The sequence below is a fragment of the Streptomyces sp. NPDC003943 genome (assembly GCF_053605265.1).
The window spans coordinates 1-56000 of record NZ_JBSGIW010000022.1; the positions used below are offsets into that span (position 1 = coordinate 1).

The window sequence follows — 56000 nt, forward strand, 5'->3', positions numbered from 1 at the left end:
GACGCGTCGGCCGAAGCCTGCTCCTCGACCGAAGCCTGCTCGTCGGCCGGAGCGGCCGCGGGCGCGACACCCTGACGCTCGGCCTTGCGCGCGGCCTGGGCCTCACGGGCCTCGGCCATGGCCTCGGTCTTCTTCTTGTGCGGACCCAGAACCATGATCATGTTCCGGCCGTCCTGCTTCGGGTTGGACTCGATGAAGCCGAGCTCCTGAACGTCCTCCGCGAGACGCTGCAGCAGCCGGTAGCCGAGCTCAGGGCGGGACTGCTCACGACCACGGAACATGATCGTGATCTTGACCTTGTCACCCTGCTTCAGGAACCGGACGACGTGACCCTTCTTGGTGTCGTAGTCGTGCGGGTCGATCTTCGGCCGGAGCTTCATCTCCTTGATGACCGTGTGCGCCTGGTTCTTGCGCGCCTCACGGGCCTTCATGGCCGACTCGTACTTGAACTTCCCGTAGTCCATGAGCTTGCACACGGGCGGACGGGCGTTAGCCGCGACCTCGACAAGATCGAGGTCGTACTCCTGCGCGAGCTCCAGGGCCTTGGCAAGCGGCACAATGCCAACCTGCTCGCCGCTGGGGCCGACAAGACGCACCTCGGGAACGCGAATCCGCTCGTTGATGCGGGGCTCGGCGCTGATGGATCCTCCTCGGTAGCACCACGCGACCGCCGGGCGGACGGGCACGTCACGGTAGAACTGTCGGGACCAACCGAGCCGGTGCACGAAAAATGCCCCGGGACGGGACACAGGCGGGGCTCCATGAAACCGGAGCACCGCCGCGGCCAGCCGCGGGGCGCACATTCGGACGGCTCCATCGTCCGTACGGAACGATGGGGACCGCCTGACCGGTGACCCGCCGCCCGTGAGAGCGGCCAGGTGGGAAGTCGGAGCCTCCACTTGTGGGCCGTGCACGGACGTGCTCGGCCGGTCGTCACACAAGGTTAGCAGGACCCGGGCGCGTACGCGAACGGGGACGGGGCGAGCGGGTCCGGGCGCCGGTCCGCTTATCGTGTGGGCATGAGCGAGACGCCCCAGCACGAGTCCACTGACTCCCCCGACAGCCCTGACTTCGCGGCCATGACCCGCGACATCGCCGAGGTCCCGGCGGTCGAGGTGATCGTCACGGTCGCCGTCAACCTGATGAGCGCCGCCGCGGTGAAGCTCGGGCTCACCGAGGAGGGCGACGACCACAAGGACCTCGACGAGGCCCGCAAGCTGATCCACGCCCTCGCCGGTCTGCTCGACGCCGGCGCGACGGAGATCTCGTCCTTCCACGCGGCCCCGCTGCGGGACGGCCTGAAGTCCCTCCAGCTCGCCTTCCGCGAGGCGTCCTTCGTCCCGGACGAGCCGGGCCAGGGCCCGGGCGAGAAGTACACCGGGCCGGTTTACGGCTAGGGGTTCGGCAGGTCAGTTCTTTACGTAGAAGGGCTCGCCCGGAGGCGTGGCCGAGGCCGGCAGCAGTGCCAGGTCGAGGCCGCGCACCAGGCGGGCCCTCAGTGTTTCGTCGGCGGCGAGCGCGCGGGCCACGTGCTGGGCCGCCTCGGCGGCGGGCGCGTCCTCGGCGAGGACCAGGGCGAGGGTGCCGTCGGCGCTGCCCGGGCCCAGGTGGGCGCGGAGGACGGCGGGCTCGGCGGCGAGCGCGGCGCGGACCGCGTCCCGTACCGCCGGGTCGTCCAGCGGGTCCGTGCTCGTGCGGCCCTCGGCGAGGGCGAGCAGGGCGGAACCGGTCACCTGGTACGGCACCGGGCCCGCCAGGTCCAGGAGCAGCGTGTCGGCCTTCTCGTGGACGAGGGCGGCGAGCGCCTGGTGCAGCGGGACGGCGACGGGCCGGGCGGCCGGGTCCCAGAGGGCGAGCGAGGCGATCGAGGTGAAGGCCGGCAGCGCCCGCCGGTCACCCGCGGTGAGCGTGGGCACCGCCATGTCGCTGGTCTTCTCCTGCTTGAGCCCCGTCACGGGGTCGACCTCGACCTCGCCGAGCATGGCGACGACGGGCACGAGCAGCCGCGCGTCCTTGAGGGCGGCGAGGACGGGCCCGTGGGCGGTCCGGTCCTCCGCCCAGGCCGCCAGGGCCGCGGCGAGCCGCGGGTCGGCGGTGCCGTCGTCGTCGGAGAAACCGGGGTCGGGGATGTTCTTGAGCGCCACGCCCCGAGCCTAACGGTCCGCGGTCCGGCCACTGGCCCCGGGCCGATCGGCCCTGTTCAGCGAGGGGCCCGGCCGCCCCGCCACAGCGTGACGGCGGCGGCCAGGAAGAGCACGCCGACGCCGCCGGCGAGGGGTGCGAGGAGGCCGATGGGGCGGGAGTCCTCGGCGTCGGGCTGCGGGCCGGGCCCGAAGTACCGGCCCTGGTAGCCCGCGACGGCCGCCTTGGCGTCGGCGCCCTTCAGCGAGCCGGCCGCCTCGATCGCGGCGGCCGGGTCGACCGTGCCGTATCCCTTCTCGTCGCTGCGGCCGTCCTTGGGGCGGCTCCGCGCGGTGTCGACGAGGAGGTTCTTGACCTGCGCCGGGGTCAGGTCGGGGTGCGCGGAGCGGACCAGGGCGACGGCGCCGGAGACGAACGCGGCGGCGGCGCTGGTGCCCCAGCCCTCGTAGTAGCGGCGGTCGGGGTCGGCGATGACGATGTCGACGCCGGGCGCGGACACCGTGGCGTACCAGCGGCTGGTGGAGAAGGCGGCGTGGGTGCCGTAGCGGTCGACGGCGGCGACGGCGATGACGCCGGGGTAGGCGGCCGGGAAGGAGATGTGGTCGCCCTTCTCGCCGCCGTTGCCGGCGGAGGCGACGACGGAGACGCCCTTGGCCAGGGCGTACTGGACGGCGGCGTCCTCGCCCGCGTCCGGGTGGGCGGACTCGGAGTCGTCGCCGAGGGACATGTTGATGACGTCGGCGCCGTGGTCGGCGGCCCAGCGGATGCCCTCGGCGAGGGCGGTGCCGCGGGTCTTGCGGGCCTTGTCGCGCTGCTTGTCGGTGCCTTCGAGGATCACCCGCACCGGCAGGATCCGTACCTTCGGCGCGACCCCGAGCACACCGTCCTGACCGCCGGGCCCATGGCCGTGACCTGCGATGATGCCGGCCATCGCGGTGCCGTGCCGGGCCCAGGCGCGGTCGCCGCGGGAGGCGCCGAAGCCGACGAGGTCGGTGCCGGGCAGGACGGAGCCGGCGAGGTCGGGGTGGGTGCCGTCCACGCCGGTGTCGAGGACGGCGACGGTGATGCCCGCGCCGCGGGTCGTCTGCCAGGCCCGGCTCGTGTGCAGGGCGTCCAGGCCCCACTGGCGGGCGCGGATGGTGTCGGCGCAGGCGGGCGTGGCCGCCGCCGGGAGGACCGCGAAGGCGGCGGCGAGCAGGGCGGCGGCGGCAGTGGTGGCGGTACGGCGCGAGGTCACCGCTCGTCCTCCTCGACGGTCTTCACGACGGTACGGCGCAGGGCCCGCTCCACCGCGTCGGCGACGCCCTTCGCCTCGTGGCCGAGGCCCGCCTGGGCGACTGCCGTGGTGCGCTTGGGCGTCATCGCCCTGTCGGCCGGCTCGGGCTCGTCGACCGCGCGGCCGTCGGCGAAGCCGGACACCGCGGTCACGACGACCGGCAGGTCCGGCAGGATGTGCCGCCACCAGCTGGCCCGCTGGGCGGCGCCGAACCCGTCGGCGACCGTGCCGGGTCCGGCGAGCGCGGGCGGCAGCTCGTCGTCCGCGCGGGAGCCCAGGGTGCGCATGGTGGCCTGGTCTGCCTGGGTGAAGACCAGGGCGACGGTGGTGACGTGGGAGGCCGTCGCGTCGGTGTAGGTGGCGCGCAGCACGCGCTCGCAGCCGATGGGCGTCAGCGCGGTGTTCAGGGCCTTGGGCAGCGTGGCCGGCGTGCACGGCGCGTCGGGCGCGACGACGATCCGCGTCCAGGTGCGGGTCGCGCCGCCGGGCCCGGCCGAGGGGCCGGGGAGCGTGCGCGGGAAGAGCGTGTCCACCGGCGCGTCGTGCCACAGCGCCCGCGTGGCTTCGTAACCGGCCGGCTCGTCGCTCTCGCCGACCCCGCTCCCGGCGAGCAGCGCACCGGCGACCGCCCCGCCGACCAGCCCGAGCGCGAGCACGGCACAGGCGGCCGCGGCCACGACCCGGCCGGTGCCGCGTATGGGGCGGGGCGGGACGGTGGCCGCGACCCCGGGGGCGCCGAGAGCCCAGGCGTCGTAGACGGGGGCGGGGGTGGAGGCGGGGGCCGAGCCGGGAAGAGGGGCGGGCGCCGGGCCGGACGCGAGAGCGGACGCGGACGCAGAGCCCGACGCCGACCCGAAAACGGACGCGGGCCCGGGGCCGGAGGTCTCGGACGCGGAAGCAGGGCCGGACCCGGTGGTCGACGCCGAGCCGGGCACGTGGGGCTGCCGGGGATGTCGTACGGCCCGGAGCTGCGTCGTCGTCTCGGTGGGCTTGGCGTCCTGCACGGGTCGGAGCCGTGTCGTGGTCTCCGTCGGGCGCTCGGCGGCCGGGGGCGGCTGCTCGGGCGGCAGCGGCTGCGCGGGCCGGCGCTCGTGGCGGGCGGGCAGCAGGCGCGCGTCGGCGGGTGCCGGCTCCGGCGGAAGCAGGGCCTCCGTGATGCGGGAGGTGGGCGCGGGGCGCTGTGGCTCGGTGCTCATCCCCGTCCCCCTGGTCGTTCCGCGAAAGCAATCGGCGTCACTCTACGGGCTGTTCCCGGCAGCGCGGGAACCGGGCGGAAACCGGGCGGGAACCAGGCCGTAAGCCGGGGGCTACCCCCGTGCACACCGGTCTGGCAGGCTCGGGCCATGACTCCTCGTGCCACCGACCGGGCCCGGTACGACCGGGCCACCGCGCATCTCGACGCGCCCGTCGCGATCGTCGATCTGGCGGCGTTCGACGCGAACGCCGAGGATCTGGTGCGCCGGGCGGGCGGGAAGCCGGTCCGGGTCGCGAGCAAGTCGGTGCGGAGCCGGGCGCTCCTGGAGCGGGTGCTGGCGAAGGACGGCTTCGCGGGGGTGATGTCGTTCACGCTGGCGGAGTCGCTGTGGCTGGCGCGGTCCGGCTTCGAGGACGTGCTGCTCGCGTATCCGTCGGCGGACCGGTCCGGGTTCGCGGAGCTCGCGGGCGACCCGAAACTGGCCGCGGCCGTGACGCTGATGGTCGACGACGTGGCGCAGCTGGATCTGGTCGAGGCGTCGCGGGCCGGGGGCACGGAGGAGATCCGGGTCTGTCTGGAGATGGACACCTCGCTGCACCTGCTCGGCGGCCGGGTGCGGTTCGGGCCGCGGCGTTCGCCGCTGCGGGAGCCGGCGGAGCTCGCGGAGCTGGCGCGGTCGGTGGTGCGGCGGCCGGGGTTCCGGCTGGTCGGGCTGATGGCGTACGAGGGGCACGTGGCGGGCGTCGGGGACGCGGTCGCGGGGCGGCCGGTGCGGTCGCGGGCGGTCCGGCTGATGCAGGCGGCGGCCCGCCGGGAGCTGGCGGCGCGCCGGGCGGCGGTGGTGCGCGCGGTCCGGGCGGTGGCGCCGGACCTGGAGTTCGTGAACGGCGGCGGCACGGGCAGCGTGCAGCACACGGCGGCCGAGGACGCGGTGACGGAGATCGCGGCGGGCTCGGGCCTCTTCCAGCCGCGCCTCTTCGACGACTACACGTCCTTCGCCGGCCGTCCTGCGGCCCTCTTCGCGCAGCCGGTGGTGCGCCGCCCGGGCGTCGGCGTGGTCACGGTCCTCGGCGGCGGCTACCCCGCCTCGGGCGTCGCGGGCCGGGACCGGCTCCCGGTCCCGTACCTCCCGGAGGGGCTGCGCTACGACCCTCGGGAGGGTCCGGGCGAGGTGCAGACGCCACTGCTCGGCTCCCCCGCCGACGACCTCCGCATCGGCGACAAGGTGTGGTTCCGCCACGCGAAGGCCGGGGAGCTGTGCGAGCGTTTCGACACGCTGCACCTGGTGGACGGCGACCGGGTCGCGGCCGCCGTCCCGACGTACCGGGGCGAGGGCCGGACGTTTCTGTAGGCGCTGCTAGAAGACGGTGTCCTGCTGGTCCGGTACGACGCTGCCGTCGCCGCGGCGGACCGGCTCGGGCGTGCCGTCGCCCGAGGTGTAGCCGGTGGTGGCGCAGGGGTACGGGGTCGTCTTCTGCTTCTTGGGCTCGATGAACATGGGGTTGACGAGCCAGCGTCCGTCGGCGTCGTCGTAGGCCCGGCACATCAGCTCGTTCTTGTTGCGGTTGAGCACCAGGCGGAGGCCGGTGGCGTCGCGGAGGAAGGAGACGTCGGTGTCGGAGTCGCCGGCGGCGAAGACCTGGCGGCGGGCGGCCGGCTGGACGCGTTCGGCGGCGGGGCCGTGGACGCCGAGGATCTCCTGGTTGATCCAGCAGCGCTTGCCGTCGATGTAGGTGATCATCGCGTCCTCGCCGTCGCGGACCGTGCCGCAGCCCTTGAGGTGGGAGGTGAGGCGGCCGTCCTCGGTGGTGTTGCGGATGCCGACGGCGTGCGAGGGGCTGATGCCGACGCCCTCGGCCCAGACGTCGACGACGGGTTCGGGCGAGGCGGAGACGATCCAGACGTCGAAGCCGCCGTCCCGCAGGGCGCGGATGAGGTCGCGCTGCTGGTCGTAGTAGCGCACCCAGCCGGTGACCTGGGCCGAGCCGACCTGCTGGGTGGCGCCCTGCGGGGCGGCGAGGTTCTCGGCGCGGGCGGCGGCCGCGAAGGAGCGCACCTGCCGGGTGGTCCAGCCGTGCAGGAGCTGGGCGAGCCAGGCGTACGCGGGCTCGGTGCGGCGGTGGTCGTAGCCGGCGAACGCGGCCTTGCCGCCGGTGGTCGCGCCCTTGCCGTACACGGCGAGGATCTCGTCGGCGCAACCGGCGTCGGTGGCGGTGGGGAGGGTGCGGGCGCCGGTGGGGCAGGCCGCGGCGAGGGCGGTGGCGGCCTCGGGGGTGAGCCAGCGGCTGGTGGTGGTCCAGTCCCCGTGGCGCGGGGGCTTGATGCGGTCGTTGCGGAGCAGCCAGTAGAGGGTGGCGTCGCCGACGTCGTTCTTGATGACGGTGTTGTCCCAGTCGAAGACGGCGACGGGCTTGCGTCCCTTGTCGCCCTTCGCCCCCTTGTCCTGGCAGTGGTCGGCGATCAGGCGCTCGATGCGGGCCTTGTTGTCGCCGTACCAGCCTGCGGAGACCTTGAGCGTGGGGCAGGCGGTCGTGGGGGCGGTGGTGTGGGCGCTCGCCGTGGTGGTCAGGCCGGTCAGGCCGGTCGTGGCGAGGGCCAGGGCCGCCGTCGCGGCGGACATGCGCAGCTTGCTGTTCATGATCACGCTCCTGCTTGTACGCAGAACAGCCGGGCGCCTTGCGACGCCCGGCTGTCGGGGGGATGGAGGCGGGGTGAACGCCCGGGACTAGAGCGGGGTCACGTACGCGCCGGAGATGCCGCCGTCGACGAGGAAGTCGGTGGCGTTGATGAAGGAGGAGTCGTCGCTGGCGAGGAAGGCGACCGCGGCGGCGATCTCCTCGGCCTCGGCGAACCGGCCGACCGGGATGTGCACCAGGCGGCGCGCGGCGCGCTCCGGGTCCTTGGCGAACAGCTCCTGGAGCAGCGGGGTGTTGACCGGCCCCGGGCACAGGGCGTTGACGCGGATGCCCTCGCGGGCGAACTGGACGCCGAGCTCGCGGGACATGGCGAGCACGCCGCCCTTGGAGGCGGTGTAGGAGATCTGGCTGGTGGCCGCGCCCATGATGGCGACGAAGGAGGCGGTGTTGATGATGGAGCCCTTGCCCTGGCGCCGCATGTACGGCAGGGCGGCCTTGCAGCACAGGTAGACCGAGGTGAGGTTGACGTCCTGGACGCGCTTCCAGGCTTCGAGGCCGGTCTCCAGGATGGAGTCGTCGTCGGGCGGCGAGATGCCGGCGTTGTTGAAGGCGATGTCGACGGAGCCGTAGGTGTCGAAGGCGACCTTGAAGAGGTTCTCGACCTCCTCGGGGTCGGTGACGTCGACCTTCACGAAGGTGCCGCCGACCTCCTCGGCGGCGGCCTTGCCGGCCCGCTCGTCGATGTCGCCGCAGACCACGTTCGCGCCCTCGGAGGCGAGTCGGCGGGCGGTGGCGAGGCCGATGCCGCTGCCGGCGCCGGTGATGACGGCGGTGCGGCCGACGAGCCGGCGGCAGACGATGTCGGTTTCGGTCATGGTGCTCAGGCCTCCGTGCTGATGAAGACGTTCTTGGTTTCGGTGAAGGCGGTCAGGGCGTCCGGGCCGAGTTCGCGGCCGAGTCCGGACTGGCCGAAGCCGCCGAACGGGGTCCAGTAGCGGACGCTGGAGTGGGAGTTGACGGAGAGGTTGCCGGCCCGGACGGCACGGGAGGTGCGCAGGGCGCGGCCGATGTCGCGGGTCCAGATGGAGCCCGACAGGCCGTACGGGGTGGCGTTGGCGAGCCGTACGGCGTCGGCCTCGTCGTCGAAGGGCAGCACGACCGCCACCGGCCCGAAGACCTCCTCGACGGCGCAGGGCGCGTCCTCCGCGACTCCGGTGAGCAGGGTCGGCGGGAACCAGAAGCCGGGGCCTTCGGGGGCCTTGCCGCGGATGGCGGGCAGGTCGTCGGTGACGTAGGAGCGGACCCGGTCGAGCTGGGCGCGGGAGATGAGCGGGCCCATCTGGGTGCGCTCGTCGAGGGGGTCGCCGACGACGATCTCCTCGATGGCGGGGGCGAGCAGCGTCAGGAAGCGGTCGTAGACGGAGCGCTGCACCAGGATGCGGGTGCGGGCGCAGCAGTCCTGGCCGCTGTTGTCGAGGAAGGACATCGGGGCGGCGGCGGCCGCCGCGTCCAGGTCCGCGTCGGCGTAGACGATGTTGGGGCTCTTGCCACCGAGTTCGAGGGTGACGCGCTTCACCTGCCCGGCGGCCCTGGCCATGATCTCCTTGCCGACCCGGGTGGAGCCGGTGAAGACGACCTTGGCGACGCCGGGGTGTTCGACGAGGGCGGTGCCGGCGACCGGGCCCTCGCCGGGGAGCACCTGGAAGAGGTGCTCGGGCAGTCCGGCCTCGAGGGCGAGCTCGGCGAGCCGGAGGGCGGTGAGCGGGGTGGTCTCGGCGGGCTTGAGGATGACGGCGTTGCCGGCGGCGAGCGCGGGGGCGGTGGCCCAGGCGGCGATCGGCATGGGGAAGTTCCAGGGCGCGATGACGCCGACGACGCCGAGCGGTTCGAGGATGGTGAGGTCGAGGCCGCCGGGGACGGGGATCTGCCGCCCGTTGAGGCGTTCGACTCCGCCGGCCGCGTAGTCGAGCAGGTCGCGGACGTTGCCGGCCTCCCAGCGGGCGTTGCCGATAGTGTGGCCGGCCTCGCGGACCTCCAGGAGGGCGAGTTCCTCGGTGTGGGCGTCGACGACGGCGGCGAAGCGGCGCAGTGCGCGGGCCCGGTCGGCGGGCGCGACGGCGGCCCAGGACCGCTGGGCGGCCGTGGCCCGTACGACGGCGGCGTCGACGTCCGCCGGGGTGGCGGCGGGGACGGTGGCGACGACCTCCTCGGTCGCCGGGTTCAGGACGTGCAGTTCGTGCGGCAAGTCGTTCCTCACATGCGTTCGAAGGAGCGGCGCAGTTCCCAGTCGGTGACGGCGGCGTCGTACGCGTCGAGTTCGACGCGCGCCATGTTGCGGTAGTGGGCGACGACCTCGGGGCCGAAGGCGGCCTTGGCGATCTCGCTGTTCTCCCAGAGTTCGGCGGCCTCGCGGAGCGTGGTGGGGACGTGCTCGTAGTCGGCGGTGTAGGCGTTGCCGGTGCAGGCGGGCGGGAGTTCGAGGCGCTGCTCGATGCCGTACAGGCCGGCGGCGATCAGTCCGGCGACGGCGAGGTACGGGTTGACGTCGCCGCCCGGGACGCGGTTCTCGAAGCGGGTGGAGCGCCCGTGGCCGACGATCCGCAGCGCGCAGGTCCGGTTGTCGGGGCCCCAGGCGACGGCCGTGGGGGCGAAGGAGCCGGGCTGGAACCGCTTGTACGAGTTGATGTTGGGCGCGTAGAGCAGCGAGAAGTCCCTGAGGGCGGCGAGCTGTCCGGCGAGGAAGTGCCGCATGGTCTCGGACATGCCCCCCGGTCCCTCGCCCGCCATCACGTTCACGCCGTCGGCGTTCTGCAGCGAGAGGTGGATGTGACAGGAGTTGCCCTCGCGCTCGTTGTACTTCGCCATGAAGGTGAGCGAGCAGCCCTCCTGGGCGGCGATCTCCTTGGCGCCGGTCTTGTACACGGCGTGCTGGTCGCAGGTGACGAGGGCCTCGGCGTACTTGAAGGCGATCTCGTGCTGGCCGGGGTTGCACTCGCCCTTGGCGGACTCGACGGTGAGGCCGGCGCCGGCCATCTCGTTGCGGATGCGGCGCAGCAGCGGCTCGATGCGCCCGGTGCCGAGCACCGAGTAGTCGATGTTGTACTGGTTGGCCGGGGTCAGGTCCCGGTAGTGGGCGTCCCAGGCCTGCTCGTAGGTGTCCTTGAAGACGATGAACTCCAGCTCGGTGCCGACGTGGGCGGTGAGGCCGAGGGCGGCGAGCCGGTCGAGCTGGCGGCGCAGGATCTGGCGGGGGGCGGCGACGACGGGGCTGCCGTCGGCCCAGGCGAGGTCGGCCATCAGCATGGCGGTGCCCTCGTTCCAGGGGACGCGGCGCAGGGTGCTGAGGTCGGGGTGCATGGCGAAGTCGCCGTAGCCGCGGTCCCACGAGGACATCTCGTAGCCGTCGACGGTGTTCATCTCGGTGTCGACGGCCAGAAGATAGTTGCAGCCCTCGGTGCCGTGGTCGAGGACGTCGTCCAGGAAGAAGGGGGCGGCGAACCGCTTGCCCTGGAGTCGTCCCTGCATGTCGGGGAAGGCCAGGACGACGGTGTCGATCTCGCCGCTCGCGACGAGCGAGCGGAGCTCGTCAACGGTGAGCGGGGGTGTGCGGTCTGCCACGGGATTACTCCTCCTTCGGCGTGCCGGGAGCCATAAGGTATTGCGAAAGACCATTGCTTGGGAAGGGGAAACGACAACGTGGCCAGTACGAGTGAACCGGCGGACCGGCTGACGCCCGTGCTGCGGCCGGTCCGGGCGGGCAACGGCTTCGAGGAGGCGCTGGAGCAGATCCTCCAGGTCGTACGGCTCGGACTGGTGCCGGGCGGCGAGCGGCTGCCGGCCGAGCGCGAGCTCGCGGACCGGATGGGGATCAGCCGGGTCACCCTGCGCGAGGTCCTGAAGGTCCTCCAGGAGCAGGGCCTGGTGGAGAGCCGGCGCGGGCGGTACGGCGGCACGTTCGTGCTGCGGCGCCCGCAGACCGCGGACGAGGCGGAGCTGCGGCGCCGGATAGCGGCGGTCGACGTGGAGGACACGCTGCGCTTCCGCGAGGTCCTGGAGGTGGGCGCGGCCGGACTCTGCGCCGCGCACGGCCTGGACGAGGAGGGCGCCGAGCGGCTGCGGGCGGCGCTCGCGGCGACGCACGACGCGCAGCTCGCGGACTACCGGCGGCAGGACACGCTGCTGCACCTGACGCTCGCCGAGCTGTCCGGGTCGCCGACGCTGACCGCGCAGTACGCGGCCGTCCGGGCAACGGTGAACGACCTGCTCGACTGCATCCCGCTGCTCGTGCGCAATCTGGAGCACTCCCAGCACCAGCACGAGGCCCTGGTCGAAGCGGTCCTGGAGGGCGACGCGGACGCGGCGCGCGAGGTGATGCGGGAGCACTGCGCGGGCACGGCGGCACTCCTTCGCGGCTTCCTCACGTAACCGGAACGTAACGCGCGGGTCTTGCGCCGCCCACCCCGACGACGCAAAGGTATGGCACCAATCCATTGGGCCCGTTGCGGGGAGCTGACGCTGCCATGACGCTGGAAGACACCTCAAGCACCACAGGCACCACCAGCACCACAGGAAACACCAGTGACGACTATCTGGAGCGCCGGACCCTGCGCCGCGGCAGCGCGGGCTGGCTGCTCCTGACCGGACTCGGCGTCGCGTACGTCGTCTCCGGCGACTACTCCGGCTGGAACATCGGCCTCTCCAAGGGCGGCTTCGGCGGCCTCGCCATCGCCACCGTCCTGATGGGCGCCATGTACGCCTGTCTGGTCTTCTCGCTCGCCGAGCTGTCCGCCATCCTGCCCACGGCGGGCGGCGGCTACGGCTTCGCCCGGCGCGCGCTCGGCACCTGGGGCGGCTTCCTCACCGGCACCGCCATCCTCATCGAGTACGTGCTCGCGCCCGCCGCCATCTCCATCTTCATCGGCGACTACGTCGAGTCCCTCGGCCTGTTCGGCCTGGAGTCGGGCTGGCCGGTCTATCTGGTCTGCTTCGCGCTCTTCATCGGCATCCACCTGTGGGGCGTGGGCGAGGCGCTGCGCTTCAGCCTGATCGTGACCGCCGTCGCCGTCGCCGCGCTCCTGGTCTTCGCGCTGGGCGCACTGAGCGACTTCCACGTCTCGGGCCTCGACGACATCCCGGTCGACAGGTCGGCCACCGGATCCAACTCCTGGCTGCCGTTCGGGCTCCTCGGCATCTGGGCCGCCTTCCCCTTCGGCATGTGGTTCTTCCTCGGCGTCGAGGGCGTGCCGCTGGCCGCCGAGGAGGCCAAGGACCCGGTGCGCTCGATGCCGCGGGCACTCTCCCTCTCCATGGGCATCCTGGTGCTGCTCGCCGTGGTGACCTTCTTCGCGGCGACCGGGGCGCGCGGCGCCGCGGCCGTGCAGGAGGCGGGCAATCCGCTGGTGGTGGCGCTCCAGGGCGACGGCGCGCCGACGGGGCTCAGCCGCTTCGTCAACTACGCGGGTCTCGCGGGCCTGGTCGCCTCGTTCTTCTCGCTCATCTACGCGGGCTCGCGCCAGCTCTTCGCGCTCTCCCGGGCGGGCTACCTGCCGCGCTTCCTGTCCCTGACCAGCCGCCGCAAGTCGCCGTACCTCGGCCTGCTGATCCCGGGCGCGATCGGCTTCGCGCTCGCCGCGGGCACCGGGAACGGGGCGCGGATGCTGAACATCGCGGTGTTCGGCGCGACCATCTCGTACGCCCTGATGGCGCTCTCCCACATCGTGCTGCGCCGCCGCGAGCCGGGCCTGGCCCGCCCGTACCGCACGCCCGGCGGCGTGGTGACGTCGTCGGTCGCCTTCGTGCTCGCCATCTCCGCCCTGGTGGCGACCTTCCTGGTGGACAAGGACGCGGCGTTCATCGCCCTCGCCGTCTATGTGATCGCCCTCGCCTACTTCGCGTTCTACAGTCGCCACCACCTGGTGGCGAAGGCGCCCGAGGAGGAGTTCGCGGCGCTCGCCGCGGCCGAGGCAGAACTCGAGCGCTGACCCTTCCCCGTCACTCCCGCACCGCACTCCGGAGGACTCCGTGCCCAAGCCGCTCATCGGCGTGACGACCTATCTGAACCAGGCCCAGTGGGGGGTGTGGGACCTGCCTGCGGCGCTGCTGCCGGCCGCGTACCCGCGCCTGGTCCAGGCGAGCGGCGGGCTCGCCGTGCTGCTGCCGCCGGACGACCCGGCCGCGGCGGCGGAGGCGGTGGCCCGGCTCGACGGCCTGGTGATCGCGGGCGGCGCGGACGTGGAGCCGGTGCGGTACGGGGCCGAGCCCGACCCCCGTACCGGCCCGCCGGCCCGGGACCGGGACGGCTGGGAGCTCGCCCTGATCGACGCGGCCCTCGACGCCGGCACGCCGCTGCTCGGCATCTGCCGCGGCCTGCAGCTCCTGAACGTGGCCCTCGGCGGCACCCTCGTACAGCATGTCGACGGCCACACGGAGGCGGTCGGCGTGATGGGCCGCCACCCGGTCACCCCGGTCCCCGGCACCCGCTACGCCGCCGTCGCCCCCGAGCGGACCGAGGTCCCGACCTACCACCACCAGAGCGTCGAGATCCTCGGCAAGAACCTCCTCGCCTCGGCCCACGCGGACGACGGCACGATCGAGGCGATCGAACTCCCCTCCCCCGCCTGGGTCCTCGGCGTCCAGTGGCACCCCGAGATGGGCGAGGACACGCGGGTGATGCGGAGCCTGGTGGAGGCGGCGGTCACCTTCCGGTCGTGACCCGGCTTCCGGTCGTGACCCGGCCGCGCATCAGCAGCGCGTACAGCACCCCGGCGAGCACCATGCCGACCGGCAGGGACAGATCGATCCCGCCGACGAGCCGGGCCACCGGGCCGGTGTAGGCGGTGTCGACGCACAGTGCCGCCGCACCGGCCCCCACCAGGACGGCGACGGCACCCGCAGGATTGACCCCGGCCGCGTACCAGAGGGGCCCGGCCGGGGTCTCGTCCATCAGCGCCCGGCCGTCGTAGCGGTTGCGGCGCAGCCGGATGTCGACCGCGTACACGGTCATCGCCGGGCCGAGCAGGACGACGGTGAGTTCGACGACGTTGCTGACGGTGTCCAGGAAGTCGGAGACGAACAGCGCGTAGAGGGTGAGCGCGACGGAGACCGTGCCGTCGACGAGGACGCTGCGCGAGCGGCGGATCCGCAGACCGACGGCCTGCAGGGCGAGGCCCGCGCTGTAGGCGGTCATGGCGTTGATCGCGACGGTGCCGAGAACCAGCGCGAGCAGGAAGACGGGCCTGAACCAGCCGGGCAGCATGGTCCGCAGACCGGCCTGCGGATCCGACATGTCGACGACGGTCGCGGCGAGCGCCCCGAGCGAGCAGACGAGCACGCTCGACAGGAAGCCGCCGAACGCGGTCCAGCCGAGGACCGCCTTCCGAGAGCTCGTCGCGGGCAGGTAGCGGGAGAAGTCGGCGCTGGTGGTGTACGACAGCGGGTTCGCCGCGATCAGGGTGACGCCCGCGAGGAGCACGGCCCACAGGCCGGTGCCGGTCAGCGGCACGTCCGGCGCGTAGGAGAAGTCCGCGTGCCGCAGCACGTCGTAGGCGACGATGCCGAAGGCCGCGGTGAGGGCGATCGTGATCGGCAGGTAGAGGCGGACGATCAGGGCGTGCCCGTACACGCCGATGGCGAGCGTGACCACGGCGACGACGAGCACGACGACGATCTTCACCCCGGTCGAGGCGGGGATGCCCACCTCCTCGACCAGGGAGAACGCGGCGCCGGCGCCGGCCGCCAGATTGAGCGCGAAGTAGCAGACGGAGATCACCCAGCCGGTCACCGCGTTGTTCACGCGGTTGCCGCGCACCCCGAACATGGCCCGGGTGATCACCTCGCTGGGCGCGCCGGCCGCCGGGCCGGAGATCGCGAGAACGCCCGTGAGCAGCCAGAACAGATTGCCGACGACGATCACGGCGAGCGCCTGGCCGAGGCTCAGTCCCATCAGGACGAGGGCGCCGCCCACCACGAGGCTCAGGTAGTTGACGTTGACCGCGGCCCAGACGGCGAACAGCTCGCGCGGGTGGCCGTGGCGCTCGGTGTCGGGGATGTGGTCGATGCCGTGGGACTCGATCCGGGAGGGCACGTCGATGCCCGGGACCTCGTACGGCCGGGATTCGGGTGCGGGATCGCTGGACGCCATTCGGCCCTCCGGACACATGTCGTGCACACCTGGTTGCTTATTGGTCGCACACTCAATAGCATCGCCCTCATGTCGTCAAGCGTCCAGCGCAAACGAGTTCGCAAGTCCCCCGAGGCCCGCCGCGCGGAGATCGTCGAGGCGGCCGCGGCCGTGGCCCTCACCGAGGGCCTGGAGTGCGTGACCCTGCGGCGGATCGCCGACGAGCTCGCCGTGCGGCCCGGCCTGATCAGCCACTACTTCCCGTCGGTCGAGAACCTGGTGGCCGAGGCCTTCGGCACCGCCGCCACCGGCGAGCTCGACGCCCTGCTGCCGGCGGACCGCCCCGACGGGACGCCCACCCAGTACCTGGCGCGCTACTTCGCGCTGTCCTCGGGCGAGTCCTACGACGACATCAGCCGCCTCTGGATCAACGCCCGCCACCTCAGCCGCTACCGGCCCGTGCTGCGCGAGCGGGTCGCCGAACAGGAACGCGCCTCCGACGAACGGCTCGAAGGGCTGATCCGCGACGGCGTGGCGCGCGGCGAGTTCCGGACGCCGGACCCGCATGTCACCGCGATCCAGATCCTGGTCGTCCTCGACGGCCTGGGCGCCCACGCGAACACCGAGCACCACGACCGCGACGAACTGCCGGAGGCGGTACGGCGGATGGCGGTGACGACGGCCGAACGCGAACTGGGCCTGCCGGCGGGCACCCTGGACCGCGAGGCGACCGCGCTGCCCCACTGACCCGCCCCCACTGTCCGTAACGCCCCTGGAGTCCCCGTGCGCACCCGTCTCGTCCTGTCCTCGGCCCGGCTGCTCGACCCCGGCACCGGCACGTTCCTGCCGGAGACGGCGCTCGCCGTGTCCGACAACGGACGGATCGCCGCGCTCGGCGACGACCGCGAGATCCGCGCCCTGGCCGGCGCCGGGACCGAGGTGGTCGACCTGAAGGGCGCCGTGGTGACCGCCGGCCTCGTCGACGGCCACCTCCACCCGGTCACCGGCGCCGAGCTGACGCACGGCCTCGACCTCTCGACCTGTACGGACCTGGCCGACGTTCGCGAGGCCCTGGCCGACGCCGTACGGGAACTCGGCCGCGGGGACTGGCTCTTCGGCTGGGGCCTCGACCCGAACGTCTTCGCCGGCGAACCCGTGGGCATCACCCCCTTCGACACGGTCCTCGACGGGGTCCCCGCCTTCCTCCTCCTCTTCGACGCCCACTCGGCGCTCGCCAGCCACCGCGCCCTGGAACTGGCCGGGATCGACGGGCCCCGCACCTTCGACCAGGCGTCCGCGGAGATCGTCTGCGACGGGCAGGGCCGCCCGACGGGGCTGCTCCTGGAGGACGCGGCCTGCGAGCTGGTCGAACGGGTCGCCCCTCGACCGAGCCGCGCGGAGAAGCGCGAAAGGCTGGCCGGCGCCCTCCGCTCCATGGCGGCGGCGGGCCTCACCGGCGGGCACGTGATGGACGCCAACGGCGAGAGCCTCGACCTGCTCGCCGAACTGGACGCGGCGGGTGACCTTCCGCTCCGGCTGCGCGTGGCACCCTGGTGCCAGCCGGGCATCGACGCCGACGGCATCCGCGCCCTCGTCGAACAGCAGGGGCGGGGCGGGGCGCTGTGGCGCGTCGACGGCGTCAAGCTCTTCATGGACGGGACGATCGACAACGGCACCGCGTGGCTGGAGCGGCCCGACTGCCACGGCGAGTCCACCCACGCGTTCTGGCCGGACCCGGAGGCGTACACCCACGTCATCGGCGAACTGCACCGGGCGGGCGTGCCCACCGCCACCCATGCGATCGGCGACGCGGCGGTACGTCACGCGCTCGACGCGGTCGAGAAGGCGACGGGCTCCGCGGGACACCGCGTACGGCACCGCGTCGAGCACATCGAGACGGTCCCGGACGACACCCTGCACCGCTTCGCCGGGCTGGGCGTCCTCGCCTCCATGCAGCCCACCCACTGCTGCGACTTCACCCGCGCCGACCACACCGACAACTGGTCGCGCCGCCTCGGCGAGGAGCGGGCGGCGCGGGCGTGGCGCTGCCGTGACCTGTGGGACTCCGGCGCCACGGTCGTCCTCGGCTCGGACTGGCCGATCGCCCCCTTCCCGCCCCTCGGCGTCATGGCCGGCGCCCGCCACCGCCGCCCCACCCGCGACCTCAGCCAGCCCCCGCACGGCCCCGACCAGGCCCTCACCCCTCTGGAGGCGCTGCGCGGCATGACGGTCAACGCGGCGTTCGCGGCGGGCGAGGAGCACGAGGCGGGCCGCGTGGCCGTGGGCCACCGGGCCGACCTGACGGTCCTCGCGGCGGACCCGCTGACGACGGAGGCGACGGACCTCCCGGCCGTGCCGGTGGTCCTGACGACGGTGGACGGCCGGGTGACGTACCGGAGCGAAGGCGTCTGAGACCCTCGCCCACCGGCGCCGCGTCACCCCGTCGGGCGCGCCCTCGTCAGGGACAGCAGGTCGCGGGCCGGGCCGGTCGGGCGGTGGCCCACCGGCCAGACCGCGCGGAGGTCGCGGCGGAGGACGACGCCCGCCACCGGGACCGCGACCAGCCGGTGGGAGGCCAGTTCCTCCGCGATGGCGAGTTCGCTGAGGACGGCGGGCCCGGCGCCGCTCACCGCCGCCGCCTTGACGGCCGTGGTGGAGGCGAGTTCGAGGAGCGGCTCCGGCAGGCCCCCGTGCCCCGCCAGCGCCGCGTCGAGGACCTGGCGCGTCCCGGAGCCCCGTTCCCGCAGGACCAGCGGCGTCGCCGCCAGCTCGGCCGGGTCGATCGGCTTGCGGCGCCGCGCCCAGGGGTGCGACGGGGCGGCGACGACGAGGAGCCGGTCGTGGGCGACGACGGCGCCGTCGAGGCCGTCGGGCACGGCGAGGCCCTCGACGAAGCCGAGGTCGGCGTCGCCGGCGAGCAGCCGTTCGGCGACGGCGGCGGAGTTGCCGGCCTGGAGGGAGACCGCCGTGCCGGGCCGCTCGGCGCGCAGGGCGATGAGCCAGCCGGGCAGCAGGTACTCGGCGATGGTCATGGAGGCGGCGACCCGCAGCCGCGAGTCGCGCCGTCCCCGCAGTGCCTGGACGCCCGCGTCGAACGCCTCGGCCGCCTCGACGATGCGCCGCGCCCAGTCGGTGACGAGCGCGCCGGCGTCGGTGAGCCGCGAGCCCCGGGGCGAGCGGTCGACCAGGGCGACGCCCAACTGGCGCTCCATGGAGCGGATGCGGCTGCTCGCCGCGGGCTGGGTGATGCCGACTTCGCGGGCGGCGCGGCCGAGGCTGCCGTGCCGGGCGACGGCGAGGAGCAGTTCGAGCGCGCCGAGGTCGGGGACCCGGTGGGACAGGAGACCTGGGGGGACGTCACTCGGCGTCGGCGCGCTGCTCATAACGTCAGCTTATGACCTCATAGCGGCAATGTCCCTGGTGGGGGCCATGATCGCGCGAAAAAGTAGCGGCATGGCAACACTCGCTCCCCCTCAGTCGGTCCCCGGCGCCACCACCCCCGGCGTGCGATGGACCGGGGTCCGCCACCTCGGCCCCAACTGGTACGCCTCGATCATGGGCACCGCCATCGTCGCGAACGCGGGAGCGGCTCTCCCGGTGGACGTGCCCGGGCTGCGCACGGCCTGCGCGGCCGTCTGGGCGCTGTCCCTCCTCGCTCTCCTCACGCTGCTCGGCGCCCGCGCCCTGCACTGGACGCACCACCGCGACCAGGCCCGCGCCCATCTCCTGGACCCGGCCGTGGCCCCGTTCTACGGGTGTCTGTCGATGGCACTGCTCGCGGTCGGCGGCGGGACGATGATCGTCGGCCGGGACTGGATCGGGCTGCCGGCGGCGGTGGCGCTGGACACGGTGCTGTTCACGGCGGGCACGGTGATCGGCCTGGCGGCGGCCGTGGCCGTGCCGTATCTGATGGTGGCGCGCCACCGGATCACCGAGGCGTCGCCCGTGTGGCTGCTCCCGGTCGTGGCGCCCATGGTGTCCGCGGCGGCCGGCCCGCTCCTGCTCCCCCATCTTCCACAGGGCCAGGCGCAGCAGACGCTGCTGATCCTCTGTCACGCGCTGTTCGGCGTCAGCCTCCTCGCGGTCCTGGTCATGCTGCCCCTCGTCTTCGGCCGGCTGGTCATGGGCGGTCCGCTCCCCCTGGTCCTCACACCCACCCTGTTCCTGGTCCTCGGGCCGCTCGGCCAGTCGACGACGGCCGTGAACAAGTTCGCCGACGCCGCGAACGGCGTGCTGCCGGCCCCGTACGACCAGGGCTTCGCGGTGTTCGCGGTGCTGTACGGGGTCCCGGTGCTGGGATTCGCGCTGCTGTGGCTGGCGCTCTCCACGGCGCTCGTGCTGCGGGCCCGCCGCCGGGGGATGGGTTTCGCGATGACGTTCTGGGCGTTCACGTTCCCCGTCGGCACGTGCGTGACGGGCGCCGAGGGCCTGGCCCAGCACACCGGCCTCGCCGTCTTCCGCTGGCTGTCGATCGGCCTGTACGTGCTCCTCGTGGCGGCCTGGCTGGTGGCCGGCACGCACACCCTGCGCGGCCTGTTCAGCGGTGCGCTGCTCGCAGGGCCCGGGCCAGTGACGCGGGGGCCTCGGCCAGTGACGGCCCGTACCAGGTGAGGTGCCGTCCGTCGACGAGCGCCGCGGCGGTCCCGGGGAACGCCTCGGGGCCGTCGTCGCGGGTGAAGCGGTAGGGCTCGTCGGGCAGCACGACGAGGTCGGGCGCGGCCGCGGCGACTTCGTCGAGGGCGATCCGCGGATAGCGCTCGGCGTGGTCCGCGTACAGGTTCCGCACCCCGAGCCGGGCGAGCAGATCGCCCGCGAAGGTGTCGCGGCCGAGGACCATCCAGGGGCGGCGCCAGATCGGTACGACGGCGGTGCGCGGCGGGTCGTACGGCCGGACGTCCGCCCAGGCTGCCTCGGCGGCGTCGAGCCAGCCGGGCCGACCGCGCACGCCACAGGCCGCGAGCACCCGCTCCAGCTCGGTGAACGCCTGGTCGAGCCCGCGGATCTCGGTGACGAGCACAGGGATCCCGGCGGCCCGCAGCGCGTCGAGGTCGGCCGCCCGGTTCTCCTCCTCGTTGGCGATGACGAGATCGGGCCGGAGGGCGGTGACGGCGGCCACGTCGGGGTTCTTGGTGCCGCCGATCCGTACCGCCCCCGCGAGGTCCGCGGGATGGGTGCACCAGTCGGTGACGCCGACGAGGACCCCGGGCGCGGAGACGGCGACGGCCTCCGTCAACGAGGGCACCAGCGAAACAACCCGCAAGCCTGCGCCGCTCACCCCGCCTTTCACCCCGCCGCTCACCCCTCCGCGGCCTCGATGTGGTCCGCGACGGAGACGAAGACGAGCCGGGTGCCGGCCGCGGTGGCGCGCCAGCGGTGCCGAACCCCGCCGGACAGATAGAGGCTGTCGCCGCGGTCGAGCCGGTACGCGCGCCCCTCCGCCTCGACCTCGACGGCGCCGTCGGCGACGTACAGCAACTCGTCGTTGCGGTGCAGGAATTCGCGGCCCGCGTCCTGTTCACCGGTGAACTCCAGGGCCTGCAGCTGGTGCCGGCCGCGGACCAGGGGCCGTACGCCCGGGGGCATCTCCCACAGCTCCTCGTCCGCCCGGACGACGTCGACGGTGCGGGCGGCCTCGGCGGCGGCGAGGAGTTCGGCGGCGGTGGTCTCCAGGGCCACGGCGACGAGCTGGAGGGAGCGGTCGCTGGGGCGGGCGCGCTCGTTCTCGACCTGGCTGAGGAAGGGCACGGACAGGCCGCTGCGCTGGGCGACGACGGCCAGGGTGAGCTGGAGCGCCCGGCGGCGCCTCTTGACGGCCGCGCCCACGCGCAGCGACTCCTTGTCGTCCATGTCGGCCCCCTCCCTCGTGTGCCTCAGGTGTACCGGTCGGTTACCTGAACCTTACGCAGCTTTGGGCCGGGGTTTCGCGTCGTGGCGAAAAGGGGTGGCCGCCGAACACCCTCGGCGACCACCCCGTTCCGCAACGGAACCGGATCTACTGCGGGGCGAGGCGCTCCGCGATGCCCGGGTTCCTGTCGAGCCAGGTGCGGACGGCCTGCTGCTCCTTGCCCTTGCCGGTCTGCTGGATGACCGCCTCCAGGCCGGTGAGCTCCTGCTCGCTGAGCTTGAACTTCTTCAGCCAGCTCCCGACCTCGGGGTTCTCGGCGGCGAAGCCCTTGCGGGCGAGGGTGTGGACGCCGTCGCCCTTGCCCCAGCTGCCCTTGGGGTCCTTGAGCTTCTTCAGGTCGTAGGTCGAGTAGGCCCAGTGCGGCGACCAGAGGGTGACGGCGATGGGCTGCTTCTTGTCGTAGGCGCGCTTCAGCTCGGCCAGCATGCCCGGCGTGGAACCGTCGACGACCTTGTACTCGCCCTCCAGGCCGTAGTCCTTCATGACCTTGTCCTTGAGGATGCCCATCATGCCGGCGCTGGGTTCGATGCCGACGATGCGGCCGTCGAACTGCCCGGCCTTGCCCTTGAGGTCGGCGAGGGTGTCCACGTCCTTCATGTACGAGGGGACGCTGAGTTCCAGGGAGGTCGGACCGTACCAGGAGCCGAGGTCTTCGAGCTTGTTGCGGTACTTCGCCCAGTACTGGGCGTGGGTGACGGGCAGCCAGGCGTCGGTCTGGAAGTCGATCTGGCCGCCGGCGAGCCCGGTGTAGAGGGCGCCGGCCTCCAGCTGCCTGGTGTCGACCTGGTAGCCGTGGCGTTCCAGGAGCTCCTTCCAGAGGTAGGTGGAGGCGATGCCCTCGTCCCACGGGATGTAGCCCAGGGTGATCTTCTTGCCGTTGCCGCTGCCGGCAGCGGCAGGGGAAGAAGCACCGCCGCCCAGGAAGCCCATGCCGCCGGCGACGAGCGCGAGGACGACGACGCCGACGAGGGCGGTGACGGGCTGCGGGCGGTGGCCCCAGATCTTCGCGCCGGCGCTGGCGGCGCGCGCGGCGCGGGCCTTGGCGGCGGCGCGGCGGCCGAGCGGGGAGACCTGGCGGCCGAGGGCTCCGGTCATCCGGTCCAGGTACATGGCGAGGATGACGATGGAGATGCCGGCCTCGAAGCCGAGGCCGATGTCGACGTTGCCGATGGCGCGGTAGACGGCGCCGCCGAGACCGCCGCCGCCGACCATGCCGGCGATGACGACCATGGAGAGGCCGAGCATGATGACCTGGTTGACGCCGGCCATGATGGTCGGCAGGGCGAGCGGCAGCTGGACCCGCAGCAGGGTGCTGCGCGGGGTGGTACCGAACGCCTCGGCGGCCTCGACGAGTTCGCCGTCGACCTGGCGGATGCCGAGTTCGGTCATGCGCACGCCGGGCGGCAGGGCGAAGACGATGGTGGCGATGATGCCGGGAACGACGCCGACGCCGAAGAAGATGATGCCGGGGATGAGGTAGACCATCGCCGGCATGGTCTGCATGAAGTCCAGGACGGGGCGCAGCACGGCGCTGACGGTCTTGGAGCGGGCCGCCCAGATGCCGAGCGGTACGGCGATCACGAGCGTGACGAGGGTGGCGACCAGCACCAGGGAGAGCGTCGACATGGCGTCGTCCCACAGCTCGATCGAGTCGACGAGCGCGAAGGCCGCGAAGGCGAGGACGCCGGCGCCGATGCCGCGCAGCCACCAGGCGACGACGGCGAGGATGCCGGCGAAGAGCAGCGGCTGGGGCGCGGACAGGACGGCGTCGATGCCGTCGTAGAGGCCGGTGACGCCGGCGCTGATCGCGTCGAAGAGCCAGGAGAGCTGGGCCTGGAGCCAGTCGACGGTGCTGTCGACCCACTGGCCGAGGGGAATCCTAGGCATGGGCGATCACCTCCTGGTCGGCGCGGCTCTTGGCTGCGGGGATCTTGCCGCCGGGGCTCTCAGCGCCGGGGTCCTTTGCGCCGGTGCTCTTTGTACCGGTGCTCTTTGTACCGGTGCTCTTTGTACCGGTGCTCTTTGTACCGGGGTGTACGTCGGCGTCGAGGCCGCCCATGACGCCGAGGAGGCGGTCCTGGGCGACGACGCCGAGGATCTCGCCGTCGGTGTCGGCGACGGCCACGGGGTGCAGGGAGCGCGCGGAGACGGCGCACAGTTCGGCGAGCGGCGTCCCGGGGGCGACCGGCGCGCAGCCGCAGCCGGGCGGGCAGTCCTCGGGGAGGACGGTGCCGTCGGTCATGACGGACTCGGCGGTGAGCACCCGGGTGCGGTCGACGTCCTGGATGAAGGAGGCGACGTAGTCGTCGGCGGGGCGGACCAGGATGTCCTCGGCCGTGCCGAGCTGGACGATCCGGCCGTCGCGCATGACGGCGACGCGGTCGCCGAGGCGCATGGCCTCGTTGAGGTCGTGGGTGATGAAGACGATGGTCTTCTTCAGCTTCTGCTGGAGGACGAGCAGCTGGTCCTGCATGTCGCGGCGGATCAGCGGGTCGAGCGCGCTGAAGGACTCGTCCATGAGGAGCACGTCGGCGTCGGTGGCGAGGGCGCGGGCGAGGCCAACGCGCTGCTGCATGCCGCCGGACAGCTCGTCGGGCCAGGACTTCTCCCAGCCGGCCAGGCCGCACAGCTCCAGGGCCTCGGCGGCGCGCTTCTCGCGTTCGGCGCGCGGGACGCCCTGGACCTCCAGGCCGTAGCCGGCGTTCTCGAGGACGCTGCGGTGCGGGAAGAGCGCGAAGTGCTGGAAGACCATGCTGATCTTCGTGGAACGGACCTCGCGCAGCTCCCGCGGGGCGAGCGCGGTGAGGTCGCGGCCGTCGAAGAGGACGCGGCCGGCGGTGGGCGGAAGCAGGCCGTTCAGCATGCGCAGGAGGGTGGACTTGCCGGACCCCGACAGACCCATGACGACGAAGATCTGGCCTGCCTCGACGGTGAAGGACGCGTCGATGACGGCCGCCGTGGTGCCGTCGGAGCGCAGGGCGTCCCGGTCGGCGCCGGCTTCGGCGAGTTTGCGGACTGCTTCGTCGGGTCGTCTGCCGAACACCTTGTACAGATGGTCGGCCTGGAGCCTGGACACATACACCTCACGGGTAGCAACGAAAACGGCCCGCCACCCCCGCAGCTGCCGGGCCGTGGAGCGTGGCGGGATCTGCCCGCGCGGCCCGTCACGTACCGGATTCGTTCGTTGAATCCGGTACCGGGTTCGCTCCGGGCCCGAACCTGCCCGGGCCGACTCTGTGCAAACGCGAAGGTGACTGGCGTCACGCCTGGTGGGGGGTGTTGTCGGTGCGGTGCGGCATGATCGGGGTGTGACGCGACGCCTGATGCTCCTCGACACCGCCAGCCTCTACTTCCGCGCGTACTTCGGCGTGCCGGACTCGGTCCGGGCGCCGGACGGGACGCCGGTGAACGCCGTGCGCGGGCTGCTCGACTTCATCGGCCGGCTGGTGCAGGACCACCGCCCGGACGACCTGGTGGCCTGCTGGGACGACGACTGGCGCCCGCAGTGGCGGGTGGATCTGATCCCCTCGTACAAGGCGCACCGGGTGGCCGAGGTGACGGAGTCGGGGCCGGACGTGGAGGAGGTCCCGGACACGCTGTCGCCGCAGGTGCCGGTGATCGTCGACGTGCTCGACGCGCTCGGAATCGCCCGGGTCGGCTCGCCCGGCTTCGAGGCGGACGACGTGATCGGCACGCTGACCGAGCGGGCGCCGGGCCCGGTGGACATCGTCACCGGCGACCGCGACCTGTTCCAGCTGGTGGACGACGCGCGAGGGGTGCGGGTGCTGTATCCGCGCAAGGGCGTGGGCGACTGCGATCTGGTGGACGAGGAGCTGATCCTCGCGAAGTACGGAGTGCGCGCGGACCGGTACGCGGACTTCGCGGCGCTGCGCGGGGACACCAGCGACGGCCTGCCGGGCGTGAAGGGCATCGGCGAGAAGACGGCGGCGCAGCTGATCACGGAGTACGGGGACCTGGCGGGGGTACGGGCGGCGGCGGCCGACCGGACGTCGAAGCTGACCCCGGCGAAGCGGCGCGGCATCGCGGAGGCGGCGGAGTACCTGGACGTGGCGCCGACGGTGGTGCGGGTCGCGCGGGACGTGCCGCTGCCGGAGTTCTCGGCCGCCCTGCCGTCGGCGCCCCGGGACCCGGAGGCCCTCGCGGGCCTGGTGGAGCGGTGGGGGCTCGGCGGTGCGGTCGGGCGGCTGCTGCCGGTCCTCGCGCGCTGAGCACCGGTCCGGAGCGGCCTGCCGCCTGTTCATCGCAGGTGCTAGCTTAGGCAAACCTAAGCATGCAACCGAAAACGGGGGAGACCGCCGTGGCAGAACAGCCCGCAGCACAGCCCGCCCGCAAGGCCCCGCGGGCCTACGAGGCCCAGGTGATCCGTACCGAGAAGATCACCCCGCACATGGTGCGGCTGGTGCTCGGCGGCCCGGGGCTCGACACCTTCGAGGCCGGCGACTACACCGACCACTACGTGAAGCTCCTGTTCGCGCCGGAGGGCGTGGAGTACCCGGCGCCGTTCGACATGGAGCGCATCCGTGCCGAGTTCCCGCGCGAGCAGTGGCCGACGACCCGGACGTACACGGTACGGGCCTGGGACGCGGCGCAGCGCGAGCTGACGGTGGACTTCGTGGTCCACGGCGACGAGGGCCTGGCCGGTCCGTGGGCGGCGCGGGCGCAGGCGGGCGACACGATCCGCTTCCTCGGCCCCGGCGGCGGCTACGCCCCGGACACGGCCGCCGACTGGCATCTGCTGGCCGGTGACGAGAGCGCCCTGCCGGCGATCGCGACCGCCCTGGAGCGGCTGCCTGAGGGTGCGGCGGTGCACGCCTTCGTGGAGGTCGCGGACGCGTCGGAGGAGCAGAAGTTCGCGACCGCGGCCGGCGTGGACGTCACCTGGCTGCACCGGGGCTCCCGTCCGGTGGGCGAGGCGCTGATCGACGCGGTGCGCGGGCTCGACTTCCCGGCCGGGAACGTGCACGCCTTCGTCCACGGCGAGGCCGGCTTCGTGAAGGAGCTGCGCCGGCATCTGCGGATCGACCGCGAGGTGCCGCGCGAGCGGCTGTCGATCTCGGGCTACTGGCGGCTCGGCAAGACGGACGAGGCCTGGCGCGCGATCAAGCGCGAGTGGAACGAGCAGGTGGAGCGCGAGCAGGAGAGCTGACGCGCGGAGTGCGAGCCCTGGGGGCGGGATCCGGAAGGGTCCCGCCCTCAGTGTTTTCTGGGGGTCCTCCGGTCAGCGCTCGGTGCCGAACAGCCGGTCCGAGGCGTCGACGTGCGCCATCCGGCGGATCGCGGAGAACACCGCGTCGCCCATGACCGTGCCGATGACCACGCTCTCGACGAGCTCCTCGCGGACGACGTTGTGGGCGACCCAGTCGAGGTCCGCGTGCGCCACGCGCTCGGCGGCGTCGGCGTAGTCGTCGACGAGCTCGGCGAAACCGCCGTGCCCGACGTCCTCCAGGGCGGCGAGGGCGAACGCGAGGGCCTCGGACTGCGGGGCCCCGGGTTCGGTGTGCCAGCCGCGGCGGGCGATCAGCTCGGCGACCTTCGCCCGGGCGGCGACCAGGGACGGCGGCGCTTCCTCGGCGGGCTCGTCGCCCGGCGCGTCCTTGTCCCGCCGGCTCTCGTAGCGCGGCACGAGCCGTTCCGCCGCCTCGCCCATGATGTTGTGCAGCGGTCGCTCCTCGTCGTCGACGGCGGCGACGACGGCGCGGACGCCGGCCACGGAGAGCCCGCCGACGTCGAGCAGGGCGCGGATCAGGCGGAGCCGCCGTACGTGCGTCTCCTCGTACGAGGCCTGGTTGGGGCTGGTCAACTGCCCCGCGGGCAGCAGTCCTTCCCGTACGTAGTACTTGATCGTGGGCACCGACACCCCGGTCCTACGACTCAACTCTCCGATGCGCACCGCGTGTTCACCTTTCCGGCCGGACTCCGGTCTTGCCGACCGACCCCTCCATCATAGATAGTGACGCTATCGGATAGCAGAAAGTGCCACTATCCATTTCGCATACGCATCCCACGGGGGGATCCATGTCCTCGGCACCTCAGCTCTCGGCACCACAACTCCGCACGCTCCACCGGCCCCTGGTCTGGTTCGCCGCCTCCATGGCCGGCCTCGCGCTCGTCTCCGCGGCCGGGCTCGTCCTCGACGACCGCGTCCTGGTCGGCGCCCCGATCTGGGCCAAGCCGCTGAAGTTCTCGCTCTCGTTCATCGCGTACGGGCTCTCGCTCGCCTGGATGCTCTCCCTGCTGCCCGGCGCCCGGGCCAGGCGGGTCGGCTGGTGGGCCGGGACCGTGCTCACCGTCGCCAGCGTCATCGAGATGGTGCTGATCACCGGCCAGGTGATCCGCGGCACCCGGAGCCACTTCAACAACGCGACGCCCTTCGACACGGCCGTCTTCCAGGTCATGGGCCTCACCGTCGTCGTGCTGTGGCTGGCCGCGCTCCTCATCGCCGTCCTGCTGCTGCGCGCCCGCATCCTGGACCGCGCCACCGCCTGGGCCGTGCGGCTCTCCTCGCTCATCGCCCTGGCGGGCGCGGCCGTCGGCTTCCTGATGGTGCGGCCCACGCCCGAGCAGCTCGCCCAGCCCGACCCGCCGGTCGTCGGCGCGCACAGCGTCGGCGTGCCCGACGGCGGCCCCGGCCTGCCGCTGACCGGCTGGTCCACCACCGGCGGCGACCTGCGCATCGCCCACTTCTTCGGCATGCACGCGCTGCAACTCGTCCCGCTGGTCCTGCTCGTGCTCGCCGCACTCGCCCCGCGCTACGCCCGCCTCGCCGACGACCTCGTCCGACTGCGCCTGGTCCTGGTCGCCGCCGGCTCCTACGCCGCGACCTTCGCACTCGTCACCTGGCAGGCCCTGCGCGGCCAACCGCTCCTCTCCCCCGACGCCACCACCCTCACCGCAGCCGCCACGATCGCCGTCCTGACCCTCGCGGGCACGGCCCTGGCACTGCGCACCCCGCGCAGCCTGGAGCTCGTCGCATGACCGACCCGGCCCTCCTCTTCGACCTGACCTTCCTCCTCGCGGCGCCGTTCTGGCTCCTGATGATCCTGGCTCCCGGCCAGCGCATCACCGACCGCGTCGCCGCCTCCCCGCTCACCGTCCTCCCGGTCCTCGCCGTCTACCTCCTCCTCGCCGCCCCGGTGCTCCCCGAGCTCTGGACCGCGGTCACCCGCCCCGACCTGCCCGCCTTCCAGACCCTCACCGCCCTCCCGAACGGCGCGGCCGCCCTGTGGGCCCAGGTCATCGCCTGGGACCTGCTCCTCGGCCAGTGGATCTACCGCGAGTCCCGCCGCCTCGCCCTCTCCCCCTTCCTCACCGGACCGCTCCTCGTCCTGACGATCCTCCTGTCCCCCGTCGCCCTCCTGCTCTTCCTCGCCCTCCGCGCCCTCCGCCGAGCCCGCACCGCCGAGCCGGTCCGGCGGTAGCCTCCCCTCATGCGATACGAGGACCGGGCCGTCGGCGCCGTCCTGGGCTCCGCCGTCGGTGACGCGCTCGGGGCGCCCTTCGAGTTCGGGCTCCCCGGGGTGTTCCGGGAACGCTTCCCGGACGGCGTCGGCGAGATGTGCGGGGGCGGCGGCTGGGATCCCGGCGAGGCCACGGACGACACACAGATGGCAGTGCTCGTCGCGGACTCCCTCCTCGAACGGGGCGGGCTCGACCTTCCCGACCTGTTCGCCCGCTTCCGCCGCTGGGCGCGGGCAGAGCCGAAGGACATCGGGCTGCAGACCGAGGCGGTGCTCCTCGGCGGCGACCCCTGGGACACCGCCGCCGCCCTGCACTTCCAGGTCAACGGGCGCGGGGCGGGCAACGGTTCGCTGATGCGGGCCGCCACCTCCGCCGTGCACTTCGCCTCCGCCGGCCGCGCCGCCACCATGGAGGCGGGCCGGCGGATCGCCGCCCTCACCCACGGGGACCGCGCCGCCTGGGAGGGCACCGCGGTGCTCCACGAGCTGGTCCGCGTCGCCCTCCTCGGCGACGACCCGCTCGCGGCCGTGCCCGCCGCCCTCGCCGAGGTGGCCGACGCCCACCGGGACCGCTGGGCCGGCGTGCTGGCCCCCGACTGGCACCCGGAGGACGCCACCGAGTTCAACGGCGCCGTCTGGCCCTGCCTCGGCTCCGCCCTCTGGGCGCTGCGCACCACCGACTCGTACGGGACCGCTCTCGCCGCCGCGATCGACCTGGGCGGTGACACCGACACCGTCGCCGCCGTCACCGGCACGCTCGCCGGCGCGGTCCACGGCCCGGACGCCATCCCCGCGCGCTGGACCGAAGCCCTGCACGTGCCGCTGCCGGGCTTCGGCGACCGGGTGCTCCGCGCCGCGGACCTGCGGGACCTGGCGCTGGCCCTGATCTGACCCGGCTGGTCCGCGCCCGCTACCGCACCCGCACCGTCGCGAGGACCTCCCGGTCCGGCTGCAGCGTCAGTCCCGGCACCGGGCGTATCTCGTCCGCGTCGAGGTCGAGACGGAAGCGGCGGGCGACGACGGCCAGGATCAGGACCGCCTCCACCATGGCGAAGCGGGTGCCGAGGCAGACGCGGGGGCCGCCACCGAAGGGGTACCAGGCGTACTCCGGTATCTCCTCGCTCTCGCCCTCCGTCCCGCCCTCCGTCCCGCCGCCCTTCGGCGACAGCCAGCGCTCGGGGCGGAACTCCAGCGGATCGCGGTACCAGCGCGGGTCGCGGTGGGTGGCCCACTGGCTGGACCAGACACGGGTGCCGGGACGGACGGGGGCGCCGCCGAGCGTGGCGCCCTCCTTGGCTATGCCGGTGAGGAGCCAGATCGTGGGGTAGAGACGGAGGGTCTCCTTCACCACGGCCTGGGTGTAGGCGAGTTCGGCGTAGTCGTCGAAGCCGGGGTCGCGGTCGCCGAGGACCCGGTCGAGCTCGGCGCCGAGCGCCTCGGCGACGCGCGGGTTGCGCGAGAGCAGGTACCAGGCCCAGACGAGGGTGGAGCTGGTGGTCTCGTGGCCGCCGATGTAGAGCGTGACGGTCTCGTCGCGGATCTCCCGGTCGGAGAGGTGCGCGCCGGTCTCGTCCCGCGCGGCGAGCAGCCGGCTGAGCAGGTCGGGGCGGTCGGTGTCGCCGTCCCGGTGGCGGGCGACGACCCGGGCGACCTCGGCGTCGATGACGGCGACGGCGCGCCTGATACGGGCCCGCCCGGGCGTGGGCACCCAGTCGGGCAGGATCGCGCCGATGCCGCTGAACTCGGCGCCGATCTCCTGCTGCGCCACGTCCATGGCGCGGCTGATGGACTCGGCGTCGGCCGCCGTGTCGACGCCGAAGATGGTGCGGACGGCGATGAGTTGGGTGAGCGCGGCCATCTCCCGCTTGACGTCGATGCGCTGCCCGTCGGCCCACCGCCCGGCCAAGTCGACCGCGCATTCGGCCATGGTCGCCGCGTACGCCTTCACCTGCCGGGGCCGCACCGAGGGCTGTACCAGGGAGCGCTTGCGCCGCCAGTCCGCGCCCTTGGCGACCACGACGCCGTCGCCGAGGAGCGTACGGACGGCGATGCCGAGGTCGGGCTGGTCGAAGGTCCGCTCGACCTCGGTGAGGAGTTCCCCGATGGTCTCGGGGTGGGCGATGAACAGCGCGGGGCCGGGCCCGAACCGCCAGCGGACGAAGTCCCCCCGCTCACGCAGCCGTTCGAAGAAGGCGAGCGGGTCCTTGCCGAACTCCGGCAGGTTCCCCAGCACCGGGACACCGCGCGGCCCCGGCACGGTCTTCCGTCCGTCCGCCGTCGGCTTTTCCGCACCGACGGCGGACGGACCGGCTTGCGTGGTCACGTTCTCTTCCTTCCGCAGGAGTTGCCTGGCCTGTCTCAAGACCATGGAAGCGGAAGGAACTGACACTCCGCCAGACCTGTGGAAAACCCCCTGTGGAAAAGCCCCTTCGGGCGACTCTCCGTCAGCCCACCGAGCTGTACGCCACCACACCCCTCAGCAGCGAGTCCACCGCCTTGCGCGCGTTCTTCGCGACGGTGCTGTTCTCCCTCGGCGCGGCCGCCGCGATCTGACCGAGCACGTCGATGACCTGCTTGCACCAGCGGACGAAGTCGCCGGCCGGCATCTCCGCCTCGCGCAGCACCTCGTCGAGCCCCTTGTCGGAGGCCCACTGGTAGGCGGCCCAGGCGAAGCCCAGGTCGGGCTCGCGCTGTCCGACGCCCTCGGCCTGGTGGAGCCTGAACTCCTCCTCCAGTGCGTCGAGCCGGCCCCAGATCCGCACCATCTCGCCGAGCGCCGCCTTGGACCTGCCGGTCGGCAGCTTCGGCGCCACGGCGTCGTCCGACTGCCGGGCCTCGTAGACGAGCGCCGAGACACAGGCGGCCAGCTCGGCCGGGTTGAGCCCCTCCCAGACGCCCTCGCGGAGGCATTCGCTCGCCAGCAGGTCGAGCTCGCCGTAAAGCCGGGCGAGCCGCTTGCCGTTGTCGGTGACGTCGTCGTCGCGCAGGTAGTCGAGCTCGGTGAGGAGCGCGACGATCCGGTCGAAGGTGCGGGCGATGGTGTTCGTCCGGCCCTCGATGCGCCGCTCCAGCTGCTTGGTGTCCCGCTGCAGCCGGTGGTAGCGCTCGGCCCAGCGGGCGTGGTCCTCACGCTCGTCGCAGCCGTGGCAGGGATGCGCGCGGATCTCGGTGCGCAGCCGGGCGATCTCGCGGTCGTCGGCGGCGGCCGAACGCTGCTTGCGGTGCCGCTCCGGGTTGATGTGCCCGGCCTTGCTGCGCAGCGCGGAGGCGAGGTCGCGGCGGGACTGCGGGGACTTCGCGTTGAAGGACCGGGGGATCCGCATCCGCTCGAGCGGCTCCACCGGCACCGGGAAGTCGATCGAGGCGAGCCGCTTGACCTGCCGCTCGGCGGTGAGCACGAGCGGGCGCGGTCCGTCGTACTGGTCGAAGCCGCGGTGCCCGTTGGTCCGCCCGGCCGGGACGCCCGGGTCGAGGACGAGGGCGAGACCGGCGAACTTGCCGGTCGGCACGTGGATGACGTCGCCGGGCTTGAGCCGCTCCAGGGAGGCGGCGGCCTGCGCGCGCCGCTGGGCGGCGCCCTGCCGGGCGATCTCCGTCTCGCGGTCCTTCAGCTCGCGGCGGAGCCGCGCGTACTCCTCGAAGTCGCCGAGGTGGCAGGTCATGCCCTCCCGGTAGCCCGCCAGGCCCTCCTCGTTGCGCTGCACCTGCCGGGAGATCCCGACGACCGAGCGGTCGGCCTGGAACTGGGCGAAGGAGGTCTCCAGGAGCTCGCGCGAGCGGTGCCGGCCGAACTGGTCGACCAGGTTGACCGCCATGTTGTACGAGGGCTTGAAGCTGGAGCGCAGCGGGTACGTGCGGGTGCCGGCGAGTCCTGCGAGGTGCGCCGGGTCCATGGCACGCTGCCACAGCACCACCGCGTGCCCCTCGACGTCGATGCCGCGCCGGCCCGCACGGCCGGTGAGCTGGGTGTACTCGCCGGGGGTGATGTCGGCGTGCTGCTCGCCGTTCCACTTGACGAGCTTCTCCAGGACCACGGAACGGGCCGGCATGTTGATGCCGAGTGCCAGGGTCTCGGTGGCGAAGACCGCCTTGACGAGGCCGCGGACGAAGAGCTCCTCGACGACCTCCTTGAAGGTGGGGAGCATGCCGGCGTGGTGGGCGGCGATGCCGCGCTCCAGGCCCTCCAGCCACTCGTAGTAGCCGAGGACGTGCAGGTCCTCGTCGGGGATGGCGGCGGTGCGCTCCTCGACGATCTCGCGGACCCGGCGGCGCGCGTCGTCGTCGTTGAGCCGCAGGCCCGCGTAGAGGCACTGCTGGACGGCGGACTCGCAGCCGGCCCGGCTGAAGATGAAGGTGATGGCGGGCAGGAGTCCCTCGGCGTCGAGCCGCTCGATGACCTCGGGCCGGCCCGGCGTCCAGATCCGGGACCGCTGGCGCCGCTCGCGCTCTCGGTCGGCTTCGCGGACCATCTTGCCGCGGCGCCGGTCGCGCGGGTTGTACGTGCGCGAGTTCTCGGTGCGGGCGAGGCGCAGCAGGTCGGGGTTGACCTCGCGGCGGGAGGCGCCGCGGCCGCCGTGGTCGGTCTCCTCCTCGAAGAGGTCGTACATCCGGCGGCCGGCCAGGACGTGCTGCCACAGCGGCACGGGGCGGCTCTCCGAGACGATGACCTCGGTGTCCCCGCGCACGGTGTCCAGCCAGTCACCGAACTCCTCGGCGTTGGACACGGTCGCGGAGAGCGACACCAGCGTCACGGACTCGGGGAGGTGGATGATCACTTCCTCCCAGACGGCGCCGCGGAAGCGGTCGGAGAGGTAGTGGACCTCGTCCATGACCACGTAGCCGAGGCCGGAGAGCGCCTGGGACCCCGCGTACAGCATGTTGCGGAGGACCTCGGTGGTCATGACGATGACCGGGGCGTCGCCGTTGACGCTGTTGTCGCCGGTGAGCAGGCCGACCTTGTCGTGGCCGTACCGCTTGACGAGGTCGGCGTACTTCTGGTTGGAGAGCGCCTTGATGGGCGTGGTGTAGAAGCACTTACGGCCCTGGAGCAGGGCGAGATGGACGGCGAACTCGCCGACGATGGTCTTGCCGGAGCCCGTGGGAGCGGCGACGAGCACGCCCTTGCCCGCTTCGAGGGCCTGGCACGCCTCGATCTGGAAGGGGTCCAGGCCGAAGTCGTACATCTCGCGGAAGGGGGCCAGCGCGGTGGCCTGCTCGCGGTTGCGGGCGCGGGCGGCTGCGTACGCTTCGGCTGGTGTGAGGTCCTCTGTCATCTTGTTGTCGAGCCTACCCGCCACCTCTGACAGTGACGCGATCTTTATCGAGCGGCTTCGATTCCGGGCATACGGCAGTCCCCCCGGACGGAATCCGGGGGGACTGCCCGCGATCACGCGGTGACGATCAGCTGACGACGATCAGAGGACGACGGTCAGGCGATGACGGTCAGGTGATGTCGTCGTAGCCGTTCAGCCGCTGCGCCCCCGCACCGTCCTGCTCGCCGGTCGCCTGCTCGGGCAGCGCCCGGGCGGCGGGCACGGTCTCGGTGGGGCCGATGGGCTCGGGCGTGAGGTCCAGCTGCGACGCCTCGTCGTCGTCGAGCTCGGCGTCGGGGTTCCCGCGCCGGCGCCGCTTGTCGTTGAGCAGCGCGATGCCGACGGCACCGAAGTAGAGGATGCTGATCGGGCCGGCCAGGGCGAGCATGCCGACCGGGTCCGTGGTCGGGGTGATCACGGCGCCGAAGATGAAGACGCCCATGATCACGCCGCGCCACCAGCGGGCCATGCGGCGGCCGCTGAGCACGCCGGTGAGGTTCAGCATCACGAGCACGAGCGGCAGCTCGAAGGCGAGGCCGAAGACCAGCACCATGCGCAGGGTGAAGTCGAGGACGTCACCGAGCGAGAGGATGTTGGCGGAGCCGTCGGGCGTGAGGCTGATGAGCACCTTCACGCTGACGGGCAGGATGAGGTACGCGATGTAGGCGCCGGCCGCGAAGAGCGGGACCGCGGCGCCGGTGAAGAGGTACGTGTACCTCTTCTCGTGCTTGTGCAGTCCGGGTGCGACGAAGGCCCAGAGCTGGTACAGCCAGACGGGGCTCGCCACGACGAGGCCCGTGGTGAGAGAGACCTGGATCGTGGTGCTGAACGGCGCCATGAGCGTGTTGAAGGAGACGATCGCGCAGTTTCCGCCGTCGCTGGTGACGCCCGGCGGGCACTTGGGCACCGACCGGGTCAGGAAGGTCATGATCTCCTCGCTGTACACGAGGGCCACGATGGTGACCGCGGCGATGGCCAGGAGGCCCTTCGCGAGGCGGTTGCGGAGTTCACGCAGGTGTTCCACGAGGGGCATGCGGCCCTCGGGGTCCTTCTCCTGCTTGCGGGCAGACTTGAGCAACCCACGTCCTCATCTCGTGCGGCAGCCGCCGCGCTGTGCGGCGGCTGCGGCGGGCCGGCTCAGCGCTTGGTGGTGTCGGTGGGCTCGGTCACGGGACGCGAGCTGGTCACGTCGCCGGGAGCGGCCTGGATGGTGCGGGGCGCGGCCTGGTCCTGAGCGGTGGTCTGCGCGTCGGCGGGGGCGCTCTGCTGGTCCTCCGACTTCATCGCCTTGGCCTCGCTCTTGAGGATGCGGGCGGACTTGCCCAGCGAACGGGCCATCTCCGGCAGCTTCTTCGCGCCGAACAGCAGGATGACGACGACGAGGATCAGAATGATCTCGGTGGGGCCGAGCCTACCCATAGCTGTTTACCTTCTTCACCGAGGCGACATGGAACGTACGTGCCCGGACGTCCGGACAGGCGTCCGGGCACCGCGCTGCATGCGATCGTAACCCGCAGGAGTAAACGGGCGGCAATGGACTTGCATACGGGCGATTGCGACGCCCGCGCCGCTCGCCCGCCACGGGAGGAACGAAGTCAGCGCAGCGTCCGGCCCGTTCGCGCCAGGTCACCGGCGGCGCGCTCAAGGTCCTCGGCGGCCTGGTGGATGCGCTCTGTGGTGTGGGCCACTTGACGGCCGAGCCGCTGGGCCTCCAGGAAGACCTTGATGCCGAGGACACCGAGGACGGCGATGCCGAGGAAGCCGAGGGCGATGGCGAGCATGGGCCAGAACATGGGTCGAGCCTAAGGCTTGCGCGGCCGAGGGGCCGCCGGGCGGTCCCTCAGCCGGTGGTGTGCAGGCGCAGGGTGTTCACGCCGCCGCCGGTGAGGAGTTCGACGATCCGCTCGCCGGCGGGCTTGCGGACGGCGCTGCCGCACTCGGGGCAGGTGAAGGAGTAGAAGGTGGTGCGGCGGCTCGCGCCGATGGCGAGCCGCAGGGCGCCCGCGGAGAGTTCGAAGCGGGCGCGGCAGTCGGGGCAGGCGGCCTTGAAGAGAACCGGGGCGATTGGCGCCACAAGACCGGACATCACGGACATATCCCTCAACTCTCCCCACTGCCACCGGTGCGTCTCACTGGGAACAGCGTCCGGACCTTCCGGAACGTCACGTTCCCCCCTGCCGTTTCCCCCTGCTGCTCCCCCGCGGATTCCCTCTACGAGATCCCTCTACGGATTCGCTCTGCGGGTTCCCCCGGCGGGTTCCCTCTGCCGTCGGCAGCCGGTCAGCCCTCGTACGCGGCGAGCGCCGCGGTCGCCGCCTCCCGCGCGCTGTCCGCGAGCTCGGCCGGGCCCACGATCCGCCCGTCGCTGCCGAGCCGCAGCGCAAGCCGCCGCAGCGAGGCCGGCGCCGGGGTGCGCAGGGTGATGCGCAGACCGCCGTCGGGCAGCTCCTCGGCCACGTCGTGCGGGTAGTACTCGGCGACCCAGCGGCCGCCGGGCCCGACCTCCACCACGACCTCCGGGTCCTCGGCGGACGGCTGGACCAGCCCCTCCGACAGGTCGCGCAGCTCGATCTCCGGCGGCGCGGCCGGCGCGTCGAGGATCCGGATCTCGGCGACCCGGTCGAGCCGGAAGGTGCGGCGCGCCTCGGAGAGCCGGCACCACGCCTCCATGTAGGTGTGGCCGACGGCGAACAGCCGGATCGGATCCACCTCGCGCTCGGTGAGCTCGTCGCGCGCGGGCGAGTAGTAGCGCAGCCACAGCCGGCGGCGCTCCGAGATCGCCCGGTCGACCTCGGCGAAGACCCCGCCCTCGGACTCGAAGGTGACCGAGAGCCGCGAGCTGGCCCCGGCCGCCTCGCCGGCCGCCGCCTCCAGCTTGGCGGTGGCGCGCAGCAGCGCCTCGCGGTCGCCCTCGCGCAGCCCGGGCAGCGTCGCCACCGCGCGCGCCGCGACGAGCAGCGCGGTCGCCTCGTCGGCGGCGAGCCGCAGCGGCTCCGCGACGTCGTCCGGGTTGTGCCACCAGATGCGGTCGCCGTCGGTGTCGATGTCGAGCAGGTCGCCGCCGCGGAAGCTGGTGCCGCACATCGGCAGCACGTCCAGGTCCGAGATCAGCTCGTCCTCGGTGATCCCGAAGGCGCGGGCGACGTCGGCGACGTGCGCGCCGGGACGCTCGCGGAGATAGGTGACGAGGGACAGCATGCGCCTCGTCTGGTCGATGGCGTTGACGGCCACGGTCGTTCCTCTTCCCTCAGCCCTTGGCCACGGCGCGCAGCCGGTCCACCACGTCGGCCCGCAGGTCGGCGGGCTCCAGGACGACCACGTCCGGGCCGAACTCCACCAGCCAGGCGTCGAGCCCGTGCCCGTACGGGATCTCCAGCTCGTCCCAGCCGTCGGCGCCCTCGGTCACCGACTGGGCGCGGGCCCGCAACGGATAGCCGCAGCCGGCCCGCAGCCGGATCCGGGCCGAGCGGGTCGCGGTCTCCCCCGCCCAGCTCTCGACGGTCTCGCGGACGGTGACGACGTCGGGTACGGGCGCGGTGAAGGCGCCCGCCCGGGAACGCACCCTGCCGGTGATGCGGGACAGCCGGAAGACCCGCTCGGCACCCCGGTCCCGGTCCCAGCCCGCCAGGTACCAGTGGCCGCGCCAGCACTCCAGGACCCACGGCTCCACCTGCCGGGTCTCCGGGCGGGCGGCGTTGGCCTTGCGGTAGTCGAAGACGACGGGGCGGCGGTCGCGGCAGGCCAGCATCAGCGGCTCGAAGGCGGCCTCGTGGACCGGGATGCGCGGTTCGAGGGCGCTGTGCCGGTCGTCGTACGAGTCCTCCGCCTCCGGCATGCCGGCGGCGCGCAGCTTCTGCAGGGCACCGCTGGCGGCCCCGGCCAGGCGGGCCTGCTGCCAGACCTTGGCGGCCAGGCCCAGGGCCGCGGCCTCCTCGGCGTCGAGAGTGATGGGCGGCAGCCGGTTGGAGTCACGGCGGGCCAGGTAGCCGGTCTCGCCGTCCAGGTTCTCGACGGTCTCGATGACCAGGCCGAGCTCGCGCAGATCGTCCTTGTCGCGCTCGAACATCCGGTTGAAGGCGTCCTCGCCGGTCGCCTCCATGTACGCCTCGATGGAGCCGCGAAGTTCCCTCTTGCTCAGCGGCCGACGGGTCCCGAGCAGGCACAGCGCAAGATTCATCAGCCGCTCGGCCTTGGCAATCGCCATCGACGCCCCGCACCCTCTTCTGCCGTCTCGGCTTCTCGGATCGCTTCTCGAACTTCTTGAGACGTCCGACCGTACCGCTCCGCGCGGTCCGGACAAAAGCCGGGACAAACGCCCGAGGACCCCCACCCTGGGGGCGGGGGTCCTCGGTACCGACGTGAATCCGTCAGGTCGGTGCCGGCCGGTCCTAGCCGACGGCGACGAGGTCGCAGACGAAGATCAGCGTCTCGTTCGGGCCGATCGCGGAGCCGGCGCCGCGCTCGCCGTAGGCCAGGTGCGGCGGGATGACCAGCTGGCGGCGACCGCCGACCTTCATGCCCTGCACGCCCTGGTCCCAGCCCGGGATGACCTGGCCGACACCGAGGCGGAACGGCAGCGGGTTGCCGCGGTTCCAGGACGCGTCGAACTCCTCGCCGGAGCTGAAGGAGACACCCACGTAGTGGACCAGCACGTCCTTGCCGGCCTCGGCGACGGGGCCGTCGCCCTCCCAGATGTCCTTGATCTCCAGATCGGCCGGCGGCTCGCCGCCCGGGAAGTCGACCTCGGGCTTCTCGATGCTCACTGCAGTGTGCTCCTCATACTGATGAACCGTGCGGACGATGGCCCGCGCGACCGGGACAGTCTTACATCTTCGCCAGGATGTCGACGGAGAACACCAGCGTGGAGTTCTTCGGAATGCCCTGCTTCTCCTGGTCGCCGAAGGCCTCCGACGGCGGCGCCACGATCAGGATGCGGCTGCCCACCTTCTTGCCGGCGATGCCGTCCTTGAGGCCCTTCAGGGTCAGCTGTCCCAGCGGGAAGTTGGCGGGCTTGCCCATGGTGTAGGTCGAGTCGAAGACCTTGCCGTCCTTCCACAGGGCGGCGACGTAGTTCACGACGACCGTGTCGGTGTCCTTCACGACCTCGCCCTTGGACTCCAGGATGTAGTTGGAGACCAGCTTGGTGGGCGGGTTCACCTTGGGAACCGTCAGCGAGGGCTGCTTGCCGTCGGTGTTGGTGCCGACCTTCGGCAGGTCCTTGTCGTCCTGGGCGACGACGGTGCCCTCGGCGGACTTCGGGATGGTGACGGCCTTCAGGATGTCGACCACGAACACCAGGGTGGCGTTGGGCTTGATGTCGCCCTGGCCCTGCGCCCCGTAACCGAGCTCCGGCGGAATGCCGATCTCGACGCGGCTGCCGACCTTCTGGCCCTCCAGGCCCTGGTCCCAGCCCTTGATGACCTGGCCGGCGCCAAGGGTCAGCTCGAAGGGCTGCTTCCGGTCGAAGCTGTTGTCGAAGGGGGTGGTGGAGTCCCAGGCCTGGCCCAGGTAGTTCACCTGGAGGGCGTCGCCCTTCTTCGTCACCGCGCCCGTGCCCTCGCTGATGACGTTGACCTTGAGGGCCTTGGGCGGGTCGCCCACGCCCTTGGAGAGGGTCGGCTTCTCCCCGAACTTCTCCCCCGCGGTGATGGCGGGAAGCCCGTTCTTCATCGAACCGGATTCGGAGCCCTTGTCGTCGCCACCGCAGGCCGCTGTGGTCAGCAGCAGCAGCGGGACGACGAGCAGGCCGGCAAGTCGGCGCACTGGTTCCTCAGATCTCAGACGGCACAGTAGTTGTCCGGACACTCTAGGGGACCGCTCTGTGAAGCCGTCGGCCCCGCACGCGGAACGTGCGGGGCCGAGGAGTGCAGCCGTGTGAACGACCTGTGGATCGCCGTACGCGTCCTACATTCCGGCGATCAGCTTTTCCACCCGGTCGTCGACCGACCGGAACGGGTCCTTGCACAACACCGTGCGCTGCGCCTGGTCATTGAGCTTGAGGTGGACCCAGTCGACGGTGAAGTCCCGGCGCTGCTCCTGGGCGCGGCGGATGAAGTCACCGCGGAGCCGGGCCCGGGTGGTCTGCGGGGGCACGGACTTGCCCTCGAAGATCTTCACGTCGTTGCACACCCGCGCCGCCTGCCCGTTCTTCTGGAGCAGGTAGTACAGCCCGCGGCGGCGGTGGATGTCGTGGTACGCGAGGTCTATCTGCGCGACCCTCGGGTGCGACATGGTCATGTTGTGCTTGGCCCGGTACCGCTCGATGAGCTTGTACTTCATGACCCAGTCGATCTCGGTCTCGATACGGTCGAGCTGCTCCTCCTCGATGGCGTCGAGGGTGCGGCCCCACAGTTCCAGGACCTGGGCGACGGTGCCGCTGCGGATGCCGCGGCGGTCGACGAAGTCGGACGCCTTCTCGAAGTACTCCCGCTGGACCTCCAGGGCGGAGGCCTCACGGCCGCTGGCCAGCCGGACCTTGCGCTGGCCGGTGATGTCGTGGCTGACCTCGCGGATGGCCCGGATCGGGTTCTCCAGGGTCAGGTCGCGCATCACCGTGCCCGCCTCGATCATGCGCAGCACCAGGTCGGTGGCGCCGACCTTGAGCAGCATGGTCGTCTCGGACATGTTGGAGTCGCCGACGATGACGTGGAGCCGGCGGTAGCGCTCGGCGTCCGCGTGCGGCTCGTCGCGGGTGTTGATGATGGGGCGCGAACGGGTGGTGGCGGAGCTGACGCCCTCCCAGATGTGCTCGGCCCGCTGGGAGACGCAGTAGACGGCACCGCGCGGGGTCTGCAGCACCTTTCCGGCGCCGCAGATGAGCTGGCGGGTGACGAGGAACGGAATGAGGATGTCCGCGAGCCGCGAGAACTCGCCGTGGCGGGCGACGAGATAGTTCTCGTGGCAGCCGTAGGAGTTTCCGGCGGAGTCGGTGTTGTTCTTGAAGAGATAGACGTCGCCCGCGATTCCCTCCTCGTGCAGGCGGCGTTCCGCGTCGACGAGGAGTCCTTCGAGAATGCGCTCGCCGGCCTTGTCGTGGGTGACCAGTTCGACCACGTTGTCGCATTCGGGAGTTGCGTATTCCGGATGCGAACCCACGTCAAGGTACAGGCGGGCGCCGTTCCGCAGGAAGACATTGCTGCTGCGGCCCCATGACACGACACGGCGGAAGAGGTACCGCGCCACTTCGTCAGGAGACAGTCGGCGCTGTCCCCTGAACGTGCACGTGACGCCGTACTCGTTCTCCAGCCCGAAAATGCGGCGGTCCATGTCAGAACATTACGCCTGACGGCCTCTTCTGAAACCGGGTTCGACGACCCCGTTCCGATCGATTTACTACGCGTGCGCGTTCTTTTCGGCCCGCCCGGCCTGCGCGGCCTCGCTCCCGGCGCCCCCGTTGACGGCGTGTCGCGGCTCCCGCACGGCCGTGAGGACCCGGCCGGTGGCGAGGAGGACGAGGAAGGCGACGAAGCCGCCGATCCCGGCCACGGCGAAACCGGCGGGGGTCCCGGCGAGTTCGACGGCCGGACCGGAGACGGCCGAGCCGAGGGCGGCGCCGACGCCGAACGTGGTGACGAGCCAGGAGAACGCCTCGGTGACCGTGCCGCTCGGCGCGTGCCGGTCGACCACGATGAAGGCGCAGGCGAGCGCGGGGGCCAGGAAGACGCCGGCGAGGGCGGTGAGGGCGGTCATGGCGACCGGGCCGGGCACGAGGAGCAGCGGCAGGTAGCCGAGCGCGAGCAGCAGGACGAGCACCCGCAGCCGCCGTTCGGGCGCACCGGCCCACTGCCGGGCCCCGTAGACCGTGCCGCCGATCAGCGCACCGAGCCCGAGCGCGGCCATCAGCCAGCCGTAGACGGCCTGGTCGCCCCGGTCGTCCGCGTAGGCCACCGCGGCGACGGTGATGGAGCCGAGGGCGAGCCCGACGAAGAAGAACGAGCCGAGCAGGGCGAGCAGCCCGGGCGAACGCAGCGCGCCGAGCCAGTGGGCCTCGCGGGGCGCGGAGCGCCAGGCGCGGGACGGCTTGGAAAGCACCACGGACAGCGCGCCGACGACCCCGAGCACGTTGATGACGACGAGCGCGGCGGCGGGCGACCAGAGCGCCACGAGCAGGGTCAGCAGCAGCGGCCCGACGGTGAACATGACCTCCTGGGCCACGGCGTCCATGGCGTACGCGCGGTGGACCCGGTCCTCGCGGCCGAGGACGCTCGGCCACAGGGCCCGCAGGCCGCCCTCCAGGGGCGGCGTGAAGAGCCCGGCGACCAGCATGGCGGCGTAGGCGAGGAACAGGTTGCCGATGCCGGTGACGGCGAGCGCGGCCATGCCGAGGGCGGATATGACCGCGGCGGGCAGCTGGACGCGGGGCTGGCCCTTGAGGTCGACGGCCCGGCCGAGGAGCGGCTGGCCGACGGCGGTCGCGAGGCCGTACACGGCGATGAGGCCGCCCGCGAGGCTGTAGCTGCCGCCCTCGGCGCGCGTGAACACGGTGATGGCGATGGGACCGGTGCCGTTGGGGAGCCGGCCGACGAGGGTGCCCACGAGCAGGCGCGCCGCGTGGGGCGCGCGCAGGATGTCGAGATAGCCGCCGCTCGCCTCGGCCTTGGCCTCGGTGGCCATGTCGTCTCCCCTCCCCAGGGTCTCCGCCCGAGGTTTTACGTATAACGTTACTCGTCATACGTACCATGACCGCAGCGCACGGGTCCACCCCGGGCGCGTGAACGGTCCTGCAGAAAGCCGCCGCGGAGGTACGCGTGTCAAGCCCGGAACCGATCGGCGCCAGCCGCCCCACCAGCCGGGACGTCGCCGCAGCGGCCGGAGTCTCCCAGGCGACCGTCTCCCTCGTCCTCGGCGACAAATGGCGCGGCCGGGTCTCCGAACGCACCGCCGGCGCCGTCCGCGAAGCCGCCGCCCGGCTCGGCTACCGTCCGAACCTCGCCGCCCGCAACCTGCGCCTCGGCCGCACCCGCACGGCCCTCCTCGTCGTCCCCGCGCTCACCAACGAGTTCTTCGCCCGCGTCTACACCGGCGCCGCCACCGTCGCCGCCCGGCACGGCTTCGGCGTGGTCCTCTACCCCTCCCCCGCCGGCATCGGCCCCGCCAAGGACCCCTTCGCCTCCGCCCGGGCCGCCCTCGACGGCGTCATCGCCTCCTCCATGGCCACCGACGCCCTCAAGGCGTTCGGCGGCACCGACCTGCCGCTCGTCATGCTGGACAGCGACCCCGCCGGCAGCGGCGCCGCGGCCCACGTCAACCTCGACATCGCCGACGGCATGCGCCAGGTCACCGGCCACCTGCTCGCCCTCGGCCACCGGCGCTTCCTGCACCTCGCCTCGGCCGTGCCGTCCTGGACCTTCGACGTCCGCGCCGCCGCCCTCGCCGAGACCCTGCGCGGAACCACCGTCACGACCGTACGCGCGCCCCTCGACGTCCAGGGCGCCCGCGAGGCCACCGAGCGCGCCCTCACCGCGCCGGGACCCCGGCCCACCGCCGTCGTCTGCGACGACGACATCCTCGCCGCCGGCGCCTGCAAGGCCGCCCGCCGACTCGGCCTGCGCGTACCCGAGGACCTCTCCGTCACCGGCTTCGACGACCTGGCCCTCGCCACCGCCCTCGAACCCGAACTCACCACCGTCGGCCTGCCCGCCGAGCGCATCGGCGAGCGCGGCATGGCGGCCCTGCTGGCCGTCCTCGAAGGCCGCGAGCCGGAGGCCGGAGACCTGCCCGTCAGCCTGGTCGTGCGGGGCTCCTCGGGCCCGGCACCGGCCGCCTAGGCGCCTGTACGCGCGAGGGCCCCGGAGCCGTACAGAGATGTACGGCTCCGGGGCCCTCGTCGTCCGCCGGCGGACCCTAGTCCTCCGGGACCTCGTCCGACGGGTCGTCCGTCTTCACCACGGACACGTCGTCCGCCTCGAGCAGGCGCTTGAGCTGCCGGCCGACGATCCGCTTGAACTTGCGCTGCTGCGGACGCGTCCGGTCCAGGACCGCCACCTCCAGCCGCTCCGCGGGGATCTCCCGCTCCGTGCCGTTGGTGTCCCGGGACAGCGCCTGCACGGCCAGCTTCAGCGCCTCGGCCAGGGACATCCCGTCGCGGTGCCGCTGGTCCAGGAAGGAGCTGATCTGCTCCGCGTTGCCGCCGACCGCGACCGAACCGTGCTCGTCGACGATCGACCCGTCGTGCGGCAGCCGGTAGATCTGGTCGCCGTCCGGCTCCGCACCGACCTCGGCGACGACCAGCTCCACCTCGTACGGCTTCTCGCCCGCGCTGGAGAAGATCGTGCCCAGCGTCTGGGCGTACACATTGGCCAGACCGCGGGCCGTGACGTCGTCACGGTCGTAGGTGTAACCACGCAGGTCGGCGTAGCGCACGCCGCCGATGCGAAGGTTCTCGTACTCGTTGTACTTGCCGGCGGCGGCGAAGCCGATCCGGTCGTAGATCTCGCTGAACTTGTGCAGCGCGCGGGACGGGTTCTCGCCGACGAAGACGATGCCGTCGGCGTACTGGAGGACGACCAGGCTGCGACCGCGGGCGATGCCCTTGCGGGCGTACTCCGCCCGGTCGGCCATGGCCTGCTGAGGTGAGACATAGAACGGCGTGGACACCGGCTACCGTCCCTTTCTACTGGGCTTCTACAGGGTCGACGAGTGACGGTCAGAGCAGAGCGGCGCGCGGCCCGTCGGGCTGCTCGAGACGCCGCTCGGTGACCGACCGGGCCAGCTCGGAGGACTCCGCCTCCGTGAGCCTGCGGAAGCCCTCGTCGGTGATGACGGTGACGATCGGGAAGATCCGCCGGGCCAGATCGGGCCCACCGGTCGCCGAGTCGTCGTCCGCCGCGTCGTACAGCGCCTGGACGACCAGCGTGGTGGCCTGCTGCTCGGTCAGGTCGTCCCGGTAGAGCTTCTTCATCGACCCGCGCGCGAAGATCGAGCCGGAGCCGGTGGCGGCGTACCCGTGCTCCTCGGAGCGGCCGCCGGTGACGTCGTAGGAGAAGATCCGGCCCTTCTCCCGACCCTCGTCCCAGCCCGCGAAGAGCGGGACGACGGCGAGCCCCTGCATGGCCATGCCGAGGTTGCCACGGATCATGGTGGACAGGCGGTTCGCCTTGCCCTCCAGGGAGAGCGTGGCGCCCTCCACCTTCTCGAAGTGCTCCAGCTCCAGCTGGAACAGCTTCACCATCTCCACGGCGAGACCGGCGGTGCCGGCGATGCCGACCGCGGAGTACTCGTCGGCCGGGAACACCTTCTCGATGTCCCGCTGCGCGATCATGTTCCCCATCGTCGCCCGCCGGTCACCGGCGAGCACGACCCCGCCGGGGAAGGTCGCGGCGACGATGGTGGTGCCGTGCGGCGCCTCGACGATCCCCTCGGGAAGCTTCCGGTTGCCCGGGAGCAGCTCCGGCGAGTGGTTCGCCAGGAAGTCCATGAAGGACGAGGAGCCCGGCGTCAGGAAGGCTGCTGGGAGACGCCCGGTGCTCATCTTGTTTGCTTCCACGCGTTTCCCTCCAGGTATGCGATGGCCCGACGAAGGACGTCGGGATCGTCTCCCAACTTTCCGATGGCCGAATTGCAGTTGAAGCACAGTACGCCACGGACCCTACCCGTCTCGTGGCAATGATCCACATGCGCGGCCGGGGCTTTTCGACAGCTGCCGCGGAGACCGTCCGGGGACACGATCGCGTGGTCTCGCCCGGCCCCCGGGCAGTGCTTGTGCCCCCCGTGGGCCGCCGGTCCGGCCTGCCGGCCCGCGGTCTGCGCGCACGTGCGCCGCGGCCCGGCTCCATGGACCCGGCAGTGGTGTGGCGAGCCATCCGGCTCGGCCCGCTGGGCCGCGAACGCCCGGCGCGGCTTCTCCTCGCCGCGCCGGACGCATCGCTTCACGGCCCCAGCACCAGACACCCGCCCCTCACCTTCGATTCGAAGGCGAATGAGCTCTACTGGCCACCCTTTTGAACGAAGCTTCGCACGAAGTCCTCGGCATTCTCCTCGAGGACGTCGTCGATCTCGTCGAGGACGGAGTCCACGTCGTCCGAAAGCTTCTCCTGGCGTTCCTTGAGGTCGGAGCTCGCCTCCGCCGTGGTCTCCTCGACCTCCTCGGTGGAACGCGTCGCCTTCTGCTGTCCGCCGCCGGTGTCCTTGGTCGCCATTAACCTCACCCCGCTCGAATCGGCCCGCTCGATTGGATCTGTACAAGATCAGACCCTACAAGCCGGGACTGACATCGGCCCCGCAGTTTCTGCAACGTCCGGGCACTGGTCTCATGATTCCCAGTGCCCGGGCATTTCAGCCGCGCTCGGCCGCACTCGCTCGGTCCGCTCAGCCGCCGGAAAGGACGCGGACCAGTTCTTCCGCGGTCCTGCAGCGGTCCAGAAGTTCCTTGACGTGGTTCCGGGTACCCCGGAGGGGTTCCAGGGTGGGAACGCGCTGGAGGGAGTCGCGGCCGGGGAGGTCGAAGATGACCGAGTCCCAGGAGGCCGCGGCGACGTCGTCCGCGTACTGCTCCAGGCAGCGGCCGCGGAAATAGGCCCTGGTGTCCTCAGGAGGGTTCGTCTCGGCCCGTTCGACCGTCGGCTCGTCCAGGAGGCGCTTCATGCGCCCGCGGGCCACCAGACGGTTGTACAGGCCCTTGTCGGGGCGCACGTCCGCGTACTGCAGGTCGACGAGGTGCAGCCGGGCCGCGTCCCAGTCGATGCCGTCGCGGCGGCGGTAGCCCTCCATGAGCTCGCGCTTGGCGATCCAGTCCAGTTCGCCGGCGAGGCTCATCGGGTCGTTCTCCAGGCGGTTGAGCGTGTCCTCCCAGCGGACCAGGATGTCCTTGGTCTGCTCGTCGGCGTCCGATCCGTAGCGCTCGTCCACGTACTTCCTGGCCAGCTCGAAGTACTCCATCTGGAGCTGCACCGCGGTGAGTGTGCGGCCGCTGCGCAGCGTGATCAGATACTGGAGCGTCGGGTCGTGCGAGACCTGGTGGAGGGTGCGTACCGGCTGGTCGACGGCGAGGTCGACGGTGATGAAGGCGTCCTCGATCATGGACAGGACGAGCGACGTCGTGCCCAGCTTGAGGTAGGTGGAGATCTCGGAGAGGTTGGCGTCGCCGATGATCACGTGCAGTCGCCGGTACTTCTCGGCGTCCGCGTGGGGCTCGTCGCGGGTGTTGATGATGGGGCGCTTGAGCGTGGTCTCCAGGCCGACCTCGACCTCGAAGTAGTCGGCGCGCTGGCTGATCTGGAAGCCGTGCTCGCGGCCGTCCTGGCCGATGCCGACGCGGCCGGCGCCGGTGACCACCTGGCGGGAGACGAAGAAGGGCGTGAGGTGGCGCACGATGTCCGAGAAGGGGGTCTCCCGCTTCATCAGGTAGTTCTCGTGCGTGCCGTAGGAGGCGCCCTTGTTGTCGGTGTTGTTCTTGTAGAGGTGGATCGGCTGGGCGCCCGGGAGCTGGGCGGCCCGTTCGGCCGCCTCGGCCATGATCCGCTCGCCGGCCTTGTCCCAGAGGACGGCGTCGCGGGGGTTGGTGACCTCGGGGGCGCTGTATTCGGGGTGGGCGTGGTCGACGTAGAGCCGTGCCCCGTTGGTCAGGATGACGTTGGCGAGGCCGATGTCCTCGTCGGTGAGCTGGCTGGAGTCGGCGACCTCGCGGGCGAGGTCGAAGCCGCGGGCGTCCCGCAGCGGGTTCTCCTCCTCGAAGTCCCAGCGGGCGCGGCGCGCCCGGTGCATCGCCGCCGCGTAGGCGTTGACGATCTGGGACGAGGTGAGCATGGCATTGGCGTTGGGGTGCCCGGGGACGGAGATCCCGTACTCCGTCTCGATGCCCATTACTCGCCGTACGGTCATGCGGCCCTCCTTGCCCGGCGCCGCTCCCCGCAGTCTGCGTGATTCGGCGGTACCCACGAGCCTAGAGCGGCCGCGCGTGTACGGGGAGATCAGAAGCGAATCATTGAGTGGAAAGCGACGGCTGCGGATGCCCGTTTTCCGGACCTCCGCAGCCGGTGCGCGTCACTACAGGTACTGACCGGTGTTGGCCACCGTGTCGATGGAGCGACCGGTGTCCGCGCCCTGCTTTCCGGTGACGAGGGTGCGGATGAAGACGATCCGCTCGCCCTTCTTTCCGGAGATCCGGGCCCAGTCGTCGGGGTTGGTGGTGTTGGGAAGGTCCTCGTTCTCCTTGAACTCGTCCACGCATGCCTGGAGGAGGTGGGAGACGCGAATGCCCTTCTGGTCGTGGTCGAGGAATGCCTTGATGGCCATCTTCTTGGCCCGGTCGACGATGTTCTGGATCATCGCGCCGGAGTTGAAGTCCTTGAAGTAGAGGACTTCCTTGTCGCCGTTGGCGTACGTGACCTCGAGGAAGCGGTTCTCCTCGGATTCCGCGTACATCTGCTCGACCACGGACTGGATCATGGCGTGGGCGGCGGCTTCCTTCGATCCGCTGTGCTCGGCGAGGTCGTCGGCGTGCAGCGGGAGGGAGGAGGTGAGGTACTTGGCGAAGATGTCCTTGGCGGCCTCGGCGTCCGGACGCTCGATCTTGATCTTGACGTCGAGCCGGCCGGGGCGGAGGATCGCGGGGTCGATCATGTCCTCGCGGTTGGAGGCGCCGATGACGATGACGTTCTCCAGGCCCTCCACGCCGTCGATCTCGGCGAGCAGCTGCGGGACGATGGTGTTCTCCACGTCCGAGCTGACTCCGGATCCGCGGGTGCGGAAGAGGGATTCCATCTCGTCGAAGAAGACGATGACGGGGGTGCCCTCGCTCGCCTTCTCCCGGGCACGCTGGAAGACGAGGCGGATGTGCCGCTCGGTCTCGCCGACGTACTTGTTGAGGAGTTCGGGGCCCTTGATGTTCAGGAAGTAGGACTTCCCGGCGGGCTGCCCGGTGACCTCGGCGACCTTCTTGGCAAGGGAGTTGGCGACGGCCTTCGCGATCAGCGTCTTGCCGCAGCCGGGCGGGCCGTAGAGCAGGATGCCCTTCGGGGGCCGCAGTTCGTGCTCCTTGAAGAGGTCCGGGTAGAGGTACGGGAGCTCGACCGCGTCGCGGATCAGCTCGATCTGGTTGCCCAGACCGCCGATCTTGTCGTAGTCGACGTCCGGGACCTCTTCCAGAACGAGTTCTTCGACCTCGCTCTTGGGGACCACCTCGTAGACGTAGCCCGACCTGGGTTCCAGGAGCAGGGCGTCGCCGGGGCGGATGGTGATGTCGAGGAGCGGCTCGGCGAGTCGCACCACTCGTTCCTCGTCGGTGTGCCCGATGACCAGGGCGCGCTCGCCGTCCTCGAGGATCTCCTTGAGGGTGACGATGTCCCCGGCGCGCTCGAATTCCATGGCCTGGACCACGTTGAGCGCTTCGTTGAGCATGACTTCCTGGCCCCGCCTGAGCTCGTCGAGCTCGACGCTGGGGCTGACGTTCACCCGGAGCTTGCGGCCCCCGGTGAAGATGTCGCATGTGTCGTCCTCGTTGGCCTGCAGGAAGACACCGAAGCCGGCCGGTGGCTGTGCGAGCCGGTCGACCTCCTCCTTGAGGGCCACGATCTGGTCGCGGGCCTCACGGAGCGTATTGGCGAGCCGCTCGTTCTGCGCGGACACGCCGGCCAGGTTCGTCTGCAGCTCGACGATCCGCTCCTCGAGAATCCTCGTGTGACGCGGAGAGTCGGCGAGCTTGCGGCGCAGGACGGCGATTTCCTGCTCGAGATAGGCAACCTGACCGGCGGGGTCCTCAGACCCCCGCCCCGGCCGGATGCCGCGGTTGATGTCGTCGTCGTGGGCTGCCACGGTCCTCACCTCCTCCAAGGGGAGCTGGACGCTTCCTGACCCTACCTGGGCGGGTGATGATTGAAACCCCTAGATCAAAAAGACTCCGGGGTGTGTCCGATCTTCACCCTTGCGCTTCCCCTCACGCCAGGGGAATACCCACCGGCGAAGCCCGCAAAAGCGGCCGGAGGTATCGTCATGGGTGGTCAACACCCGTCAGGCTTGGCCCGACTTGTCCGCGTGAAGCAGAAACGGCAGCAGATATGAGCGTGCAGCACGAGGCCCCGGCCGTGGGCGCCGAGGAGGCGCTGGAGGTCTGGATCGACCAGGACCTGTGCACGGGGGACGGTATCTGCGCGCAGTACGCTCCGGAGGTCTTCGAGCTCGACATCGACGGGCTCGCGTATGTGAAGAGCGCGGACGACGAGCTGCTGCAGGAGGTGGGGGCGACGACGCCGGTGCCGCTGCCGCTGCTGCAGGACGTGGTGGACTCGGCGAAGGAGTGCCCGGGCGACTGCATCCATGTGCGGCGGGTGCGGGACGGCGTCGAGGTGTACGGTCCCGACGCCGAGTGACGGCCCGGTGACGGTGGTGTGACGGGCCCGGCGGCTCAGACCGCGCGGGCCTGGTCCTGGGTGGTGCGGACGAAGGTTCCCGCACGCCAGCGCCAGGTGACCTGCTCGCTCTGGTCGGGGCAGCAGCTGGGCACGTCGGGGGACGAGTAGCCGAGCAGGGTGGCCCGGACGGCTCCGTCGCGGACGGCGAAGCCCGTCACGTTCTTCTGCTGCGCGGGTTCCACGAGGGTGGCCACGACGCGGGCGGCGGGCGTGCCGGTGCCCTTGCCGTGGGTGAGGACGTAGATGCCGCTCGGTGGTGTGCCGGAGCCGGCTTCGCAGTGTACGACTGCGACGGTCTCCGGGTTTCCGTCGCCGTCGAGGTCTCCGGTGGCCTTCTGGGCGATCTTGCTGGGGGCTCCCCCGCACTGCAGCGGGTAGTGGGCCGTGGTGGCGTCGGGGGCGGGCCGGGGGGCCGGCGGTGCGGCAGTGGCTCCGGCGGGTCCGGGCTGGATCAGGCCCGCGAGGGCGACGACTCCGGCCATCGCGGTGGCGGTGGCCAGCCAGTGCACCGGCCGGGCATGGGTGTGCGCCAGGTCCGTGACGGCGGAGGTCTGCACGCGAGGAGTCTCCTGTGAGGTGGTGCGGAAGGAGGAGTTGCGGGCATCGTGCCACACGTCACAGGCGGGCGGAACAGTCGGGGTGGTTTCCCGTGGACTGCCCGCCGCGGGGCTGCTGGGGCTGTCCGGACACGCGTGTGCCGCCGTCGCTTCCCCGGCCCGTGGGCGGGAACTCGACGGCGGCACGCGTGCGTTGTCGGGGCGTCAGCCCCGGTGGTGTCAGCCCTTGTTGGGGCCTTCGTAGTCCTCGCCGTAGGCGCCCTTGGCGGGGCGGCGGCGGCGCATCGGGGGCTCGACGCCGTCCGCGAGGCGGCGGGCGGTGACGAGGAAGCCGGTGTGGCCGATCATCCGGTGGTCCGGGCGGACGGCCAGGCCCTCGACGTGCCAGTTGCGGATCATGGATTCCCAGGGCTGCGGTTCGGCGTAGCAGCCGAATTCGCGGATGGACTCCACGGTGCGGGCGAGCTGCGTGGTGGTGGCCACGTAGCAGCACAGGATGCCGCCGGGGACGAGCGCCTTGGAGACGGCCTCCAGGCACTCCCAGGGGGCGAGCATGTCGAGGATGACGCGGTCGACGTCGGTGTCGGACAGGTTGTCCTGGAGGTCGCCGACGGTCAGCTGCCACGCGGGGTGCGGGCCGCCGAAGTAGCGCTCGACGTTGCCCTTGGCGATCTCGGCGAAGTCCTCGCGGCGCTCGTAGGAGTGCAGCATGCCGCTGTCGCCGATGGCTCGCAGCAGGAAGGAGCTGAGCGAGCCGGAGCCGACTCCGGCCTCGACGACGCGGGCGCCGGGGAAGATGTCGGCGAAGGCCAGGATCTGCCCCGCGTCCTTGGGGTAGACCACGGCGGCGCCGCGGGGCATGGACAGGACGTAGTCGGGGAGCAGGGGGCGCAGCGCGAGGTAGGCGACGTTTCCCGTGGTACGGACAACACTGCCCTCGGGAGCACCGATCAGCTCGTCGTGCGGGAAGGAACCCTTGTGGGTGTGGAAGTTCTTCCCGGCTTCGAGCGTGAAGGTGTAGTGGCGTCCCTTGGGATCGGTGAGCTGGACCTGGTCCCCGACCTTGAAGGGCCCGCGACGGCGGGCGGCACCGGTCGGTTCGGACATGTGAGCCACCTTATCAAGCGCTTCCTCCCCTCCGGAGCGCTCGAGTCGGTGCCGACGGTCGACCGTGCTCGGCAGCTCGTTCCTCGCCGCCTCCGCGCGCTCTCCCTTTCGGCACCGCCGCGCTCCTTCGGCTCGGAAGCGGTGTACCGGTGTTACGAGGAGGGTCGTGCCATGGCCTTCACGAATGCCTTCTCGACGTCGGTGGTCGAGAGGACGCCGTAGATCTCGCCGCCGTCCTCGATCACCAGGTATTCGGTCGCGGGGCTGGCGCGGAGGTGGTCGAGGAGGGGCTGGCCGGTGAGGTCGGCGGGGACCTTCATGCCTTCGGTGAGGTCCTGGGAGAGGGCGCTGACGGCGACCCAGGGGCGGCGGTGCTGGGGGATGCCGGCGATCGCGGTCTCGCGGACGATGCCGGTGGGGGCGCCGTGGCCGTCGACGACGACGAGGGCGCGGGCGCCGGCCTCGTTGGCGCGGCGGAGGGCCTCGGAGAGGGGGGTGGCGGACTCGACGGGGATGGCGCGGCGGGTGAGGGTGCGGGCGCGCAGTTCGGGGAGGTGTTCGCGGAGGCGGGCCATGCGGAGGCTGTTTCCGGCGCCGGTCCAGATGATGGCGGCGAGGATGGCGGCGAGCAGGGCGTCGGTGACGGTGGTGAAGCCGGAGACGCTCTCGGTGTTGTTGCCGAGCAGGCCGGTGCGGGTGAGCAGGGGCAGGCCGATGAGGACGGTGACGGCGAGGGCGCGGCCGACCCAGGCGGCGGCGACGGTGCCGCTCATGGCGTTGCCGGTGATCTTCCAGACGACGGCGCGGAGCATCCGGCCGCCGTCGAGCGGGAGCCCGGGGAGCAGGTTGAAGACGGCGACGATCAGGTTGGAGATCATCAGGCCGCCGAGCAGTACGGCGGGGACGGTGCCGGGTTCGACGGCGTACAGGCCGGCGTAGAAGATGCCGGCGAGGACGAGGGAGAGCAGCGGGCCGACGAAGGCGAGGAGGAACTCGCGGCCGGGGGTCTCGGTCTCCTTCTCGATTTCGGAGACGCCGCCGAAGAACTGGAGCTGGATGCGGCGCACGGGCAGTTTGAAGCGGAGCGCGGCGAGGGTGTGGGCCAGTTCGTGGACGAGTACGGAGGCGTAGAAGGCGATCGCGAAGAAGAGCGAGACGAGGTAGCGCAGGGCGCCGAGTTCGGGCAGGACGCGGTCGATCTGGTCGCCGAAGACCCAGGTGATGAGGGCGGCGACCAGGAACCAGCTGGGCGCGACGTAGACGGGCACGCCGAAGGGCCGGCCCATGAGGATGCCGCCGCCGGGCTCCTCGGTCCGCTGCGGCTTGGACTCGTCCTGGTTCACGGGTTCCTTTCGTCGCCGAGCTGCTCGGCCCGCGTCACGCGGTCACGGTTCGATCATGTCGATGATGCAGTGCGACGGGTCCTGAGTCGATGGTATTCCGCGCGCGCCTGGTGAGCGGATCAGGGTCGGACGGGTACGCGCTGTCAGTGGCGGGCCGTACTGTCTTTGTCATGAGTACGAGCGAGCAGCCGCCGGTGGATTCCTCGGCGGCCCGGACGCCCACGTCGTTGTCGCCGTCGCGGGCGAGCGACTTCATGCAGTGTCCCCTGCTGTACCGGTTCCGGGTGATCGACCGGCTGCCGGAGAAGCCGAGTGCGGCGGCGACGCGGGGCACGCTGGTGCACGCGGTGCTGGAGCGGCTGTTCGACGCGCCGGCGGTGGAGCGGACGGCGCCGCGGGCGAAGTCGCTGATCCCGGGGCAGTGGGACCGGCTGCTCGAGTCGCGGCCGGAGCTGGGCGAGCTGTTCGCGGAGGATCCGGCGGGCGAGCGTCTGGCGCAGTGGCTGGCGGAGGCGGAGTCGCTGGTCGAGCGGTGGTTCACGCTGGAGGATCCGACGCGTCTGGAGCCGGCCGAGCGCGAGATGTTCGTGGAGGCGGAGCTGGATTCGGGGCTGCGGCTGCGCGGGGTGATCGACCGGGTCGACGTGGCGCCGACGGGCGAGGTGCGGATCGTCGACTACAAGACGGGCAAGGCGCCGCGTCCGGAGTACCGCGAGGGCGCGCTGTTCCAGATGAAGTTCTACGCGCTGGTGGTGTGGCGGCTGAAGAGCGTGGTGCCGCGCCGGCTGCAGCTGGTGTATCTGGGCAGCGGGGACGTACTGACGTACGACCCGGTGGAGGCGGATCTGCTGCGGGTGGAGCGCAAGCTGCTCGCGCTGTGGGAGGCGATCCGGCTGGCGACGGAGACGGGTGACTGGCGGCCGCGGCCGACGAAGCTGTGCGGCTGGTGCGACCACCAGGCGGTGTGTCCGGAGTTCGGTGGCACTCCCCCGGTGTATCCACTGCCGGTGGTGCCCGCGCGCCCGGCGGAGTCGGGTGAGAGCGGTCAGGGCAGAATGGGTGCCGTTCCGCCCGCCCTGTGAGCCCCTGGGCCGTCGAGGCCCGTGAAGGAGTTGTCCGTGGCTATCCGCGTCCTACTGGTCGACGACCAGCCGCTGCTGCGTACCGGTTTCCGGATGATTCTGGAGGCGGAGCAGGACATCGCGGTGGTGGGTGAGGCCGGTGACGGTCTGCAGGCCCTGGACCAGGTGCGGGCGCTGCAGCCCGATGTGGTGCTGATGGACATCCGGATGCCGCGGATGGACGGCGTGGAGGCGACGCGGCAGATCACGGGTCCGGGCCGGGACGGCCCGGCGAAGGTGCTGGTGCTGACGACGTTCGATCTGGACGAGTACGTGGTGGAGGCGCTGCGGGCGGGGGCGAGCGGCTTCCTGCTGAAGGACGCTCCGGCGACCGAGCTGGTGCAGGCGATCCGGGTCGTGGCGGCGGGCGAGGCGATGCTGGCGCCGTCGATCACGCGCCGGCTGCTCGACAAGTACTCGGCGCATCTGCCGTCGGGCGAGGAGCAGGTTCCCGACACGCTGAACACGCTGACGGACCGTGAGGTCGAGGTGCTGAAGCTGGTGGCGCGGGGTCTGTCGAACGCGGAGATCGCGGCGGATCTGTTCGTCAGCGAGACGACGGTGAAGACGCACGTGGGGCATGTGCTGACGAAGCTGGGCCTGCGTGACCGGGTGCAGGCGGCGGTGTACGCGTACGAGAGCGGTCTGGTGCGCCCCGGCGCGCAGTGATCGCCTGACGGCGTGCGAAAGGGCCCGGTGCGCTGGCGGCGCGCCGGGCCCTCTTCGTACGGCGGGCTCGGTCAGCCCTTCTTGATCTCCCAGAAGCGGAAGACGGTGGAGGCGTCGAGGGTCCATTCGAGGCCGGTGACGGTGTCGCGCGCGACGGCGTACTGCTTGCCCTGCCACAGCGGCAGGAAGGGCAGCTGCTCGGCGACGATGTCCTGGACCTTGCCGAAGTCGGCGGCGGTGGCGCCGCGGTCGGCGGAGGCGGCGGTCTTGGGGATGAGGTCGCCGGTGATCTTGTCGTTCTCGTAGTGGTTGCCGAGGACGTTGCCGTCGCCGAAGAAGGGCGCGGTGAAGTTGTCGGCGTCGGGGTAGTCGGGGACCCAGCCCTTGACGTAGACGCCGTACTTGCCGGCCTCGATGTCCTTCTCGTACTGGCTGTACTCCACCGACTTGACGTCGGCCTGGAACAGGCCGCTGTCGTTGAGCTGCTGGGCTATCGCCTTGAGTTCCTGGTCGGTGGCGGGGCCGTAGCGGCTGGGGGTGGACCAGAGGGTGAGCTTGACCGGGGTGGTGATGCCGGCCGAGCGCAGGGCCTTCTTGGCGGCTTCCTTGTCGGGGCTGCCGTAGGTGTCGAAGAAGGCGGTGTTGTGGCCCGCGATGCCCGCCGGGACGATCGAGTAGAGCGGGGTGGCGGTCGACTTGTAGACGCCCTGGACGAGCGCGTCGCGGTCGACGAGGTGGGCGATGGCCTTGCGTACGCCGAGCTTGCCGACGACCGGGTCCTTCATGTTGAAGAC

General features: G+C 71.9%; 54 protein-coding genes (1 of these 54 running past the window's edge). 17 read left to right on the forward strand and 37 right to left on the reverse strand.

Going from position 1 to position 56000, the window contains the following annotated elements; all coding sequences use genetic code 11:
• Window positions 1–686: translation initiation factor IF-3 (infC, locus tag ACWEV0_RS12180; RefSeq protein ID WP_453148931.1), on the reverse strand; the 686-nt coding region annotated here is incomplete at its 3' end.
• 333 nt (window positions 687–1019) lie between these two features.
• Here infC and ACWEV0_RS12185 point away from each other — a divergent pair.
• Entirely contained in the window at window positions 1020–1397 is a 378-nt protein-coding gene (locus tag ACWEV0_RS12185; protein WP_389212729.1) for a DUF1844 domain-containing protein, read from the forward strand.
• Window positions 1398–1409: 12 nt separating this feature from the next.
• Here the strand turns inward: ACWEV0_RS12185 and ACWEV0_RS12190 are convergent, their stop codons facing one another.
• From ACWEV0_RS12190 to ACWEV0_RS12200, 3 genes are read right to left on the reverse strand one after another with little or no spacing between them, the layout of a single operon-like run.
• The gene (locus tag ACWEV0_RS12190; RefSeq protein WP_453148831.1) at window positions 1410–2144 is read right to left on the reverse strand and encodes an SseB family protein; all 735 of its coding nucleotides are present in this window, start codon (window positions 2142–2144) and stop codon (window positions 1410–1412) included.
• A gap of 56 nt (window positions 2145–2200) precedes the next feature.
• Window positions 2201–3379 carry a type VII secretion-associated serine protease mycosin gene (gene mycP, locus ACWEV0_RS12195; RefSeq protein WP_453148833.1) on the reverse strand — a complete coding sequence of 393 codons (1179 nt, stop codon included), beginning with the start codon at window positions 3377–3379 and terminating at the stop codon, window positions 2201–2203.
• On the reverse strand, window positions 3376–4614 hold the full coding sequence (locus ACWEV0_RS12200) for a hypothetical protein (RefSeq protein ID WP_453148835.1): 1239 nt from the start codon (window positions 4612–4614) through the stop codon (window positions 3376–3378). The genes mycP and ACWEV0_RS12200 overlap by 4 nt, the downstream gene beginning before the upstream one ends.
• Window positions 4615–4761: 147 nt before the next feature.
• On the opposite strand from ACWEV0_RS12200, the gene ACWEV0_RS12205 reads away from it, so the two are divergent.
• Window positions 4762–5964: an amino acid deaminase/aldolase gene (locus ACWEV0_RS12205; protein ID WP_453148837.1), complete on the forward strand. Its 1203-nt coding sequence runs from the start codon at window positions 4762–4764 to the stop codon at window positions 5962–5964.
• Window positions 5965–5970: 6 nt separating this feature from the next.
• Here the strand turns inward: ACWEV0_RS12205 and ACWEV0_RS12210 are convergent, their stop codons facing one another.
• From ACWEV0_RS12210 to ACWEV0_RS12225, 4 genes are all read right to left on the reverse strand, one after another.
• Entirely contained in the window at window positions 5971–7251 is a 1281-nt protein-coding gene (locus ACWEV0_RS12210; RefSeq protein ID WP_453148839.1) for an HAD family hydrolase, read from the reverse strand.
• An 87-nt stretch (window positions 7252–7338) separates the two neighbouring features.
• Complete coding sequence (locus ACWEV0_RS12215) at window positions 7339–8124, reverse strand: 3-oxoacyl-ACP reductase (protein WP_453148841.1); 786 nt, start codon at window positions 8122–8124, stop codon at window positions 7339–7341.
• A 5-nt stretch (window positions 8125–8129) separates the two neighbouring features.
• Window positions 8130–9494: an aldehyde dehydrogenase family protein gene (locus tag ACWEV0_RS12220; protein WP_453148843.1), complete on the reverse strand. Its 1365-nt coding sequence runs from the start codon at window positions 9492–9494 to the stop codon at window positions 8130–8132.
• 8 nt (window positions 9495–9502) lie between these two features.
• Window positions 9503–10867, reverse strand: coding sequence for a glutamine synthetase family protein (locus tag ACWEV0_RS12225; RefSeq protein ID WP_451606102.1), 1365 nt, complete (start codon window positions 10865–10867; stop codon window positions 9503–9505).
• Window positions 10868–10945: 78 nt separating this feature from the next.
• On the opposite strand from ACWEV0_RS12225, the gene ACWEV0_RS12230 reads away from it, so the two are divergent.
• The 3 genes from ACWEV0_RS12230 (at window position 10946) to ACWEV0_RS12240 (ending at window position 13960) form a co-directional block, all read left to right on the forward strand.
• On the forward strand, window positions 10946–11674 hold the full coding sequence (locus ACWEV0_RS12230; protein ID WP_453148845.1) for a FadR/GntR family transcriptional regulator: 729 nt from the start codon (window positions 10946–10948) through the stop codon (window positions 11672–11674).
• A gap of 95 nt (window positions 11675–11769) precedes the next feature.
• A complete protein-coding gene (gene eat / locus ACWEV0_RS12235) occupies window positions 11770–13230 on the forward strand; it encodes an ethanolamine permease (RefSeq protein WP_453148847.1) in 1461 nt (486 codons plus the stop codon).
• Window positions 13231–13270: 40 nt separating this feature from the next.
• A complete protein-coding gene (locus tag ACWEV0_RS12240) occupies window positions 13271–13960 on the forward strand; it encodes a gamma-glutamyl-gamma-aminobutyrate hydrolase family protein (RefSeq protein WP_453148849.1) in 690 nt (229 codons plus the stop codon).
• Here ACWEV0_RS12240 and ACWEV0_RS12245 read toward each other — a convergent pair.
• Window positions 13944–15389, reverse strand: a complete 1446-nt coding sequence (locus ACWEV0_RS12245) for a purine-cytosine permease family protein (protein WP_453148851.1) — start codon at window positions 15387–15389, stop codon at window positions 13944–13946. The genes ACWEV0_RS12240 and ACWEV0_RS12245 overlap by 17 nt on opposite strands.
• Before the next feature lie 69 nt (window positions 15390–15458).
• Here ACWEV0_RS12245 and ACWEV0_RS12250 point away from each other — a divergent pair, with 69 nt between their 5' ends.
• Window positions 15459–16115 (forward strand): TetR/AcrR family transcriptional regulator, encoded by a 657-nt coding sequence (locus tag ACWEV0_RS12250; protein ID WP_453148853.1) that lies wholly within the window; start codon window positions 15459–15461, stop codon window positions 16113–16115.
• A 36-nt stretch (window positions 16116–16151) separates the two neighbouring features.
• Complete coding sequence (locus ACWEV0_RS12255) at window positions 16152–17780, forward strand: amidohydrolase (protein WP_453148855.1); 1629 nt, start codon at window positions 16152–16154, stop codon at window positions 17778–17780.
• 23 nt (window positions 17781–17803) lie between these two features.
• On the opposite strand, the gene ACWEV0_RS12260 is transcribed toward ACWEV0_RS12255, so the two are convergent.
• The gene (locus ACWEV0_RS12260; protein ID WP_453148857.1) at window positions 17804–18751 is read right to left on the reverse strand and encodes a LysR family transcriptional regulator; all 948 of its coding nucleotides are present in this window, start codon (window positions 18749–18751) and stop codon (window positions 17804–17806) included.
• 70 nt (window positions 18752–18821) lie between these two features.
• Between ACWEV0_RS12260 and ACWEV0_RS12265 the strand changes: the two genes are divergently transcribed.
• A complete protein-coding gene (locus tag ACWEV0_RS12265; protein ID WP_453148858.1) occupies window positions 18822–19979 on the forward strand; it encodes a TDT family transporter in 1158 nt (385 codons plus the stop codon).
• Here the strand turns inward: ACWEV0_RS12265 and ACWEV0_RS12270 are convergent.
• The 4 genes from ACWEV0_RS12270 to ACWEV0_RS12285 all read right to left on the reverse strand — a co-directional run bounded on the left by ACWEV0_RS12270 (window position 19906) and on the right by ACWEV0_RS12285 (window position 24349).
• Window positions 19906–20628 carry a helical backbone metal receptor gene (locus ACWEV0_RS12270; protein WP_453148933.1) on the reverse strand — a complete coding sequence of 241 codons (723 nt, stop codon included), beginning with the start codon at window positions 20626–20628 and terminating at the stop codon, window positions 19906–19908. The genes ACWEV0_RS12265 and ACWEV0_RS12270 overlap by 74 nt on opposite strands.
• 35 nt (window positions 20629–20663) lie before the next feature.
• Window positions 20664–21215 carry a helix-turn-helix domain-containing protein gene (locus ACWEV0_RS12275; protein WP_451606111.1) on the reverse strand — a complete coding sequence of 184 codons (552 nt, stop codon included), beginning with the start codon at window positions 21213–21215 and terminating at the stop codon, window positions 20664–20666.
• A 145-nt stretch (window positions 21216–21360) separates the two neighbouring features.
• Window positions 21361–23160 (reverse strand): ABC transporter permease/substrate binding protein, encoded by a 1800-nt coding sequence (locus ACWEV0_RS12280; protein WP_453148860.1) that lies wholly within the window; start codon window positions 23158–23160, stop codon window positions 21361–21363.
• Window positions 23153–24349 carry a quaternary amine ABC transporter ATP-binding protein gene (locus ACWEV0_RS12285; protein WP_453148862.1) on the reverse strand — a complete coding sequence of 399 codons (1197 nt, stop codon included), beginning with the start codon at window positions 24347–24349 and terminating at the stop codon, window positions 23153–23155. The genes ACWEV0_RS12280 and ACWEV0_RS12285 overlap by 8 nt, the downstream gene beginning before the upstream one ends.
• Window positions 24350–24596: 247 nt before the next feature.
• Here ACWEV0_RS12285 and ACWEV0_RS12290 point away from each other — a divergent pair, with 247 nt between their 5' ends.
• Together ACWEV0_RS12290 and ACWEV0_RS12295 are read left to right on the forward strand one after the other, a co-directional pair.
• On the forward strand, window positions 24597–25502 hold the full coding sequence (locus tag ACWEV0_RS12290; protein WP_453148935.1) for a 5'-3' exonuclease: 906 nt from the start codon (window positions 24597–24599) through the stop codon (window positions 25500–25502).
• A 62-nt stretch (window positions 25503–25564) separates the two neighbouring features.
• A complete protein-coding gene (locus ACWEV0_RS12295; RefSeq protein ID WP_453148864.1) occupies window positions 25565–26440 on the forward strand; it encodes a siderophore-interacting protein in 876 nt (291 codons plus the stop codon).
• 72 nt (window positions 26441–26512) lie between these two features.
• Here the strand turns inward: ACWEV0_RS12295 and ACWEV0_RS12300 are convergent, their stop codons facing one another.
• A complete protein-coding gene (locus ACWEV0_RS12300) occupies window positions 26513–27184 on the reverse strand; it encodes a MerR family transcriptional regulator (RefSeq protein WP_453148865.1) in 672 nt (223 codons plus the stop codon).
• A gap of 200 nt (window positions 27185–27384) precedes the next feature.
• On the opposite strand from ACWEV0_RS12300, the gene ACWEV0_RS12305 reads away from it, so the two are divergent.
• Genes ACWEV0_RS12305 through ACWEV0_RS12315 form a run of 3 tightly spaced genes read left to right on the forward strand, consistent with a single transcriptional unit; the run spans window position 27385 to window position 29642 of the window.
• Window positions 27385–28269, forward strand: coding sequence for a hypothetical protein (locus ACWEV0_RS12305; protein ID WP_453148937.1), 885 nt, complete (start codon window positions 27385–27387; stop codon window positions 28267–28269).
• The gene (locus ACWEV0_RS12310; protein ID WP_453148866.1) at window positions 28266–28712 is read left to right on the forward strand and encodes an ABA4-like family protein; all 447 of its coding nucleotides are present in this window, start codon (window positions 28266–28268) and stop codon (window positions 28710–28712) included. Before ACWEV0_RS12305 ends, ACWEV0_RS12310 begins: the two co-directional genes overlap by 4 nt.
• A gap of 9 nt (window positions 28713–28721) precedes the next feature.
• The gene (locus tag ACWEV0_RS12315; protein WP_453148868.1) at window positions 28722–29642 is read left to right on the forward strand and encodes an ADP-ribosylglycohydrolase family protein; all 921 of its coding nucleotides are present in this window, start codon (window positions 28722–28724) and stop codon (window positions 29640–29642) included.
• Between the two features lie 19 nt (window positions 29643–29661).
• Here ACWEV0_RS12315 and ACWEV0_RS12320 read toward each other — a convergent pair whose 3' ends face one another.
• The 12 genes from ACWEV0_RS12320 to ACWEV0_RS12375 all read right to left on the reverse strand — a co-directional run bounded on the left by ACWEV0_RS12320 (window position 29662) and on the right by ACWEV0_RS12375 (window position 42676).
• Entirely contained in the window at window positions 29662–31074 is a 1413-nt protein-coding gene (locus tag ACWEV0_RS12320; protein WP_453148870.1) for a cytochrome P450, read from the reverse strand.
• 121 nt (window positions 31075–31195) lie between these two features.
• The gene (locus tag ACWEV0_RS12325; protein ID WP_453148872.1) at window positions 31196–34024 is read right to left on the reverse strand and encodes a DEAD/DEAH box helicase; all 2829 of its coding nucleotides are present in this window, start codon (window positions 34022–34024) and stop codon (window positions 31196–31198) included.
• A gap of 169 nt (window positions 34025–34193) precedes the next feature.
• Window positions 34194–35096 carry a twin-arginine translocase subunit TatC gene (gene tatC / locus ACWEV0_RS12330; protein ID WP_453148939.1) on the reverse strand — a complete coding sequence of 301 codons (903 nt, stop codon included), beginning with the start codon at window positions 35094–35096 and terminating at the stop codon, window positions 34194–34196.
• Between the two features lie 104 nt (window positions 35097–35200).
• A complete protein-coding gene (gene tatA / locus ACWEV0_RS12335; RefSeq protein WP_453148874.1) occupies window positions 35201–35482 on the reverse strand; it encodes a Sec-independent protein translocase subunit TatA in 282 nt (93 codons plus the stop codon).
• A gap of 176 nt (window positions 35483–35658) precedes the next feature.
• On the reverse strand, window positions 35659–35856 hold the full coding sequence (locus tag ACWEV0_RS12340; RefSeq protein WP_453148876.1) for a hypothetical protein: 198 nt from the start codon (window positions 35854–35856) through the stop codon (window positions 35659–35661).
• A 47-nt stretch (window positions 35857–35903) separates the two neighbouring features.
• Window positions 35904–36149 carry a CpXC domain-containing protein gene (locus tag ACWEV0_RS12345; RefSeq protein ID WP_403797072.1) on the reverse strand — a complete coding sequence of 82 codons (246 nt, stop codon included), beginning with the start codon at window positions 36147–36149 and terminating at the stop codon, window positions 35904–35906.
• A gap of 194 nt (window positions 36150–36343) precedes the next feature.
• Window positions 36344–37294 (reverse strand): helix-turn-helix transcriptional regulator, encoded by a 951-nt coding sequence (locus ACWEV0_RS12350; protein WP_453148878.1) that lies wholly within the window; start codon window positions 37292–37294, stop codon window positions 36344–36346.
• A 16-nt stretch (window positions 37295–37310) separates the two neighbouring features.
• On the reverse strand, window positions 37311–38267 hold the full coding sequence (locus tag ACWEV0_RS12355; protein WP_451611462.1) for a helix-turn-helix transcriptional regulator: 957 nt from the start codon (window positions 38265–38267) through the stop codon (window positions 37311–37313).
• Between the two features lie 184 nt (window positions 38268–38451).
• Window positions 38452–38826, reverse strand: coding sequence for an FKBP-type peptidyl-prolyl cis-trans isomerase (locus ACWEV0_RS12360; RefSeq protein WP_451611463.1), 375 nt, complete (start codon window positions 38824–38826; stop codon window positions 38452–38454).
• A 61-nt stretch (window positions 38827–38887) separates the two neighbouring features.
• Entirely contained in the window at window positions 38888–39826 is a 939-nt protein-coding gene (locus ACWEV0_RS12365; RefSeq protein ID WP_453148880.1) for an FKBP-type peptidyl-prolyl cis-trans isomerase, read from the reverse strand.
• A gap of 141 nt (window positions 39827–39967) precedes the next feature.
• Window positions 39968–41329, reverse strand: coding sequence for a Pup--protein ligase (gene pafA / locus ACWEV0_RS12370; RefSeq protein ID WP_451611465.1), 1362 nt, complete (start codon window positions 41327–41329; stop codon window positions 39968–39970).
• Between the two features lie 66 nt (window positions 41330–41395).
• Entirely contained in the window at window positions 41396–42676 is a 1281-nt protein-coding gene (locus tag ACWEV0_RS12375; protein ID WP_453148882.1) for an MFS transporter, read from the reverse strand.
• 134 nt (window positions 42677–42810) lie between these two features.
• On the opposite strand from ACWEV0_RS12375, the gene ACWEV0_RS12380 reads away from it, so the two are divergent.
• Entirely contained in the window at window positions 42811–43830 is a 1020-nt protein-coding gene (locus ACWEV0_RS12380) for a LacI family DNA-binding transcriptional regulator (protein WP_453148884.1), read from the forward strand.
• A gap of 76 nt (window positions 43831–43906) precedes the next feature.
• On the opposite strand, the gene prcA is transcribed toward ACWEV0_RS12380, so the two are convergent.
• From prcA to arc, 6 genes are all read right to left on the reverse strand, one after another.
• The gene (gene prcA / locus ACWEV0_RS12385; protein ID WP_453148886.1) at window positions 43907–44659 is read right to left on the reverse strand and encodes a proteasome subunit alpha; all 753 of its coding nucleotides are present in this window, start codon (window positions 44657–44659) and stop codon (window positions 43907–43909) included.
• A gap of 49 nt (window positions 44660–44708) precedes the next feature.
• Window positions 44709–45548 (reverse strand): proteasome subunit beta, encoded by an 840-nt coding sequence (prcB, locus tag ACWEV0_RS12390; RefSeq protein ID WP_453148888.1) that lies wholly within the window; start codon window positions 45546–45548, stop codon window positions 44709–44711.
• On the reverse strand, window positions 45530–45952 hold the full coding sequence (locus tag ACWEV0_RS12395; RefSeq protein ID WP_453148890.1) for an endonuclease domain-containing protein: 423 nt from the start codon (window positions 45950–45952) through the stop codon (window positions 45530–45532). The genes prcB and ACWEV0_RS12395 overlap by 19 nt, the downstream gene beginning before the upstream one ends.
• Before the next feature lie 35 nt (window positions 45953–45987).
• On the reverse strand, window positions 45988–46200 hold the full coding sequence (locus ACWEV0_RS12400) for a ubiquitin-like protein Pup (RefSeq protein WP_175439096.1): 213 nt from the start codon (window positions 46198–46200) through the stop codon (window positions 45988–45990).
• A 169-nt stretch (window positions 46201–46369) separates the two neighbouring features.
• The gene (gene dop / locus ACWEV0_RS12405) at window positions 46370–47881 is read right to left on the reverse strand and encodes a depupylase/deamidase Dop (RefSeq protein WP_453148892.1); all 1512 of its coding nucleotides are present in this window, start codon (window positions 47879–47881) and stop codon (window positions 46370–46372) included.
• Window positions 47882–48046: 165 nt separating this feature from the next.
• Window positions 48047–49813, reverse strand: coding sequence for a proteasome ATPase (gene arc / locus ACWEV0_RS12410; protein ID WP_403797101.1), 1767 nt, complete (start codon window positions 49811–49813; stop codon window positions 48047–48049).
• Between the two features lie 242 nt (window positions 49814–50055).
• Between arc and ACWEV0_RS12415 the strand changes: the two genes are divergently transcribed.
• Window positions 50056–50367: a ferredoxin gene (locus ACWEV0_RS12415; protein WP_453148893.1), complete on the forward strand. Its 312-nt coding sequence runs from the start codon at window positions 50056–50058 to the stop codon at window positions 50365–50367.
• 35 nt (window positions 50368–50402) lie between these two features.
• On the opposite strand, the gene ACWEV0_RS12420 is transcribed toward ACWEV0_RS12415, so the two are convergent.
• The 3 genes from ACWEV0_RS12420 to ACWEV0_RS12430 form a co-directional block, all read right to left on the reverse strand.
• Window positions 50403–50966 carry a hypothetical protein gene (locus ACWEV0_RS12420; protein ID WP_453148894.1) on the reverse strand — a complete coding sequence of 188 codons (564 nt, stop codon included), beginning with the start codon at window positions 50964–50966 and terminating at the stop codon, window positions 50403–50405.
• Window positions 50967–51185: 219 nt separating this feature from the next.
• Window positions 51186–52073 carry a tRNA (adenine-N1)-methyltransferase gene (locus ACWEV0_RS12425; RefSeq protein WP_019884997.1) on the reverse strand — a complete coding sequence of 296 codons (888 nt, stop codon included), beginning with the start codon at window positions 52071–52073 and terminating at the stop codon, window positions 51186–51188.
• Window positions 52074–52225: 152 nt separating this feature from the next.
• Window positions 52226–53359, reverse strand: a complete 1134-nt coding sequence (locus tag ACWEV0_RS12430) for a site-2 protease family protein (protein ID WP_453148941.1) — start codon at window positions 53357–53359, stop codon at window positions 52226–52228.
• Window positions 53360–53586: 227 nt separating this feature from the next.
• Between ACWEV0_RS12430 and ACWEV0_RS12435 the strand changes: the two genes are divergently transcribed.
• Window positions 53587–54498 (forward strand): RecB family exonuclease, encoded by a 912-nt coding sequence (locus ACWEV0_RS12435; protein WP_453148897.1) that lies wholly within the window; start codon window positions 53587–53589, stop codon window positions 54496–54498.
• Between the two features lie 36 nt (window positions 54499–54534).
• Window positions 54535–55206, forward strand: a complete 672-nt coding sequence (locus tag ACWEV0_RS12440; RefSeq protein ID WP_132914643.1) for a response regulator — start codon at window positions 54535–54537, stop codon at window positions 55204–55206.
• Between the two features lie 71 nt (window positions 55207–55277).
• Here ACWEV0_RS12440 and ACWEV0_RS12445 read toward each other — a convergent pair whose 3' ends face one another.
• Window positions 55278–56000, reverse strand: the 3' portion of a protein-coding gene (locus ACWEV0_RS12445; protein ID WP_453148899.1) for an ABC transporter substrate-binding protein. 861 nt of this gene lie beyond the right edge of the window; only the last 723 of its 1584 coding nucleotides appear in the window; its start codon lies off the right edge, out of view — the gene reads right to left on this strand; it ends in the stop codon at window positions 55278–55280.

Excerpts from the sequence above, each read along its gene's own strand:
- ACWEV0_RS12185 (WP_389212729.1), top strand. The coding sequence starts at position 1,020 with ATGAGCGAGACGCCCCAGCACGAGTCCACTGACTCCCCCGACAGCCCT.
- ACWEV0_RS12200 (WP_453148835.1), bottom strand. The coding sequence starts at position 4,614 with ATGAGCACCGAGCCACAGCGCCCCGCGCCCACCTCCCGCATCACGGAG.
- ACWEV0_RS12205 (WP_453148837.1), top strand. The coding sequence starts at position 4,762 with ATGACTCCTCGTGCCACCGACCGGGCCCGGTACGACCGGGCCACCGCG.
- ACWEV0_RS12210 (WP_453148839.1), bottom strand. The coding sequence starts at position 7,251 with ATGAACAGCAAGCTGCGCATGTCCGCCGCGACGGCGGCCCTGGCCCTC.
- ACWEV0_RS12215 (WP_453148841.1), bottom strand. The coding sequence starts at position 8,124 with ATGACCGAAACCGACATCGTCTGCCGCCGGCTCGTCGGCCGCACCGCC.
- eat (WP_453148847.1), top strand. The coding sequence starts at position 11,770 with ATGACGCTGGAAGACACCTCAAGCACCACAGGCACCACCAGCACCACA.
- ACWEV0_RS12245 (WP_453148851.1), bottom strand. The coding sequence starts at position 15,389 with ATGGCGTCCAGCGATCCCGCACCCGAATCCCGGCCGTACGAGGTCCCG.
- ACWEV0_RS12250 (WP_453148853.1), top strand. The coding sequence starts at position 15,459 with ATGTCGTCAAGCGTCCAGCGCAAACGAGTTCGCAAGTCCCCCGAGGCC.
- ACWEV0_RS12260 (WP_453148857.1), bottom strand. The coding sequence starts at position 18,751 with ATGAGCAGCGCGCCGACGCCGAGTGACGTCCCCCCAGGTCTCCTGTCC.
- ACWEV0_RS12265 (WP_453148858.1), top strand. The coding sequence starts at position 18,822 with ATGGCAACACTCGCTCCCCCTCAGTCGGTCCCCGGCGCCACCACCCCC.
- ACWEV0_RS12275 (WP_451606111.1), bottom strand. The coding sequence starts at position 21,215 with ATGGACGACAAGGAGTCGCTGCGCGTGGGCGCGGCCGTCAAGAGGCGC.
- ACWEV0_RS12280 (WP_453148860.1), bottom strand. The coding sequence starts at position 23,160 with ATGCCTAGGATTCCCCTCGGCCAGTGGGTCGACAGCACCGTCGACTGG.
- ACWEV0_RS12290 (WP_453148935.1), top strand. The coding sequence starts at position 24,597 with ATGCTCCTCGACACCGCCAGCCTCTACTTCCGCGCGTACTTCGGCGTG.
- ACWEV0_RS12295 (WP_453148864.1), top strand. The coding sequence starts at position 25,565 with ATGCAACCGAAAACGGGGGAGACCGCCGTGGCAGAACAGCCCGCAGCA.
- ACWEV0_RS12305 (WP_453148937.1), top strand. The coding sequence starts at position 27,385 with ATGGCCGGCCTCGCGCTCGTCTCCGCGGCCGGGCTCGTCCTCGACGAC.
- ACWEV0_RS12310 (WP_453148866.1), top strand. The coding sequence starts at position 28,266 with ATGACCGACCCGGCCCTCCTCTTCGACCTGACCTTCCTCCTCGCGGCG.
- ACWEV0_RS12315 (WP_453148868.1), top strand. The coding sequence starts at position 28,722 with ATGCGATACGAGGACCGGGCCGTCGGCGCCGTCCTGGGCTCCGCCGTC.
- ACWEV0_RS12325 (WP_453148872.1), bottom strand. The coding sequence starts at position 34,024 with ATGACAGAGGACCTCACACCAGCCGAAGCGTACGCAGCCGCCCGCGCC.
- tatC (WP_453148939.1), bottom strand. The coding sequence starts at position 35,096 with ATGCCCCTCGTGGAACACCTGCGTGAACTCCGCAACCGCCTCGCGAAG.
- tatA (WP_453148874.1), bottom strand. The coding sequence starts at position 35,482 with ATGGGTAGGCTCGGCCCCACCGAGATCATTCTGATCCTCGTCGTCGTC.
- ACWEV0_RS12340 (WP_453148876.1), bottom strand. The coding sequence starts at position 35,856 with ATGTTCTGGCCCATGCTCGCCATCGCCCTCGGCTTCCTCGGCATCGCC.
- ACWEV0_RS12345 (WP_403797072.1), bottom strand. The coding sequence starts at position 36,149 with ATGTCCGGTCTTGTGGCGCCAATCGCCCCGGTTCTCTTCAAGGCCGCC.
- ACWEV0_RS12355 (WP_451611462.1), bottom strand. The coding sequence starts at position 38,267 with ATGGCGATTGCCAAGGCCGAGCGGCTGATGAATCTTGCGCTGTGCCTG.
- pafA (WP_451611465.1), bottom strand. The coding sequence starts at position 41,329 with ATGGACCGCCGCATTTTCGGGCTGGAGAACGAGTACGGCGTCACGTGC.
- ACWEV0_RS12375 (WP_453148882.1), bottom strand. The coding sequence starts at position 42,676 with ATGGCCACCGAGGCCAAGGCCGAGGCGAGCGGCGGCTATCTCGACATC.
- ACWEV0_RS12400 (WP_175439096.1), bottom strand. The coding sequence starts at position 46,200 with ATGGCGACCAAGGACACCGGCGGCGGACAGCAGAAGGCGACGCGTTCC.
- dop (WP_453148892.1), bottom strand. The coding sequence starts at position 47,881 with ATGACCGTACGGCGAGTAATGGGCATCGAGACGGAGTACGGGATCTCC.
- ACWEV0_RS12415 (WP_453148893.1), top strand. The coding sequence starts at position 50,056 with ATGAGCGTGCAGCACGAGGCCCCGGCCGTGGGCGCCGAGGAGGCGCTG.
- ACWEV0_RS12425 (WP_019884997.1), bottom strand. The coding sequence starts at position 52,073 with ATGTCCGAACCGACCGGTGCCGCCCGCCGTCGCGGGCCCTTCAAGGTC.
- ACWEV0_RS12430 (WP_453148941.1), bottom strand. The coding sequence starts at position 53,359 with ATGGGCCGGCCCTTCGGCGTGCCCGTCTACGTCGCGCCCAGCTGGTTC.
- ACWEV0_RS12435 (WP_453148897.1), top strand. The coding sequence starts at position 53,587 with ATGAGTACGAGCGAGCAGCCGCCGGTGGATTCCTCGGCGGCCCGGACG.